The organism is Geobacillus sp. CAMR5420 (assembly GCF_000691465.1).
In the GTDB taxonomy this organism is placed as follows: domain Bacteria; phylum Bacillota; class Bacilli; order Bacillales; family Anoxybacillaceae; genus Geobacillus; species Geobacillus thermoleovorans.
The window spans coordinates 57,672-115,221 of sequence record NZ_JHUS01000064.1 but is presented as its reverse complement, the minus strand read 5'-3'; the positions used below and the strand labels follow the sequence as shown (position 1 = coordinate 115,221).

The window sequence follows — 57,550 nt, the reverse complement described above, 5'->3', positions numbered from 1 at the left end:
ATACGCTTGATGTCAGCGGGACGACCGTTTCCTTTTCCTCTCTTCCGAACGGCAAATTGCGCGGGCTGATCGAAGGATACGGCTATCAAACAGGAACCGACGCCAGCGGCCAGCCGATCGTCAAAGGGCTGTACCCAGACATGCTGGCGAATTTGGACAAGCTCGCCTACACGTTCGGCAAGGTGTTCAACGACGTTCATCAACAAGGCTACGGGCTAAACGGGAGCACGAATCACCCGTTTTTTGACGGGATCAGTGCCGTAAGCGGCGCGGCGAACACGATCAAGCTCGCCGCCGACATCGACGATTTGGCGAACATCGCGGCGTCAACGAAAAGCGGGGAAACAGGGAATGGCAACAACGCCATCAACCTCGCCAACGTCCGCAGCCTGCTTTTGTCCAATGCGACCGTTTCGCTGCAAGACGGCATCTCCGTCAACTTGGCCTCCCTGAATTTGCCGCTTTCCTCAGGCACGGTCGAAACGAACTACCAAGGCTGGATCGGCCAGCTTGGCGTCGACGGTGAGCAGGCGAACCGGATGAAAAGCAATAGTGAAATTCTGCGCCAGTCGGTGGAGGAAAAACGGCAGTCGGTCAGCTCCGTGTCGCTGGATGAAGAGATGATGAACATGATCAAATTCCAGCACGCCTACAACGCCGCGGCGCGTCAAATTACGGTGATTGACGAGATGCTCGATAAACTCATCAACGGCATGGGCGTCGTTGGAAGGTAGGTGAACGGTGATGCGTATTACGCAAAGCATGTTGGCGAATAATATGTTGAAACAAATCACCCGCAGCTACGAAAAGTTAGATCAATATCAAACCCAGCTTTCGACGGGGAAAAAAATCACCCGCCCGTCCGACGATCCTGTTGTGGCGATGAAAGGAATCGCCTACCGTTCGAATTTAGCCGAAGTCGAGCAGTTCAAACGCAATTTCTCGGAAGCGTACAACTGGGTGGAAAACTCTGATTCGGCGCTTGACAAGGCGACGCAGGCGCTGCAGCGCATCCGCGAGCTCACCGTGCAGGCGAGCAACGACACATACGAAGAAACGCAGCGCCAAGCGATCGCCAAAGAAGTGCGCCAGTTGACCGAACATTTGGTCACGATCGCCAATACAAAAGTCGGCGACAAATACATTTTCAACGGGGCGAAAACGACCGAGCCGCCTGTGACGGTGAACCCGGACGGCACGATTTCCGTGTCGACGAACAGCCAACAGGTGAACATTGAGCTCGCCAAAGGCATTTACATTCCGGTCAACATTCCCCCGAGCACAGCGTTCGGGGCGGGCAGCGGATTGTTTTCGGACTTGCAAAACTTGGCCGCTTCCCTCGAAAATCCGAGTACGACCGGTAATGATGTAACGGGCTATTTAGACAAACTCGACAGCCATTTGACAAATTTGCTCGGCGTCCGCGCCGAACTCGGCGCGCGCATGAACCGGATCGAGCTGATGGAAGACCGCATCGACAGCCAGCAGGTGATCGCGGAAAAAATGTTGTCGGACAACGAAGACGTTGATCTGGAAAAAGTCATCACCGATTTGAAAACGCAAGAAAGCGTCCACCGTGCGGCGTTGGCCGTCGGCGCGCGCGTCATTCAGCCGACGCTCGTTGACTTTTTGCGTTAAACTAGCGTAACGCCCGCCGAAAGGAGCGATGGCCATGCGCATTCCGCAGCTTAGAATGGAAGCGACGTACGCCAAGCTGGCGATCTCAAGCGAACGGGCGCGGCTTGACATCACCCAGCCGCCCGCGGAGATGACGATCGAGCAACCGCCCGCTGACATGCGCATCGCCGCCATTCCCGCCCGCCTGACGATCGACCAGACCGAGGCGTGGGCGGCGGTCAACAACAAGCACGTGTTTCGGCTCATTCGGGATGCGGCCGCTGACGGGCGGCAAGCGGTGCTCGATTTCATCGAGCGCGCTGCGGTCCAAGGCGATGAACTGATGCGCATCGAGGACGGCGGCAACCCGCTCGCCGACCAAGCCGTTGTAAACAGTGAAGACCCGCCGCTCGAGTTCAACATCGCCCTCGTCCCGCCGCCGTTTAGCGTCAAGGTCGACTATGAACCAGGACGGCTGGCGATCGACTGGAACACCCACGCGCCGCGCATTGATGTGAAGGCGCATGCGCCGATCATCCGCTACCAGCAAGGAACGGTCAAGATCGCCCTCGTCCAGCGCCCGTCGCTTCACATTGACGTCGTCATTTGAGAAAACAGGAGGAACGATTCATGAATATCGACACGAAATACCACGGAACCGTGGCGGTGAAGGGAGAAGACATCATCCGCTTCCCCCACGGCCTGCCTGGATTTGCGGACGAGAAGAGATTCGTCCTTTTGCCGTTTGCCGACACGCCGTTTGTCATCCTACAGTCAACCGAGACGCCCGTGCTCGGGTTTGTGTTGATCGAGCCGTTTTCCTACTTTCCGACGTACGAGTTTGAACTCGACGAGGCGACGGTTGAACAGCTTGAGATCGAAACCGAACGCGACGTCGCCGTGTACGTCATCCTCACCGTCGCCGACCCGTTTGACAATACGACTGCCAACTTGCAGGCGCCGATTGTCATTAACGTCCATAAACGCCTTGGCAAGCAAGTGATTTTAACGAATACAAACTATAAAACGAAACATCGCCTCTTTCCCGAAAAAGTGGCGAAATAAAGGAGGCGGCAACGATGCTTGTACTAACGCGCAAACTCAAAGAAGCGATCCAAATCGGCGATGACATTGAAATTACCATCCTCGCTATCCAAGGCGATCAAGTGAAGCTTGGCATCAACGCTCCGAAACATGTTGAAATTCATCGCAAAGAAATTTACCTCGCCATCCAAGCCGAAAACAACGCCGCCTCCCACGCCTCCAAATCATCACTCGAGCGGTTGAACGAGCAATTGAAACACTGGAAAGGGGGGAAACAAGCATGAGCGTCAGCATCGGCGGAGTGCCGGTCCAAAGCGTCGCCGTGCGCATTGTGCAAGATAATAAGGCTATTGCCGAACAAGCTCTAAACGAAATGATCAACAAACATAAAGACGACCCAGCGCGCATCATCAAAGAAATTCAGCAGCCTTCGCCATTTTCGCAATTTCTCGACATCAAAATCTAAAAAAATTTTTCTCCAAACCTATTAAATTTTTAAAAAACAAACCGATATAAAAAGTGAACGCGGCATAGCGAAGAAAGGCGGCCGACTTTCTTCCTATCCGCGAATCGATCATTCCACAAGGACGTGGAATAAAAAATTTTCAAGGAGGAAATGAGTATGAGAATTAACCACAACATTGCGGCGTTGAACACGTATCGTCAATTAACTGCTGGTACGAACGCTGCATCCAAATCAATGGAAAAATTATCTTCTGGTCTTCGCATTAACCGCGCTGGCGATGATGCGGCAGGCCTTGCGATTTCTGAAAAAATGCGTGGGCAAATTCGTGGATTAGAGCAAGCTTCTCGCAATGCGCAGGACGGAATCTCGCTCATCCAGACAGCAGAAGGGGCTTTAAACGAAACGCATGCAATCCTTCAACGTATGCGAGAATTAGCTGTTCAGGCATCAAATGGTACTGCTACCGATGATGATAGAAAAGCAATTCAGGCAGAAGTTAGTCAGCTAATTTCCGAAATCGACAGAATCGGGAATACTACTCAATTTAACACAAAAAATTTATTAGATGGTAGTCAAGGTAAATCTGTAGATGCCTCAGCAGCTACAGCAATTAAAGGAGCAAAAGTTGTTGGGAACTTAGATAACGGTACTTATCAATTAACTGTAACTGGTAAAGCTGGCTCTGCGGCTTTCTTGAATAAAACAGGTGCTAACAACAATTTAGGACAAGGTGACGTGAAGTTTGACGAAACTTCTACGGGAGCAAATGTAGGCGAAACATATACGATTTCTTGGGATGACGGTGACTCTAACAACGTAACTGTAACTCTAAAAGATGCTACAGGTAAAGATTTAGCAACAATTACAGGTCAAAACTGGAGTACAGCTAGTGCAAACCAATCGGTAGTCTTTACAATTGGTGGTAATACTTATCGTTTCTTTATAGATACAAGTAAGACGGGAGATGGTCCAGGTTCTGTTACATTTAGAACTGAGATGCAGGCAAATTATACAATTACAAATCCAGGCGGTGTCTCTACAATTGTTAATGGATTGCTATCTACAAATGGACAAGTAGATATCGGGGGATTCCGTTTAACAGTTGATAGAAGTTTAACAGATGCAGGTCCTGCTAACCTTGTTGTAAGTGGAAATGACATTGAGTTTCAAATTGGTGCTAACCAAAATCAAACAACTAAGCTAGCTATTAATGATATGCGTGCATCAGCTTTAGGAGTTGCAGGTATCGATGTATCAACTCAAAACGGTGCACAAGTTGCTATCACTACAATTGATCAAGCTATTAAATCTGTTTCTGAAGAACGTGGTAAACTAGGTGCTTTACAAAACCGCCTAGAACATACCATCAACAACTTAGGAACATCTGCTGAGAACTTAACAGCAGCTGAATCCCGCATCCGCGACGTAGATTATGCCTTAGCCGCTTAAATGGCGACAGGCACAGTCGTCCTAGCTGGAAACGGCTAGGAGTATTACCGGGTGAATTGCTGGGAACCCCTTAGAGCCTTTGACGCCACAACGTAGCTGGAAACGGCAGACGTGATGGCTGGAAAAGTCAAAGGATTGGGCAACCAGCAGCCAAGCTCCTGTCCCGAAAGGGTGGAGAAGGTTCAACGACTAGGACATACCACCTAAGGCGAAACGCTATGGTGATGAAGTCCGTAGGGTGAACAGGATTCCTTCATCGTCCTGTATCATTCCGAAGCGCCCGGCCCCTAACAGGTAAAGCTGAGGGTGAAGATGTAGTCTGGTCCCGTCACGAAAGTGAGGGTGGCACGATGGCCAAAGAAATGATGGAGTTCACAAAGAATAACATCCTTTCTCAAGCAGCACAAGCAATGTTGGCTCAATCTAGTCAAATTCCGCAAGCGGTGTTGCAACTGCTTCGGTAATTTGATTAGAAGGGCGTCTTAGCTGGAAACGGCTAAGAGGATCACTGGGTGAATTGCTGGGAACCCCTAAAGCTTTCCTTGCCACAACGTAGCTGGAAACGGCAGGCGTGATGGCTTGAAAAAAGGAAAGATGAAACAATGGGCAATCAGCAGCCAAGCTCCTGTCCCGAAAGGGTGGAGAAGGTTCAACGACTAGGACATACCACCTAAGGCGAAACGCTATGGTGATGAAGTCCGTAGGGGAGGCGAAATAGCCGAACCGAAGTGCCCAGCCCCTAACAGGTAAAGCTGAGGGTGAAGAGATAGTCTACACAACGGTCGAAAGACGTTGAGGCATGGCAAGCCAACCAACAACCACAAGGAGTATTGCAATTGCTTCGTTAATACGAGAAAACATACCGAGGGACATTTGGTTTCCTCGGTATTTCTTTTGTTAGGATGATAAGACAAAAAATTTTAAAAGCATATGGAACGTATGTTTGTATATGTGCTATAATCGAAGGGGGTGATTCAAGTGACGGATACAAATGAATATCGGACAATTCCTTGTTACGAATTGGAGCAATTCCCGATTATAGGTGTGTACAAAGAATTGCTAGCTGGAAAGAGAAAGGCGCTTCCGGCAGGGACATGGGAAAAGGACGAAAATGTCATTATCTTGGTACGCTATGTGTTAGAAGTACAACTTGGTTTATCAAGGGAACAAATTCCAAAGATAAATAAAAAGATTATTGGAGAACAAAAACTTTGGGGAGTTTTGAATCGGTTTAAATCTCCCCGTCGGCTCATTGAGTTTGTTTACCCTAACCAATATAATGAATTCGACTTCTATCGTGTTCCGGTTGATTATTGGGGTAATGTGGAGAATATACGTAAACGCCTAGAGTGGTATTTAGAGAAAGAGGGAATCAAGATTGAGGAGATCCCTCAAAAAGTAAATCGCTATGTTCTTGTCGAATGGGGGTTTTCCAATCCTTTAAAGCGGTACGGTTATTCTCCATTTCGCCTTATGAACGCCCTATACCCCGGCCGTTTTAAAGAAACGGATTTTAAAAAAATTCCTCAAGGTTATGCAACAAACCGCGAATTTTTGAAAGAGCAGTTTATGGACATGCTTCGTATGGAAAAGATTCAGTTCGAAGACGTGCCGAAGAAAGTGACGCAGCAAATGCTCATCAAGCATCGTTTTAGCGCAGTGTTAAAACATCACCGCAATTCGCCTCTAGAGTTTATACAATGCCTTTTCCCCGATCAGTTTTCACTCGATGATTTTCACACAAAACCAAACGGCTATTGGAAAGATATCAAGAATGTCAGACAGGCCATTATTGATTTGATTGAAAGGGAGGGAGTAGCCGAGCAGGATGTCCCGCGCTTTATGACGAAACAGCGGCTGATGGCGGAAGGGCTGACTGGTCTGTTGCATGAATATCACGGTTCGCCGATTGAGATTATAGAGGCGGTGTTTCCGGGGAAGTATGATGTGACAGAGTTTCAGCGTGTGCCGAACCAACATTGGCATTCGCCGCAAAACCGGGTGCAGGCGCTGCGGACGTTTTGTGCCAAGCGGGGGATCGGCCGCGAGGAGTTGCCGAGGTTAAACCGGGCGTATTTTCGCAAGCATTTCCCACGGTTTATCAGCATGGTCGATCGTCATTACGACAGCAAATTTTACCGTTGGATTATGGAATCATTCCCCGAATATACATTTCAGCCTGAGGAATTTAATTTGCTAGTTGGGATTGACGGGCAATTGTGTGATTCAAAAGAAGAACTAGAAATCCATAACTTTTTGATTCGCGCGGTCGTTGATGGGAAAGTGGAAAGAGAAGGATGTCGTTTTGTGAACCAAGAATATGACGAAGTATATATCCCTGACTGGGTGATCGAACAAAACGGCAGAAAGTGGATTGTCGAATATTTCGGACTATATGGTTCGACTCGTTACAAGTGGTATGCGGAGAAGGCGGGCCGAAAAATGCAGTTTTACCATTCGCTCGCCGATTATACGTTGATTGTGATTATGCCTGATGATTTTCGGGAAAAAGGGTTTCAAAGAATTGTGTCCCTTTTGATTAGTAAGGGGGTGCAGCTTCATGTTCATTGTTCTTATTGTTACTGAAGGAGGAAAACTTTTAGGATTAAAACTGTCATCGTTTAAACTAAAGGTTGTTGCTTTCTATGATTTTTTATATGTGTGTAAGGTGATTATTGATAAAATGATAATAAAAAGGGAGGAAAACAAATGAAATGGTCAGAGTTACGTAAGCAATATCCGAATCAATTTGTTTTGGTGGAGGCCATTTCGGCTTGTTCGCAAAATGGCAAACGCATCATTAAAGAAATGGCAGTGATCGATCGGTATCATAGTGTGTCTGATGCATGGAATGGTTATAAACAGCAGCACAAAACTTTTCCGGAGAAAGAATTATATATTTTTCACACAAGTAAGGAGCAAATAGAGGTAGAAGAACAATATTTTATAGGGATTCGGGGGAGAGTATGAATATAAGAATAGAAAATGGATTACCTATTGTTTCTGTCGAAATAAAGTGTGGTGAAAAAACTGCTCTTTTAACAGACGTGTTGTTGGACACAGGTTGTGCTACGACCATTTTTGATACGGATGCACTCGCACAAATTGGTATCGAATTAGATGGTACCGTCAAGAATTTTGTGTAATGTAAGATAGATAGGGGATCTCTGAATAGATAGGGTACTCCTTTCTCTGGAATGTGTTATGGCTAAATCAGAGAATACCCTACCTTTTTTCTTTTGGTCTAGCAAAATGCTTTACACAAACTTTTATACATCATCGGGCTTTGTATACTAAAAAGAAATAGGAGCTGTAATTCAGGTTGAGGATTATGAAATATTTCTAAAATTATGAACTGTATTTTATTGTAAGAAAAAGTGTAAACCTATAAAGACAGTTTTGCTTACTAGTTTTATAATTTGTCTGTCGGGCAATGCACGCCATCGATCATTTACATTTATGAAATATTTTATTTCCACATATAAAACTAAACAGTAGGGTGTTTGACGTGATGATTTATAAAAAATGGCTCTACCATATCACCCACTATAGCAACCTTCCATCGATCCTTTGTCACGGTGGATTAGTGGCAAATAACGTGGCGAAGGTGAAAAGTGTATCGTATGTCAATATTGCGCATACACGTATACAAGCTAGGAGATCAATCATATCAGTTCCGCTTCCTCCTTATGGCACTTTACATGATTATGTTCCTTTTTACTTTGCACCTAGGTCACCGATGTTATATGCTATTAACAAAGGACGTGTAGACGGGTACACAAAAGGACAAGATGAGATTATTTATCTCGTGTCTAGGACAGATGTGATCCATCATAGAGGATTAGGTTATGTGTTTACGGATGGGCATGCCATTATGAAATTTACTGATTTTTATAATAATTTAAAGGATTTGGACAAAATCGACTGGAACGTTATGCACTCTCAATTTTGGTTTGAAACGGAAGAGGACCCCGATCGGGAAAGAAGAAGGCAAGCGGAGTTTTTAGTGTATCAATTTGTTCCTATTGATATGATTTCAGGCATTGGGGTTAAAAATGATAAAATGAAGCAAAAAGTTGAAGAGATTATGTACCAATGTCATTGCCATAAACCGATAGCTGTCCGGCCGCATTGGTACTACTGAAGGAGGTGATGCAATGATCATCCTAAAACAAGGCAACCTCTTAGAAGATGAAGCAGAAGCTTTGGTGAACACGGTCAATTGTGTCGGAGTGATGGGGAAAGGAATTGCACTGCAATTTAAGCAAGCTTATCCAGAAATGTTTTCGGAGTATGAAAAGGCTTGCCGTCGCAAGGAAGTGCAGCCAGGCAAAATGCATGTCGTTTCCACTAAATCGTTATTGAACCCAAAATATATTATTAATTTTCCTACAAAACGCCATTGGAAAAATAAATCCCGGATGGAAGATATTGAACTAGGGTTGGCGGATTTGATAAAGGTGGTTAAGGAGCTTAATATAAAATCGATTGCGCTTCCGCCGCTTGGCTGTGGAAATGGCGGGCTTAGATGGGATGAAGTACGTCCTAAAATTGAAGCGGCTTTTGAGCATTTAAAAGAGGTGGAAGTGCATTTGTATGAGCCTGCAGGGAGCCCTAACCCTGATCAAATCAAAATACGTACAAAACCTCCAAAGATGACAAGATCTCGAGCGTTATTGCTAATGTTAATGAATGATTATTCCATTCCGGGGTATAAGTTGTCATTGCTGGAAGTTCAGAAGTTGGCTTATTTTCTTCAGGTTGTCGGCGAGCCGATGAGATTGCGGTTTGAGAAAGGGAAATACGGTCCGTATGCGGACAACTTAAATCATGTGTTACTGCGTTTGGACGGTCATTTTATTCGAGGTTTTGGAGACCGCAATCGGGATGCGGAAATTTATTTGCTACCGAATGCGGTACAAGAAGCTGAACAGTATTTGCAGGGTGATTCCGAAGCTGATGAACATTTAGAAAAAGTGCGGAATGTCATTCAAGGGTTTGAAACTCCATATGGGATGGAATTGCTTTCCACTGTACATTGGGTGGTGAAAGAAAATCCGGATATAAAAGACGATGTTCATTCCATTATTGGAGAGATTCACAACTGGAACGAACGAAAGCGGAAGATATTTAAAGAAAAGCATATTACAAAAGCTTGGCAACATTTGAAGGGAATAGGGATGCTTAATTAATAAAAAATGCTTTGTGGATTAAGCCTTACTCATTCAGGAGTGAGGCTTTTATTATCAGTGTAAACCTTAATTTTTAAGAGTTTTTCGTTTTTTGATTTTCCCTACAAAACTGCATTCTAAACCTTTTGACATCCTATTGTTAAAATGAAATTATCATAATCCCCTGATTTTTATATGGATTGCTTTTATTTTTCTCTTCCCCTTCACAACTCCCCATCTCCATCCGATATAAAACATAGATAGTGTTCATGCAAAGGAGCGAACGTAATGACGGTAGAGCGCGTTTCTTCTCATTCACTTTCTTATTTGTATGAAAGTGTTCGCAATGAAAAAGCCAGCAGCATGATCGAACCCCATCAGCAACATCATACGAACAATTTGGAAACAACAGTGCAAAACATTCCAAAAGAAAAACTAGAAGAAGTAGTGAAAGGCTTAAACGAATTCCTTCAGCCAAGCCATACGTCGTTAAAGTTTGAGCTGCATGACGAGCTACAGGAGTATTACGTGCAAATTATCGATGAGCGAACGGATGAGGTTATTCGCGAAATTCCGCCGAAAAAGCTGTTGGATATGTACGCGGCGATGATGGAGTTTGTCGGGCTTTTGGTGGATAAAAAAATTTAACGGTGGTGAGTCGAAATGGCGAATACGTTGCGCATCAGCGGCCTCGCGAGCGGGATGGACATTGACAAAATCGTGAGCGATTTGATGAAAGCGGAGCGGATGCCGCTTGATAAATTGAAGCAGAAAAAGCAGCTGCTCGAGTGGCAGCGTGATGATTACCGAGCGATGAACACGTTGCTTCAGGGGCTTGACGACTATTTGTTCAGCAACATCACGCTCCAAAGCAGCATGCTCAAAAAAACTGTCTCGAGTTCGAACGAATCGGTCGTCACAGCGACGGCGGGATCGAGTGCGGCGAACGTGGCGACGACGATGCAAGTAAACCAAGTGGCCACATCGGCCGTCTGGCTGTCGGATGCCGCCGTGAGAGTGGACAAGGCGAGTTTTTCCGTTGCCGCTGATGTGACGCTGACGATCAACGTGACAAACGGGGATGGGACGACGAAGCAGGCGTCGATCATGGTGAAACAAGGAACGACGTTAGACGGATTGATCGCCCAACTCAACAGCAACCTAGACCTTGGCGTCAGCGCGTTTTACGACGAGCAAACTAGGCGGGTTTCGATCATGAAAAAAGACACGGGAGCGCAAGCGAGTCTGGTGCTCGCCGATCAGGCGACGGCTGACTTTTTTGCGCAAAAGCTTGGGTTTACGAATACCGTAGCGGGGCAAGAGCTCACGGGGAAAACGGCAGGGAAAGACGCCGACATCACCATCAACGGCTTGCGAACGACCCGCTCGTCGAATACATTTACGATCAACGGTGTGACGTATACGGTGAAAGGGACGGGCACGGCGACAGTGTCGGTGGCGACGGATGCGGACGCGATGTTTAACGCCATTAAAGGGTTTGTTGACAAATACAACGACACAATCGCCAAAATCAACGCCGAGTTGAAAGAAGAGCGCTACCGCGACTATCCGCCGCTTACCGACGAGCAAAAGGAAGCGATGACGGAAAAGCAAATTGAGCTGTGGGAAGAAAAGGCGCGGAGCGGGATGCTTCGCGGTGATTCGATTTTGTCCAGCGCCCTCAGCAAAATGCGGATGAATGTGTACACGAAAGTGGAAGGGGCGAACATCCCAAGCGGGTTCTCGCAGCTCGCGCAAATCGGGATTACGACGTCGTCGAATTATCTAGACGGCGGGAAGTTGATCATTGACGAAACGAAGCTGCGGGAGAAAATCAAGGAAAATCCGGATGCCGTCTATCAGTTGTTTAACCAAGACGGTGCGACCGATGCGGAGAAAGGCATCGCCCGCCGCCTGCGCGATACGATCAAGGAAACGATCGGGAAAATCGAGCAAAAGGCGGGGAAAACCGTTTGGACAAACCAACAGTTTGCGATCGGGCGCGATTTAATCCAGATCAATGACCAAATTGACCGGTTTCAAGATCGGCTGAAACAGATTGAAGACCGCTACTACCGCCAATTCACAGCGATGGAAGAGGCGATTCAGCGCGCCAACCAACAAAGCATGTATTTGATGAATGCCTTTGGCGGCATGCAAAGATAACGATCAGCGGCTGTGGCATGCAGGCGTCCGTTGGCGCTTGGCCATCATCGGAAAGCGATCCGCTTCCTGATGATGGAGGTTTTAGGCTGAGACAACTGAAAAGGCGCGACGCCTCTTGAAAGGGGCGGTTTGGCTGAAAAAAACGTTCTTGCTTCAGTCTTGAAACGTGTGCAGCACTTGACGTGGAAGAGGAGTGATCGGGATGGCAACGAACAATCCGTATCAACACTACCAAGCGAACGCTGTGCAGACGGCGTCGCCTGGGGAGTTGACATTGATGCTGTATAACGGCTGCTTGAAGTTTATCAAGCTCGCGCGCCAGGCGATGGAGACGGGCGATATCGCGGCGCGTAATGAAAACTTGTTGAAGGCGCAAAAGATCATTTTGGAATTGATGGCGACGCTGAAAATGGAATATGACGTCGCGAAATCGATGATGACCATGTATGACTACATCTACCGCCGCCTAGTCGAGGCGAATGTGAAAAACGATGCGGCGATTTTGGACGAGGTGGAAGGGTATGTCATCGAGTTTCGCGATACGTGGAAGCAAGTGATTCAGCTGAACCGGCAGCGCCAATACGCGGAAGGCGGGCAGGCGTAATGGGCGTTGTGCACGATGTTTGGTTGGTGACGAAGGAGTTGCTTGAGGCGACGGCGCTGCCGTGGCCGTCCGAGGAGCGCGAAGAGCGGCTTGCGGCGGTCGATCGGCTGCTTCGGGAGCGTGAGGAGCTGCTTCGGAAGCTGCGGCCGCCATACAGCGAGGAAGAGCAGCGGCTTGGCCGCGAGATCGTTGCTTGGAATCGAGAGATTGAAGCGCGGCTTCGTCAAGTGCGCGATGAGATTGGCAGTGATTTGCGGATCACCGAGGCGAAGCGGCAGGCGAACGCCCGCTATGTTCACCCGTACGAGCAGCCGCTTTCGTTCGATGGAATGTTTTACGATAAACGGCGATAGGTGGAATGGATATGGCAAAATTGACGAGTGACGCGCTGGACATCATCCGCCAATACGCAGCGTTGCTCGAGACAGTCGAAGAAGGGCTCGACTATGTGGCGGCGAGCTTTTCTGACCCGCGGCGGATGCATGCGGACGTGCTGCTTTCGGATGTGTTGCTGGCGCTTGGGAAAATTGGCGAGACGAACGTGTATCTAGAGCAGCTGTTCGCTGAGGAGAACGATTTCGTCCGTCATCTTGAACGGTTTGTCGATGTGCTCGACGCGGCCGCGGCACTTGACGGGCAGTTTTCTGATGCAGCGGCAAAGAGGAGCGGGTTGTTTGCGGACGGTTGTCACCGGCGTTTCAGGCGTGGAAGAGTGCGATGGAGAGCGGTCTGCGGCGGTATGTTGTGCAGTGAAGAACGAACGGCGGTGCTTTGCCAGCCGTGCAAGCGAAAGCGGGTGTCCTCTTGCTGGAATCGAGGGCACCCGCTTTTGTGCGGCAGGGCGAATGAAACCGGCATTCGTTCGCCTGTTTTTGCCGTGAGCGGCAAAAGAGTCAAACGGCCTTGACAATGGTGATGTTCATCTCTTTCCGCAAGTCAATCTCATACGGGCTTTTCAGCTCTTCGCCCGCTGGATTTTTGATGACGCGGACGACGGGGCGGAGCGGGAAGCCTGGAAACACTTGCGAGACGACGCCCACTTCCCCGGTGTTGAGCTTGACGGTCGTGGCAACCGGGTAGACGGCAATGTAGGAAAGAAAGAGCTTAATGAGTTCGTAGTCCAAGATGCCGCCGGCGGCGGATAAGTACTCGGCCGCTTCATGCGGCGAGTATTGCTTCCGGTGGTAGCGCGCTGACGTCAAGGCGTCAAAGACGTCGGCGATGGCGACGATGCGGGCGTATTCGTGAATTTCCTTGCCCGATAAGGCGCGCGGGTAGCCGTTGCCGTCGCACCGCTCATGGTGCTGCAAGGCGCAGTGGGCGGAAAAGAGCGAAATGTTGCGCTGGCGCCGCAACAGTTCAAAGCCGAGATACGTATGGCGACGGATGATTTCCGTTTCTTCTTTGGTCAGTTCGCCTTTTTTCCGCCAGAGCCCATCAGGAAGCTGCGTCATGCCGATGTCAAACAACAGCGCCCCGACGCCAAGGTCGAGCAGTTGCTCGGGGCGGTAGCCTTTGGCGATGCCGATGACACCCGCAATGGTGGCGACGTTGACTGAATGGTGGAAAAAGTATCCATTGGAAATGACCAAATCCGACAAGTTGATGAGCAAATCTTCTTGTTTTAGCAAATAATCCAAAATGTCTTTGAACACTTTTTCGTACTCTTTTCCTAAATCGAGGGAGGACACACGGCTGAGCAGTTTTTTTTGCTCAATCAAGGCCGTCATCGTCTCGTACACTTTTTTCACTGCCTGCTGGCGCACGGTCGGGCTGATGAGCGGGCGCGGGCGGATGTCATATGTTTGTTTGTCGTCAATATAAATGTATTGAACCCCTTTTTGTGCTAAAGAACGGATGTAGCCGCTTGTCAGCCGCACACCGCGCGACAAAAGGACGCTGCCGTTGGCGGCAAACAAGTCGACAGCGAGCACGTCACCGCTTTTCGCATGGGAAATATGGACCTTTCGCATCGTTCACACACTCCGTACCTTCCACATCATAAGAAAAAACACCTATGCCTATCTTACCATATTTTCCTATGTTTTTCACAAAATCTTCAAAAATATTTTTGATTGAAACATGGATTGGATGGGTAATAAAAAGTGTAGGGATTTACAGTTTTATAAGATAAGGAGTGGTCAGCGATGATGTATAACGTTCGCGGGGAAAACCTCGAAGTAACTCCAGCGTTGCGCGAGTACGTGGAGAAAAAAATCGGGAAACTGGAACGCTACTTTGATGGCACCGAAGACGTGCATGTGCACGTCAATTTAAAAGTATACAACGATGGACAAGGGAAAATCGAAGTGACCATTCCGATGCCGCATTTGTTGCTGCGCGCTGAAGAGCGCCATGAAGATATGTATGCGGCGATCGATTTAGTGACGGATAAACTGGAGCGGCAAATCCGCAAACATAAAACGAAAGTCAATCGGAAGCTGCGCGACCGCGAGAAAGAAGCGAAGCTGGCTGCCCCTGTCTCGATCGGCGCTTCCGCGGCGGAGAATGAAGAGGAGTTTGAAATCGTGCGAACGAAACATTTCAGCTTGAAGCCGATGGACAGCGAAGAAGCGATTTTGCAAATGAATTTGTTGGGGCACAACTTCTTCATTTTCACCAACGCGGAAACAAACCGGACGAACATCGTCTACCGCCGCAAAGACGGAAAATACGGATTGATCGAGGCAAATTGAACAGCCTCCCTATGCGCATCCCCTGCTTTTTTGGGCAGGGGATGTTATAATATGCATGAGAAAAATCAAAATGGGGGAGAGCGATGGAGGAACTGTTGCGTCAAATCTTGTCCAAGTTGGACAACATGGAAAAAGGATTTTTGGTGTTCCAAGAAGAAACTCGCCAACGGTTTGAGCAGATGGATGGCCGTTTGACGGAGATGAATGGACGCCTCGTCGGCCTCGAACAGGAAATGGGCGCGGTGAAAGAGCGGTTAGACCGTGTGGAAACGCGGTTGAATGGTGTAGAGACCCGGTTGGACGGCGTGGAAACACGGTTGAATGGTGTGGAAACAGAATTGGAGGAAGTGAAGGAGACGCTACATCGGGTCGAAACGCAGCTTGTGGATGATGTGCAAATCTTGCTTCGCAAAATTCACGAAAAAGTGGAGGAGAAAAGTTTTGAAATTTATGCGCTGAATCGGCGCCTTCACCATGCGGAAGCGGCGATTGAGCAGCTTCAGTCCAAGTTGTGATCCCCTCTCTTGGACATGCCCCTCTCGAAATGGCTGTTGATTTAGTGGAAAGTCGCGGAAAACAGATTCTTTCTCAAATTGAGAAGTTCTGTAAAATGACCGCTTCTGTTTCAGGCGAACGCAACGATTTCGGCGAAATTGGTCATTTTTCACCAGCCCTCTAAGCCTGTGCAACAGTTGTCACTGATCCCTGTATAATGATATGATGAAGAAGTGAGTCCATGAAAAATAAGGAGCGTTTCCTATGCTTGGAGTCTTAAAAAAAGTATTTGACCCGAACAAGCGTCAGTTGGCAAGGCTCGAGAAAATTGCGGATCAAGTGGATGCGCTCGGTCCGGAGATGGCCCGACTGTCCGATGAACAGCTGCGGCAAAAAACCGAGGAATTCAAAGCCCGCTACCAACAAGGCGAATCGCTCGATGATTTGCTTGTTGAGGCGTTTGCCGTTGTGCGCGAAGGGGCGAAGCGCGTCCTTGGCTTGTACCCATATAAAGTGCAAATTATGGGCGGCGTCGTCTTGCATGAGGGCGACATCGCCGAGATGAAAACCGGGGAAGGGAAAACGTTGACGGCGACGATGCCCGTCTATTTGAACGCCTTGACGGGGCGCGGCGTGCATGTCGTGACGGTCAACGAATACTTGGCGACGCGCGATGCGACGGAAATGGGCAAACTGTATGAGTTTTTAGGCATGACCGTCGGCTTGAACTTAAGCGGCATGTCGCGCGAGGAGAAGCAGGCGGCGTACAACGCCGACATTACGTACGGGACGAACAACGAGTTTGGCTTTGACTATTTGCGCGACAACATGGTGCTCTATAAAGAGCACATTGTGCAGCGGCCGCTCTATTATGCGATCATCGACGAGGTCGACTCGATTTTGATCGATGAAGCGCGGACGCCGCTCATCATTTCCGGCACGGCGCAGAAGTCGACTAAGCTGTATGTGCAGGCGAATGCGTTTGTCCGCACGTTGCGCAAAGATGTCGATTACACATACGATGAAAAAACGAAAAGCGTCCAGCTGACGGAAGAAGGAATCAACAAAGCGGAGCGCGCGTTTGGCATCGACAACTTGTTCGATTTGAAACACGTCACGCTCAACCACCATATTCAGCTGGCGCTAAGGGCGCACGTGACGATGCAGCGCGATGTCGACTATGTCGTGCAAGACGGAAAAGTGATCATCGTCGACCCGTTCACCGGGCGCTTGATGCACGGCCGCCGCTACAGCGATGGGCTTCATCAAGCCATTGAGGCGAAAGAGGGGCTCGAGATTCAAAACGAGTCGATGACCTTAGCCACGATCACGTTCCAAAACTATTTCCGCATGTACGAAAAATTGGCGGGGATGACGGGGACGGCGAAGACGGAAGAGGAAGAGTTCCGCAACATTTACAACATGCGCGTCGTCGTCATTCCGACGAACCGCCCGGTCATCCGCGAAGACCGTCCGGATTTGATTTATCGGACGATGGAAGGGAAGTTCCGCGCCGTGGTTGAGGACATCGCCGCCCGCCATGCGAAAGGGCAGCCCGTGCTTGTCGGCACGGTGGCGATCGAAACGTCCGAGATGTTGTCGGAGATGCTGAAAAAACGCGGCATCCCGCACAACGTCTTAAACGCGAAAAACCATGCGAAAGAGGCGGAAATCATCGCCCAAGCCGGGCAAAAAGGTGCGGTGACGATTGCGACGAACATGGCCGGGCGCGGGACGGACATTAAGCTTGGCGAAGGGGTAAAGGAGCTTGGCGGGCTTGCGGTCATCGGCACGGAGCGTCACGAAAGCCGGCGGATCGACAACCAGCTGCGCGGCCGTTCCGGGCGTCAAGGCGATCCTGGGGTGTCGCAGTTTTACTTGTCGCTTGAAGACGAATTGATGCGCCGTTTCGGCTCGGAAAGCTTAATGGCGATGATGGACCGCCTTGGAATGGACGACTCGCAGCCGATTCAAAGCAAAATGGTGACGAAAGCGGTCGAGTCGGCGCAAAAACGGGTGGAAGGCAACAACTTCGACGCCCGCAAACAGCTGCTTCAATATGACGATGTCCTGCGCGAACAGCGGGAAATCATTTACCGCCAGCGCTACGAAGTGCTCGATTCCGACAACTTGCGCGGCATTATCGAAAAGATGATCCAATCGGTCATTGAACGCGTCGTCCATGCCCATACGCCGAAAGAAGACTTGCCGGAAGAGTGGAACCTAAAAGGGCTCGTGGATTATCTCAACGCCCATCTGCTTCCGGAAGGCGATGTGACGGAAGCCGACTTGCGCGGCAAAGAGCCCGAAGAGATGATCGAGCTCATTTGGGAGAAAGTCAAAGCGCGTTATGATGAAAAAGAAGCGCAAATTCCGCCGGAACAAATGCGCGAGTTTGAACGCGTCGTCGTCTTGCGCGCCGTTGACATGAAATGGATGAACCATATTGACGCAATGGAGCAGCTCCGCCAAGGCATCCATTTGCGCGCCTACGGGCAAGTCGACCCGTTGCGCGAATACCAAATGGAAGGGTACGCGATGTTCGAAAACATGATCGCCGCGATTGAAGAGGAAGTCGCCACCTATATCATGAAGGCGGAAATCCACCATAACCTTGAGCGCCAAGAGGTGGCCAAAGGCGAAGCGGTTCACCCGAAAGAAGACGGCGAGGAGCCGAAGCGAAAACCGGTTCGCCGGGCGGTGCGCGTCGGTCGCAACGACCCGTGCCCGTGCGGCAGCGGGAAAAAATATAAACATTGTTGCGGAAGAGTGGTATAACCGTTTATAAATAATAAAGGGAGGCTCCGCCTCCCTTTTGAATGGCAGATATGAATCATTGGCATACTATATTCATGATGAGGTGAGGACAACATGATCGATTTGGTGGAAATTAAGCAAGAGCTCGAGAAAATGGCTAAGCGATTAGCGGAAATCAGGGGGTCTCTTTGACCTCGACACGAAGCAGGCGCGTATTCGTGAATTAGAAGAACAGATGGCGGCGCCCAACTTTTGGGATGACCAGAAGGCGGCGCAGGCAGTCATTTCCGAAGCGAATGCGCTCAAAGACCTCGTCGAGGAATTTTCCTCGCTTGAAGAACGGTTTGACAACTTGGAAGTGACGTACGAACTGCTTAAGGAAGAGCCGGATGACGAGCTGCAAGCCGAGCTTGTGGAGGAAGCGAAAAAGCTGATGAAAGACTTCAGCGAGTTCGAGCTGCAGCTGCTGCTCAACGAACCGTACGACCAAAACAATGCGATTTTGGAACTCCATCCCGGCGCAGGCGGCACCGAGTCGCAAGACTGGGCGTCGATGCTGTTGCGCATGTATACGCGCTGGGCGGAGAAAAAAGGGTTTAAAGTGGAAACGCTCGACTACCTGCCGGGCGAGGAAGCCGGGATCAAGAGCGTCACGCTGCTCATTAAAGGCCGAAATGCCTACGGCTATTTAAAAGCGGAAAAAGGGGTGCACCGGCTTGTCCGCATCTCGCCGTTTGACGCCTCAGGCCGCCGCCATACGTCGTTCGTGTCGTGCGAGGTTGTGCCGGAATTGGATGATAACATTGAAATTGAGATCCGGCCGGAAGAGCTGAAAATCGACACGTACCGCTCAAGCGGCGCGGGCGGGCAGCACGTCAACACGACCGACTCGGCCGTGCGCATCACCCACTTGCCGACCGGGATTGTCGTCACGTGCCAATCGGAGCGGTCGCAAATCAAAAACCGCGAAAAAGCGATGAATATGTTGAAGGCGAAATTGTACCAAAAGAAACTCGAGGAGCAGCAAGCCGAACTCGCTGAGCTGCGCGGCGAGCAAAAAGAAATCGGCTGGGGCAACCAAATTCGTTCGTACGTCTTCCATCCGTATTCGCTTGTCAAAGACCATCGGACGAACGTCGAGGTCGGCAATGTGCAAGCGGTGATGGATGGGGAAATTGATGTGTTTATTGACGCGTATTTGCGTGCGAAGTTGAAGTAAAGGGCGATCATCGGATCGTCCTTTTTTTCGCTTCAAAATCGTGTTTTGGCCTTTTGACGCATCTATGCTTTCGTGATACGCTGAAGGTAATGATAAGGAAAAAGGAGGGCGATGGCTTTGGCTGTGCGCAAACAATTGCTTTACGAACTGATTGACCGGTTGGATGAAACGGATCATCAAACAGCGTACGATTTTTTGATGTACTTGCTTGATCGGTCCAGAAAGGAACGAATGGTATGGGAGCGGATTGACGAAACAGATGAAGAAGAAGCGTTGACGGAAGAAGAGCGCCAGCAGCTGCAAAGCGATGAAGGATATATCACCGGGGGAGAAGCCAAGCGTGAATTCGGGCTACAAGTTGATTTACCGTAAGGCTGCAGTCAAATTCATCGCTCGTCAAGACAAAGATGTTCAAGAACGATTAGCTTTCGGGCTGCAAGGTCTGCTTGCGATCCCACCGCAGGGGGATATTAAAAAGTTGAAGGGGCAGGATGGATTATATCGGCTGCGAATCGGAACATATCGTGTGTTGTTTCGCATCGATCATGAAGAACGAATCATCTATATTGAGGCGATCGGCAACCGCGGGGATGTGTATTGAGGCTTGTATTTTTTGGCTAGGGCGATCATCGGATCGTCCTTTTTTCCTTTAGCATAGCAGACCATTATCGCGTTAATCGGCTGTCATTTACTTGCCAAAACGGGCATGCTATACTCACAGAGGAAGGTGGGGAAGCATGCGGAAGCGAAGAGAGAAGACCATGCCTCCGGCGGTGGAGGCGGCTTTGGAGTATGCGTATGTTCTGATCGGCGCGGCGATCGTCGCTGTGGCGTTTAACGTGTTTTTGCTGCCAAACCGGATCGCTTCAGGCGGAGTGAGCGGCATCAGCACGATTATGCACGCGTTGTTTGGCATTGAGCCTGCCTATGTTCAATGGGCGCTCAACATTCCGCTCTTTATCGCTGGCGTTGTGCTTTTGGGCCGGCAGTTTGGCGTGAAAACGTTCGTGGGGACGGTGTTTTTGCCGCTTGTTGTCTATTTGACGAAAGAGATGGAGCCGGCGACGACAAATCCGCTTCTTGGCGCGATTTTTGGCGGCATCGGCGTTGGGCTCGGCCTTGGCATGGTGTTTCGCGGCCGGGCGTCGACCGGCGGCACTGATTTGGCGGCGCAAATCATCCATAAATATACCGGGCTGTCGCTTGGGATGTGCGTGATTTTCATCGATGGCTTGATCGTGTTGACCGCGGCGTTTGTGTTTGATATTGAACGGGCGCTCTATGCGTTGATCGCGTTGTATGTGACGAGCAAAACGATCGACCTCGTCCAAGTCGGTCTTGGGTATTCGAAAATCGCTCTTATTATTACGAATGAAGAAGAAAAAGTGCGCCGCGCCATTTTGCACGAAATCGACCGCGGAGTGACGCGCTTGCCCGCGTATGGCGGTTACACGGAACATGAGCGGCCTGTGTTGATGTGCGTCGTCGCGCAATCGGAGTTCACAAAATTGAAACAATTGGTCCGAACCATTGATCCGACAGCGTTTGTCATCGTTGCGAACGCCGCTGAGGTGCTCGGCGAAGGATTTCAACGTACGTAAAACAGAAGAAATCGGTTATAATAAATGAGAACGAAATTTTTGTTTTCAGGGGGAGTTCGCCATGAAATGGAAATTGGCTGCGATGTTCCTTGGCGTTTCGCTCGCGCTTGCCGCATGCGGCGGTGGCGGGGACAATGCCGGGGAGAAAAACGACGGCAGCAACGGCGGAGGGGATACAGCAGCGGCTGCCGAGCAAATTTTTAAACAAAACTGTGCGTCCTGTCATGGACAAGACCTGTCGGGCGGGGTCGGCCCGAACTTGCAAAAGGTTGGAAGCAAGTATTCGAAAGATCAGATTAAAGACATTATCGCCAACGGCCGCGGCGCGATGCCGGCAGGAATCATTAAAGGGGAAGACGCCGACAAAGTGGCGGAATGGCTGGCTGCGAAAAAATAATGGACGGATGTTTCTGACTCTTTGAAAGGAAAAGATCGTTTCATTCAAGGAAGGTGCACCGCCTTGTTCGCTTAAGAACGGGGCGGTGTTTGCTTTTTTGAATCTTTTGTCCTAGTTTCTCCATTGTTCCCCATTTGAAATATAAATGTAAAATTCGACAATAGAAAATCGTGTTATAATAATCCTTGCGGAATTTTGCAAGATTCATTCGAAACAGCTCGAGAAATGGCAACAGGGAAGTCGAAAATAGGTGATGATGATGATTGAAATGCAAGATGTATACAAAACGTATCCAAACGGCGTTGTGGCGTTAAACGGCATCAACGTCCGCATCAAGCAAGGAGAATTCGTCTATGTCGTTGGACCCAGCGGAGCTGGGAAGTCGACGTTTATTAAAATGATGTACCGCGAGGAAAAGCCGACGAGCGGGACCATTATGGTCAACGGCGTCAACCTTGCCAAACTCAAAGACAGCAAAGTCCCTCTTTTGCGCCGCCATATCGGTGTTGTGTTCCAAGATTTCAAGCTGCTTCCGAAGCTCAACGTTTACGAAAACGTGGCCTTTGCCTTGGAAGTCATTGAAGAATCGCCGAAAGTGATCCGCAAAAAAGTGATGGAAGTACTCGACCTAGTCGGCCTCAAACATAAAATCCGCTCTTATCCGAACGAACTGTCCGGGGGCGAACAGCAGCGCGTCTCCATCGCCCGCTCAATCGTCAACTCCCCGAAGATCGTGATTGCCGACGAACCAACAGGAAACTTGGACCCGGAAACCTCATGGGGCATTGTGGAGCTGTTTGAAAAAATCAACGACCGGGGAACGACGATTGTGATGGCGACCCACAACAAAGAGATCGTCAACGCGACCCGGCGGCGCGTCATCGCCATCGAAAACGGGAAAATCGTCCGCGACGAGGCGAAGGGGGAATACGGCTATGACGCTTCATACGTTTAAGCGCCACGTCCGGGAAAGCATCAAAAGCCTTGGCCGCAACGGTTGGATGACGTTTGCGTCCGCGAGTGCCGTCACGGTGACGCTTTTGCTTGTCGGCGTCTTTTTTGTCGTCATGTTCAACATCAACCATTTTGCCCAAAAAGTCGAAAACGATGTCGAAATTCGCGTCCATATCGAGCTGACGGCCGACAGCCGGCAAAAAGACGCTTTGCGCCGGCAAATTGAAGCCATTCCAAACGTCAAGGAAGTGCGCTATTCATCGAAGGACGAAGAGCTGAAGCGGCTGATCAAAAGCATGGGGGATGAAGGCTCGTCGTTCCGCTTATTTGAACAGGACAATCCGTTGAGCGATGTATACGTCGTGAAAGCGGCCCATCCGCAAGATACGGTGAAAATCGCCAAACAAATCGAAACATTGCCGTTCGTCCATAAAGTCAATTATGGCCAAGGGACGGTCGAGAAGCTGTTTGACGCGCTGAAAGTGGCGCGCAACGTGGGGCTCGTGCTCATTCTCGGATTGTTGTTTACGGCGATGTTTCTCATTTCCAACACGATCAAAATTACGATTTTCGCCCGCCGCCGCGAAATCGAAATTATGCGGCTCGTGGGCGCGACGAACGGGTTTATCCGCTGGCCGTTCTTTTTGGAAGGGTTATGGCTTGGAATGCTTGGCGCTCTCTTCCCGATCGCGGCGCTTTCGATCGTGTACTACAACGTGTATCAAGTGTATGAACAGCGGGTTTCCTTGCCGTTTTTTGAACTTCTTCCGTTTTCGCCGTTTATGTGGCAGTTGAGCGCACTGCTCTTGGCGATCGGCGCCGGCATCGGCATTTGGGGAAGCGTCATGTCGGTGCGCAAGTTTTTAAAAGTGTAAACAAAAGTCATAGGGAGAGGGGAAAGCGATGAAAAAGAAAAACATGATGGCGCTCGCGGTCGCCGCGGCGCTCGGCCTTGGCGTTCTGCCGCCGGCGGCGGACGCCGTCAGCACTCGTGATATCGAACAAAAGCGAGGCGAGATCGACGCGCTTCGTTCAAAACGGTCAGAGGTGCAGGAAAAAATCAGCGAGGCGCAAAAAAACATCGAAGCCCTTCAGTCGCAGCAAAAACAAGTCGCCAACGATATTGAAAAGCTGAACATTGCCATTGAGGAAACGAGCGGCAAAATCCGCAACGTCAGCGCAGATATTGACCAAACGGAGCAAGCCATTGACCAATTGAAACAAGAAATTGCCGAAATTCAAGAACGGATTGAAAAGCGGAATGAAATTTTGAAGGAGCGGCTTCGTTCCTTGCAGGAAAGCGGCGGAGCGATCAGCTACTTGCAAGTATTGCTTGGCGCGCAAAGCTTCAGCGACTTCATTGACCGGATGAGCGCCGTGACGACGATCATGGAAGCGGACCAACAAATCATCCGCGAGCAGGAAGCTGATAAAACGTTAAAAGAGAAAAAGGAAGCCGAATTGACGGAGAAGCGGAACAAGCTGCAAGCGGATTTGCAAGAATTGAAGCAGCTGCAGGCCGAACTGGCCGGCCAGCTCGAACAAAAAAATCGCCTGATGGCCGATTTGAAGCAAAAAGAGGAAGAAGAGCATGATCATAAGATGGCGCTTGAAGAAGAAAAAGAACTGATCGCCAAGCAAGAAGCGGCGGTGAAAGAGCAGCTTGCCGAACTCGAACGGCAAAAACGGGCCGAAGAAGAAGCGAAACAGAGAGGACGTACATATGCCTCGCCAAACGGTGGAGGAGCGTCATCAGGAGAAACGCCATCCGGCGGCAGCACGCCGCCTGTATCGAGCGGGGCGTTTACCCGTCCAGCCAACGGACCGATCACCTCGGGCTTTGGCTACCGGTTTGGCGGCACGGACTTCCATCCGGGGGTCGACATCGGCAAGCGAGCTCCCGTTGTGCCGGTTGTCGCTGCAGCGGACGGCATTGTGTTCCGCTCCTACTATTCTAGCAGCTACGGCAACGTCATTTTCATCAGCCATGTGATGAATGGGCAAACCTATACGACCGTGTACGCTCATTTAGAAGCGCGTCTTGTTGGCGAAGGGCAGCACGTCCGTAAAGGACAAATTATTGGCTACATGGGCAATACAGGGAATTCGACCGGTCCGCATCTTCATTTTGAACTGCATCGCGGCGGCTGGAACGAGGCGAAAACGAATGCGGTCAATCCGCTTGACTATATTCCTTTCTAATTTCGAACGGTAGGTGGCATTGCGCAACTTGTCTGTCTTTTGGTGGGACAAGTTGCGTATTTTTTTGATTGATTTGACATCATCGGCAGGCAAATTCTATGCCCATTCCGCTTTGATTCTGTTTCAATCCGTTTTTGGCGGTGATGGATGCGGGAGACCCTCTCCAACTCGTTGGGAATGAAAAAAGATTGTGGCCATCGGTTGCCTGTGATACGATAAATGTAAACATTTATTTATTTTTGGTTTACAAATGGTGGTGAAAGGGGGAAAGATCCGATTTACGGGATGAGGAGATAAAGGCGCAAGGACCGAAGCTCGGGGAAAACCAACCAACGCTCTGGGCTGATTTTGTACATGACGGCGCAAAGCGTATGGGTCATGATCGAGAAAAAAGCGGCCGCTTAATCTAGCTTCACATCCACACGCTGTCCGTTAAGGAAGGCGTTTCCCATCTTCTCTTGCATGGTGCTTGTTGCTTATCGATGAAGCAACAGCTTGACGGGCCGTTTGGATCAATGGCTGTGTTGGCAGAAAGTTAGGGGGGATCCCATGAATATTGTCTGCATTCCGGGATGGGGAATGAAAGCGGATATTTTTGCGCCGTTGCTCGATTCGTTATCACTAAGGGGAAATGCGACAGTCGTCGAATGGAAGGAAATTAAAACGGTTCATTGCTTTCGAAAGCGAGCGGAACAGGTGCTTCATGAGCGTGCGACGGTCATCGGCTGGTCGCTCGGTTCGCTTGTGGCGCTAGAGTTGGCCCATGCTTATCCCGAGCGGGTCTCTCGTCTTATTTTGATCGGCGGCACGAGCCGTTTTATTGCCGATGACGGTTATGAAGCTGGATGGCATCCACGGATCGTCAAGCGGATGAAAACAAAGCTGCAAGTACGGCCGGCTGACACGATAGCTGCTTTCCTTGCTTCATTATGGTCCAAGAGCGAAAAGGGGGATATTTCTGAGTTCTTTTACCGCGATCGGGTTGAGGAACTGCTGATCGGGCTTGATTATTTGATTGAGGCCGATGCGCGCCCGTTTTTGGCGGACATCTCCGCTCCAATGCTGATCGTTCACGGTGAGCAAGATGCGATTTGTCCACCTGCTGCTGCGCGCTATATCGTTGAACGCGCTCCCAGCGCTATTCAAAGCCATGATGCGCGAATACGAACAGCGCTTTTTGGCGCACGGGGAGATCACAGCTACTTACCATTGCCTATTGATCCGTATGACCCGCTGTTAGACATTTGTTGATAAGGAGTGTTTTTTACCATGAAAACATATCGAATGACCGTCCAAGGCATGACATGCACCGGCTGTGAACAACATGTCGCCAGAGCGCTGGAGGCGATTGGGGCTAAGCTGATGGATGTCAGCTTCCGGCGCGGTGAAGTGGTATTCGCGCTGCCTGAGGGCACGGACGTTGACATGGCGAGACAAGCGGTCAAAAACGCCCATTACGAGCCGGGGGAAGCCGAGGAGATCACCGCATCAGCCAGATCTGTTATCGATGGCGAGGGAGAGTATGATTACATGATCATCGGTTCCGGCGGGGCGGCGTTTTCTTCGGCGATCGAAGCGGTGAAATACGGGGCGAAAGTGGCGATGGTCGAGCGCGGAACGGTCGGGGGGACGTGCGTCAATATCGGATGCGTGCCATCGAAGACGCTGCTTCGGGCCGGAGAAATCTATGCGTTGGCGCGAAATCATCCGTTTCTCGGCCTGCATACATCCGCTGGTCCGGTTGATTTGGCGCCGTTAGTGAAGCAAAAAAATGAACTGGTCGAGCAGCTTCGCCAAGCGAAATATGCAGACTTGATCGGAGAGTATGGGTTCGATTTCATCCAAGGGGAGGCTCGGTTTATCGATCGCCAAACGATTGAAGTGAACGGCCAAACGCTGTCGGCGAAACGGTTTTTGATCGCGACAGGCGCTTCCCCGGCCGTGCCGGATATTCCGGGACTTCATGATGTCGACTACTTGACCAGCACGACCTTGCTTGAACTGAAAAAAGTGCCGAAGCGGCTCGCCGTCATCGGCGCCGGCTACATCGGGATGGAGTTGGGACAGCTGTTCCACCATCTCGGCTCGGAGGTGACGTTGATGCAGCGAAGCTCGCGCCTGCTGAAAGAGTATGACCCGGAAATTTCCGAAGCGGTGGCGCGGGCGCTCACGGAACAAGGCATCCGCGTCATCACCGGTGCTTCATTTGAACGGGTCGAACAAGATGGGAATACGAAAAAAGTGTATGTGAACGTGGACGGACGCACCCGGGTCATCGAAGCGGACGAATTGCTCGTGGCTGCCGGGAGAACGCCGAATACGGCGGCGTTGAACTTGCCGGCAGCCGGTGTGGAAGTCGGGGCGCGCGGGGAAATTTTGATCGACGAATACACACGGACGACGAACCCGTCGATTTATGCGGCAGGCGATGTCACGCTCGGCCCGCAGTTCGTCTATGTCGCGGCCTATCAGGGAGCCGTTGCCGCGGCTAATGCCGTCGGCGGGCTGAACAAGCGCTGGGATACGGCCGTCGTTCCGGCGGTGACGTTCACCCATCCGGCCATCGCCACCGTCGGTTTGACCGAACAGCGGGCGAAAGAAAACGGGTATGACGTGAAAACGTCCGTCCTGCCGCTTGAGGCGGTGCCGCGCGCCATCGTCAACCGGGAAACGACGGGGGTGTTTAAACTTGTCGCTGAGGCCCGTACGGGCAAGCTGCTAGGCGCCCACATCGTCGCGGACAATGCCGGCGAGGTCATTTACGCCGCAGCGTTGGCGATTCAATTCGAATTAACGATCGACGACCTTCGCCACACGCTTGTCCCGTATTTAACGATGGCGGAGGGGCTGAAGCTGGCGGCGCTTACGTTTGACCAAGATGTTTCGAAGTTATCGTGCTGCGCGGGATGAGGCCTTCGAATTGGGCCGCCGCTTCGCGGACCGTTATCAAGGGGGGGGGAACTCATTGCTGTTGCGGTTGCAACGAAGCTTAATGGGGAGCGGTCCGTTTGGCGGAACGCTTCCCTAAAAGGCTGGTGATTGAACAGAGCATGAAGCTTAACAGCAGCACTTCTCAAATTGAAAAACTTTGTAACATCGATTCCTCTTTTCGCACGATAACCAATCGATCAGGGGGAACAGTTGTTTTTCGCCGGCCCAACTTTCATATTGACTTGACCCTGTACTATAGTACAAGGTTTATGCTTTTGGGTGAGGTGGTTATGTGAGTCAAAAGACGAAGGGAAACTTACATGAAGTTGTTAGCCTAGCGGAAAGAACAGATGGTTTCAGAAAGGTGCATATCAACGGTTCACATGGAAGAGAGGAATAGCGAGGGTGATGATATGGGAACGTATCGCATCGGTAAACTAGCGGAAAAATGCCATGTCAATAAAGAAACGATCCGATACTACGAACGGAAAGGGCTTATTCCAGAAACGGAGCGGACAGAAGGCGGATATCGTCTGTATACGGAGGAAACGGTCAGGCGAATTCAGTTTATTAAGCGGTTGCAAGGGCTCGGATTCACCTTGGCGGAAATTGATAAACTGCTTGGCGTTGTCGATCGGGATCGCGATCGATGCAAAGACATGTACCGCTTTGTTACGCAAAAGATCGAGGAGATTCAAGCCAGCATTCGCGATTTGAGGCGGATCGAAGCGATGCTCCAGCAATTAAAGGAATGTTGCCCTCATGAAGACAATTTATATAACTGCCCGATTATTGATCTGCTGCTCGAAGAACGGCCGGACGAGGAAAGGAAATAAAAGAAAGTGGAGGCCGGAAGCCCCGACAAAAATACGGCTGCCCTCATTAGCCGGTTTCCCGGCCTTTCGGGCAGCTGCTTGTCTGCTCAGGACGCGATTATTCGCTGCTGTTGCCATCATCGCCGCCTACATTGCCGCCATCGTAGTCATCATCGTCTTGGTCGTGATTTTGATCATGACCTTGGTCATCGTCATCTTGATCATCGCCGGGTTGCCCAGCATTTTCTCCTTTGTCCTCGTCTTGCTTGACGGAAAGTTTCCGCGTCCGGCCGCTTCCATATTTCCACTCGAGTTCAAGGCGGAACGGGGTATCAATGGAAAAGAGAGTTTTGATTTTGGCGATGATTTCATCATTTGACAGCGACGGTGATGCTTGCAAGTCGTTAATGAGCGACTGGACGTCATTTGTTGTCACTTCACCCGTCTGGTCTTTAATGTGTAAATGGGAATGGCGGTCAGACCAATGATAGTCGATTTTAATCGTTCCAAAGTTGACAGGCAAAACGGTTTTTTATATAATAATCTCGAATTCGAGATTTTAGAACCAATCAAATTGATGTAGAACTTCATGCTGGCTAGCCCTCCAAGGAGGCCGGTGAAAAACGTCCATTTCCCCTAATATCGATGATTCTTGAGTGGAGGGAAGAGCAACATTTATATATAAGGCTCCTCCGTTTGAGAAGCGACATGATTGAACCGCATTTCCTGTTGAATCACCAGCATTCTAGATTTTTCATGATCCGCATCGTATATATCACATGACTATGATCGCTATGGCGATCGCCGTATCAAAGCGGCATGCTCTTGGTGCTCTATTTCGATAAATGAAGGAGAGGAACAAGATGATCCGCATCGACCGGGCGTCGTCCCGATATCATGCCGATTACGGCTGGCTGAAAACATACCATAGCTTCTCATTTGGCGAGTATTATGATCCGAACAACATCCAGTTTGGCCCGCTAAGGGTGTTAAACGACGATTTCGTTGCGCCGCTCTCCGGTTTTGGCGCTCACCCGCACCGGGAGATGGAAATTGTGTCGATCGTGCTTAAAGGCTATTTGCAACATGAAGACAGCACCGGACATAAGGCGGTGACAACGTTCGGCGGCGTGCAGCGGATGTCGGCCGGTACCGGCATCGTCCATTCGGAAGTGAACCCGTCGGCGACGGAAGAGGTGAACTTTTTGCAACTTTGGTTTTTGCCGGAACAATACGGATTGCCGCCGTCGTACGAGCGGACCGAGTTTCCGGTCGACAAGATGAAAAACGCCTTGCTGCCGATTGTCACGAAACACCCGTCTTCCCCGGGGATTGCTCACATTCATCAAGATTTGACGATTTATCTTTCCGATTTGGAAGCCGGGCATGAGGTGACGTTTACCCAGCCGGAAGGGCGGAACATCTTTGTCTTTGTCATTGAGGGGGATCTGACGTTAAACGGCGAGGCCCATCTCGAGCGGCGCGATGCGGCCCGCATCACGGAAACGCCGGTTCTTCGCCTCGCAACGAACGAAGGATCGCGGTTGATGCTCATCGACTTGCCAAAAGAGGGGTGAAAGCGTTTCGTTTTTGTGCGGATCGTCGGTTTGGCTGCCATTTAAGATCCGATCAAGAAGAGGCATCGTTCGCCGCCAAGGGCGGGGGTGCCTCTTTTTCCGTTCCGTATGAGTTGAGAAATCAACAAGGAGCGTGTAAACTAGTAAAGGATGGGCAACGCACTAGCATACTCGGTACAAGCCCAACATATGATGAAGATAAAGGCATGGCACGGCGTGAGGCGGTGCTTTTCCTTTTCGTGTTTTGCAAAAGCCGTCAGCGTTGAGGCGGAAGGGATGTTCATTTGCTTCACTGACGGAGGAGCGAGGAGAAAGCCCCCTTCCCGCACCGCAGCAAGCGGTGGGGAAGGTCAAGCATAGGGTGAGGAGGAAGCAACGTGAAAAAATCGACGACGGCCGCATTGATGGCCATATCGATGCTCATTGGGGCGGGAGGGACGTACGCTGGCCTTCAGTTGGCGGACCGCCCGATGGAAGGCTCGCTTTCGACGATTGTTTCGAATGAGCCGTCCAAGTCGACGAACGACAGCGAAGAGATGAAAAAAATCCGGCAAGCTTATGAGCTCATTAAGAATCGGTACGTGGAGAAAGTGGATGAAGAAAAACTGACGGAAGGCGCCATTCAAGGTATGATCAACACGCTCCATGACCCGTATTCCGTCTACATGGATGCGGAAACGACGGAGCAGTTCAACGAGTCGCTCGACTCGTCGTTTGAGGGGATCGGCGCCGAAGTGAGCATGATCGACGGCAAGGTGACGATCGTTGCTCCGATCAAAAACTCGCCGGCGGAAAAAGCGGGTCTGAAGCCGAACGATCAAATTTTGCGCGTCAACGGAGAAAGCCTGGAAGGGCTTGATTTATATGAAGCGGTATTGAAAATCCGCGGCAAGAAAGGAACAACGGTGGAGCTTGACATTTTGCGCCCCGGCGTCAAAAACGTGATGAAAGTCAAAGTCGTCCGCGACGAAATTCCGATTCAGACGGTGTATGACTCGATCAAAACATACAACGGCAAAAAGGCGGGCTATTTGCAAATTACGTCGTTTTCGGAAAACACAGCCGCCGATTTTAAAAAGAAATTGGCGAAGCTTGAGGCCGAACATATTGATGGCTTGATCATCGATGTGCGCGGCAATCCGGGCGGCTATTTGCAAAGCGTTGAGGAAATTTTGAAACAGCTCATCCCGAAAGGCAAACCATATGTGCAAATTGAAGAACGCGATGGCGATCGGCAAAAGTTTTATTCCGATTTAACGGCGAAAAAGCCATACCCGATCGTTGTGCTCATCGACAAAGGAAGCGCATCCGCGTCGGAAATTTTGGCGGGAGCGATGAAGGAAGCGGGCGGCTACAAGCTGGTCGGCGAGGCAACGTTCGGCAAAGGGACGGTGCAGCAGGCGATTCCGATGGGCGACGGCAGCAACATCAAATTGACGCTGTACAAATGGCTGACGCCGGACGGGCATTGGATCCATAAAAAAGGGATCAAGCCGGATGTCGCGGTGGCGCAGCCGGATTATTTCCACGTCGCTCCGCTTCATGTGGAAAAACCGCTTCGGTATGACATGAACGACGAGCAAATCGCCAATGCGCAAAAAATGCTCAAAGGGCTTGGGTTCGACCCGGGCCGCACGGACGGCTACTTCAGCAAAGAAACCGAACAAGCCGTTCAAGCGTTCCAAAAAGCGAATCAGCTGCCGGTTACGGGACGAATCGATGAGACGACGGCGGATGTGCTGCAAACGAAAATCATGGAAGCCGTCCGCGATCCGAAGCATGATGTGCAGCTGAAAAAAGCGCTTGGCGTGTTGTTTCCGTCGTAAGCGAGCCGAGGACGATTGATGCTATATACGGTAATAAGAAAGGGTGTCCCGATCCTTTTGGGACACCCTTTCTTTTTATCATCTCTATAGATGCAATTTAAAGCTTTAACATTTTTCGTTTTTACCAGTGATTGCATCCGACTGTCGAGTGACCGAACAACGCCGCTTCCAGACCCATGAATGGGTCTGTGAAGCGAGTCGTTGTTCGGTCTTCCATCACGCTTTAGCGTGACCGACGAAAATGGACAAACCACTTTTCCGTCAAGGATATGTTAAACTTCTTTGTTGCATCTATATCGAATCGAAGGAGGATGCTGCTGCCAGGCCGCAAGTGAAAGCAGGAGATGTTCAAGCGGATCCGATGGATCCGTCCGACCTTTTCGATTTTGGATCACCTATGCCTTCCTACAGGCGGGCTGGTGTTTTCTCCCTTTCTGATGGAAGCGGCAGCTGCACGGTTTTTTCGATCGCAAACCGCGGCCGCCGTTTCACCTCTTGATAAATTTTGCCGATGTATTCCCCGATGAGGCCGAGGCTCATGAGCACCAGCCCGCCGATGAACCAAACGGAAATCATGAGCGACGTCCAGCCCGATTCGGCGTGTCCAAGCCATTTGACGATCAGGGCGTACAGCCCGGCCGCACCGCTCGTGAGAAAGGCCAAAAACCCGATGAGCGTAATGGCGCGAATCGGTGCGACGCTCAAGGACGTGATGCCGTCAAAGGCGAAGGCGAGCATCTTTTTGAGCGGGTATTTCGACTGTCCAGCCCACCGCTCATGCCGGTCGTAAAAGACGCACGTCGAGCGGAAGCCGACGAGCGGAACCAACCCGCGCAAAAAGAGATTGACTTCCGTGTAACGGCTCAGTTCATCGAGCGCCCGCTTGCTCATCAGACGGAAATCGGCGTGGTTGTAAATCAGCTCGATTCCGATGGCCCTCATGAACCGATAAAAGGCTTGGGCGGTCGTACGCTTGAACCACGTGTCTGTCTTTCGGCTCCGCCGCACGCCATACACGATGTCATACCCTTCGCGGTATTTTTGCACAAATTCGCGGATCGCCTCCACATCGTCTTGCAAATCGGCGTCAATGGACACGGCACAATCGGCGTACGCGCGAACGGTTTCGAGCCCAGCGAGCAGCGCCCGCTGATGGCCGACGTTGCGAGCGAGTTTCACACCGGAGACAAACGGGTTGCGCTCGCTTTCTTCTTCAATGAGCGCCCATGTCCGGTCGCGGCTGCCGTCGTCGACAAAAACGATATGGCTGCCGATGGCGACCGCTCCTTCTTCGAGCAGCTGCTCAAGCAAAGCGGTCAGCCGCCGGGCCGTTTCCGGCAACACTTCTTCTTCGTTGTAGCATGGGACGACGATGGCTAACAATGGTTTGTCCACCATGTTTCTTGCCTCCCTTTCACTCCACTTCGTATACATAAATTTTCCAGACTGACTGTCGATCGGTGAACGCCCGCAAGAAGCGGAGATGGATGTCGCGGGCGTTCATGATCGGGACGGAGGAAAAAATGTACTTGCCGCCAAGCTGTTTGAACGCCTTTGTGTCGATCTCGAAATGACGAATCACTTTATGCGAGCGTTTCGTGAACATGTAATGTTTCCCGAGCTCTGCCGAAAACAAATAGACGCGGTTGCCCCAATGGTCGAAATAGTCTTTCAGCACTGGGCTTTTGTCCAATTCTTTGGCAATGATGCGGCGAAACTTCCGCTTATACGACAACGGGTAAAAATTGTTGTACGTATCGAGCGTATAAAACCCGTTGTATTGAGCGATGGCCGGGTGAAGCCCAACGCTGGCAACGCGGTAGGACGATACCGGCTTGCCGATGTATTGCTTGATTTTGGTAAATAAATGTTCGGAATAAAACTGCTCGAACGACGGCGTGCCAGCGAGGCGATAGCGGATTTCCTCGTTAAACCCGCCAAGCAAAAGCAGCTGCAGCGCCAAGGCGATCGGCACGAGGCGCCGCCATGCGGTCCGTTCCTTGGCTAAGATTTGCAAGGCCAAGGCAAAATCGACGTAAATGACCATCGGCCGCAAAAAATGGAAGCGGGCGAAATTGAACGTATTCAAAAGTGAAATCCGTTCTTTCAGCGGCTGCCACCCTTTGTAAAACCAAAACGCATACCAAGCCGATAAGGCGATGTTCAACCAAAACAGCAAAAGGAAGCGCCGCTCCAATGACCCGCGCTGACGGCGGCGCAAAACGAGAAAAAACGCCGCCCAAAGCACCGGCAAGATGATCGGCCCATGGACGGTCATCACATGCGTATGGCCGAGCACATAGTTTTTCAACGTTAAACGAAGGCAGTGGACGAAGCTGAGCCGCGAGGAGAGGAACTCGTTCCGGCTCGTCGGTTCGCCGCTGAAGACAAGCGAGTACACGAGGCGGTACTCGATGGCCAAAAACAAGCTTGTCATCAGGGCGATCGCGGCGAAAAACCGCTTGTTCCACTGCTTGCGGACAACGCCGTCAAACAGCCACACCGCCGCCATCGCGGCGAGGAAAAAGAAAAATCCGAGCACAAAGCTGGCGTAAAACGGAAGCAAGATGATCGCAAGCCATTCTTTCCATGTCGCTTCTCCGTTGCGGATCGACAGAAACGCCCAAAGCGCCAGCGGCATGCCGAGCGTGCTTAACATGCCGGACGGCCAAAACGGTGTCAGCGCAAAAGCAAGCGCCGCCCCGACGCGAATGAGCCATGATTCCGGTGAAGGCAAAAAGTGGCGCCTGAGCAGCCAATACATACCCAAAAAGGCGAATACCCTCGTGATCGTCTGGCTGAGCGCGTACGCCACCATGGAGGGAAACAAAGCGTGCAGCCACACGATGCCGCTGAATTCTGTGCCGAAGGCGTTGCGCGGCAACCCGTTGATCACTTGCGGGATGACGGCATCGATTGGGCCAAATAGTTGGCCGCTGCGAACGAGCACGCGATACCAGGCGATGTTCGAATCCATATTGTCGTGCACGCGAATATGGGCGTGTTCGCCTAACATGTACAGCGGAGAAAGGTAGAGAGCCAATACGATGAACGCGATGGCGACCGCTTTTCGTTCTCTTTGTTCCATCTCGCGCGCCCTCCTTTCCCATACGGGAAGATTGCACAACATGGTCCATTATAAACCGCTGCGATTAAAAAAGCATAAAAAAATTGTAAAGAAGTAGTGAAGGGGGAGAAAAAGGGGAAAGAAGCAACCAAAAAAACACCCTGCGTCAAGCAGGGAGGATGGAACCATTAGGCAAACAACCCCATCACCCGCCCAAGGCCGCGCCGTTTCTGCTTTGGTTCGTCCGATGTTTCATGGGAGGAAGGCGGCCGATTGTTCAGCTGCTGTTCAAGGCGGGCGACAAGCTGCTCCAACGCAGTGAGGCGGGCGACGATTTCTTCCATTTCTTGGCGGTGATGCAACAGTTGAATGGAGACGACGTCATCTGCTTTTTGCTCCAGTTGCCGTTCAAGCTGGTCCAAGCGCGAGGAGACGCGGGCGATTTCGGGTTCGATCGATTCATGTAAGGCGTCAATAGGAATGTTGTTCCGCAGCGGCGTCGGAGGGCGTTTCGGGGTCGGCGGCGCTTCCATGGCGGCGCCTTGTTCAAATTTGACCCGTTCGAGCAAGGCGACTGTTTTTTCATCAAACAAGTAGTGGCCGGCCTCGTTTCTCCGCAACGGAATGTTGTATTTGCGCACCCAGCGCTGGATCGTTTTCGGCGATACACCAAGGCGAATAGCGACGTCGGACGTTTTCAATTCCATCGTTTCACTCCTCCTTGTTTCGTCTTGTTTATCCTTTTTCCTCTGCATCTTTGAAAATCCTTCCCAGCCGACAAAACTAGTGTTGATTCGGCAAAGAAAGTGGAAAACAGCGAAGATTCGCCATTGGCGAAAAAAGATGGCTGTGGGCATGGGAATTGGCCATGCCATTTGGTAGAATAGAAGATAAAGAATGATGAACGACGCAAGGGGTGAAGCGGATGGCAACATGGTGGCTGGAATGGCTTGAGGGCGTCGCGTCGGTTTGGCGGCAGCCGCTTCTTTATTATGGCGCCGCGCTCGCTTTGGCCGTCGGTTGGCGGCGGGTGAAGCGGGAGCGCCGCGATTTTCATGTGCGCGTCTACAGCCTATGGCAAGAGTGGCGCGGGCTTTGGACGAAGGGATGGATGGCTGGAGCGATGTTGTCGGCGGCGGCCGTCGGCATCGGGATCGCGGTGCCGCAGGAAGCGGTTTGGACGGTGACGGTGCTGACGGTGCTCTTTAGTTTGACGATGGAAGCGCGGTTGCTGTCGCCTGCTTATACGGTTGGCGGCGCGCTTCTCGTGCTCGGTTTGGCGGAGCGAAGCAGCGCGTTGTCCCGATGGCTTCCCGATGGCATGGCGGCCGCGCCCGCTTTGGCGGTGTGGCTTGCGTTGCTTTTGCTTTCGGAAGGATGGCTCATCATTCGCACGCGAAACGAGGCGGCCTCGCCGCAGCTTGCGAAAAGCAAGCGAGGGATGACGGTCGGCCTGCAATGGACGCAGCGTCTTTGGTTTGTGCCGGTTGTGCTGCCCGTATCAGGCGGCGCGCTGCCTCCGGCTTCCTGGTGGCCGCTCGTTTCGACGGGAGACAGCTATTCATTTTGGCTCGTGCCGTTTCTTCTCGGCTTTTCCCAGCGCCGCCAGCACATGCTGCCGGCGGAAGCGGCGCGCGCGGAGGGGCGGCTTGTTGTTCGGCTGGCGTTCGTTGTCGCCCTGTTGGCCGCTTCGGGTATATGGTATCCACCGCTCACGGTGGCGGCGGGGGCTATGGCCATCATCGGCCGCGAATGGATTGCGTTTTCCGGGCATCGCGCCGACCGCCCCCGCCCGCCCCGCTTTGCCCGCCATCCGCACGGCTTGGTGATTGTCGGCGTGCTTCCCGGCTCGAAAGCGGAAAAAATGGGGCTTTCGATCGGAGAAGTCATCATCAAAACAAACGGCGCCCCGGTGCGGACCGAAACCGAGTTTTACGAGGCGCTCCAACGCAACCGCGCGTTCTGCAAGTTGGATGTCGTCGGACATAACGGCGAAGTCCGTTTCGTCCAAGGGGCGCTCTATGAGGATGAGCATCATGAACTCGGGCTGCTGTTCGTCCGTGATCGGAACGCATCAGCGTCTGAAGCTGTTTCGTAAAGGAGAATGGATCATGTGGTTTTTGGCGGCACTCATCATTCCGTGCTTATTGGTGCTGTTGTTTGCGCGGGTGACGTACAATCGGTACATTGCTGTGCTGTTGACGACGGCGCTGCTTGTCGCTTCCTACTTGAAAGGCTATACGGATGAGCTGCATGAAATCGTCGCTGACATTGCATCGACGATCGCCGGCTTTCTTTGGGCCGGCCGCATGCTCGACTATCTGAAGCAAAAATGAAGCGGCGTTGTCGGTTCAACCGTCTGTTTTTGGAAAAAGGCATCGTCGGCTGAACCTCGGATTGTCGAAACGGAACGGAGCGAAGACGCGGACCTTGGGCATGAATGGGTCCGCTTTTTCGCGTTTTTCGGTGCGAAGCGATGGAAAACGCTGAGTGGGTTGGTACGAATATGAGTTCGCATTTTTGATGCATGGATCATCACGATGTGATACAATGGGGAAAGATGGTACGAAGGAGGAGGCGAAACGGTGGAGGGCCGTTTTCAATTAGTGGCGCCATACGAACCGCAAGGCGATCAGCCGCAGGCGATCGCCAAGCTCGTTGACGGCCTGCGCCGCGGGGTGAAGCATCAAACGCTGCTTGGGGCGACGGGGACGGGCAAAACGTTTACGATCTCGAACGTGATCGCCCAAGTCAACAAACCGACGCTTGTCATCGCCCACAACAAAACGCTCGCTGGCCAATTGTACAGCGAGCTGAAAGAGTTTTTCCCGCACAACGCCGTCGAATATTTTGTCAGCTATTACGATTACTATCAGCCGGAAGCGTATGTGCCGCAGACGGATACGTACATTGAAAAAGACGCGAAAATCAACGATGAAATCGACAAATTGCGGCACTCGGCGACATCAGCCTTGTTTGAGCGCCGGGACGTGATTATCGTTGCGAGCGTGTCGTGCATTTACGGTTTAGGGTCGCCGGAAGAGTACCGCGAACTGGTCGTATCGCTGCGCGTTGGGATGGAGATCGAGCGCAACGCGTTGCTTCGGCGGCTTGTCGACATCCAATACGACCGCAATGACATCGATTTTCGCCGCGGCACGTTCCGCGTCCGCGGCGATGTTGTCGAAATTTTCCCCGCGTCGCGCGATGAACATTGCATCCGCGTCGAATTTTTCGGCGATGAAATCGAGCGCATCCGCGAGGTGGACGCCTTAACCGGCGAGGTGCTCGGCGAGCGCGAGCATGTCGCCATTTTCCCGGCGTCGCACTTCGTGACGCGCGAGGAGAAAATGCGGCTCGCCATTCAAAACATCGAACAAGAGCTTGAGGAGCGGCTTGCCGAACTGCGCGCGCAAGGAAAGCTCTTAGAGGCGCAGCGGCTTGAGCAGCGGACGCGCTATGACCTTGAAATGATGCGCGAGATGGGCTTTTGTTCCGGCATCGAAAACTACTCGCGCCATTTGGCGCTGCGGCCGCCAGGCTCGACGCCGTATACATTGCTTGACTATTTTCCGGACGATTTTTTGATCATCGTTGATGAGTCGCACGTCACCTTGCCGCAGCTGCGCGGCATGTACAACGGCGACCGGGCGCGCAAGCAAGTGCTTGTCGACCACGGCTTCCGTCTGCCGTCGGCGCTTGACAACCGGCCGCTCACGTTTGAAGAGTTCGAGCAAAAAATCAATCAAATTATTTACGTCTCAGCGACGCCGGGGCCGTATGAGCTTGAACACAGCCCGGGCGTTGTCGAACAAATCATCCGCCCGACCGGGCTTCTCGACCCAACGATCGACGTCCGCCCGACGAAAGGGCAAATCGACGATTTGATCGGCGAAATTCGCGAGCGCGTCGAGCGGAACGAGCGGACGTTGGTGACGACGCTGACGAAAAAGATGGCGGAAGATTTGACCGATTATTTGAAAGAAGCGGGGATCAAGGTGGCGTATTTGCATTCGGAAATTAAGACGCTCGAGCGCATTGAAATCATCCGCGATTTGCGGCTCGGCAAATACGATGTATTGGTCGGCATCAACTTGCTTCGCGAAGGGCTCGACATTCCGGAAGTGTCGCTTGTCGCCATTTTGGACGCCGACAAAGAAGGGTTTTTGCGCTCGGAGCGCTCGCTCATCCAGACGATCGGCCGGGCGGCGCGCAACGCGAACGGCCATGTGATCATGTACGCCGATACGATCACGAAATCGATGGAAATCGCCATTCAAGAGACGAAGCGGCGCCGCGCGATTCAAGAAGAGTACAACCGAAAGCACGGCATCGTGCCGCGCACGGTGAAAAAGGAGATTCGCGACGTCATCCGCGCGACGTATGCGGCGGAAGAGACGGAGATGTACGAGGCAAAGCCGGCGGCAGCGATGACGAAACAAGAGCGGGAAGAGCTGATTCGAACGCTCGAAGCGGAAATGAAAGAGGCGGCCAAAGCGCTCGACTTCGAGCGGGCCGCCCAGCTGCGCGATATCATTTTCGAATTGAAAGCGGAAGGGTGATGGCCGGATGAACGGAATGGATAAAATTGTCGTCAAAGGGGCGCGCGCCCACAACTTGAAAAACATTGACGTCGAAATCCCGCGCGGCAAGCTCGTCGTCTTGACCGGGCTGTCCGGGTCGGGGAAGTCGTCGCTGGCGTTTGATACGATTTACGCGGAAGGCCAGCGCCGCTACGTCGAATCGCTGTCGGCGTATGCCCGCCAGTTTTTAGGGCAGATGGAAAAACCGGACGTCGATGCGATTGAAGGGTTGTCGCCGGCCATTTCGATCGATCAAAAAACGACGAGCCGCAACCCGCGCTCAACCGTCGGCACGGTGACGGAAATTTACGATTATTTACGGCTGCTGTTCGCCCGCATCGGCCGCCCCATTTGCCCGACGCACGGCATTGAAATCCAATCGCAGACGATCGAGCAAATGGTCGACCGGCTGCTCGCTTACCCGGAGCGGACGAAAATGCAAATTTTGGCGCCGATCGTCTCGGGAAAAAAAGGGACGCACGCCAAGACATTGGAGGATATTCGCAAACAAGGGTATGTGCGCGTCCGCATTGACGGCGAGATGCGCGAGTTGACGGAGGACATTGAGCTGGAAAAAAACAAAAAACATTCGATTGATGTCGTCGTCGACCGCATCATCATCAAAGACGGCATCGCCGCCAGGCTTGCCGATTCGCTTGAGACGGCGCTGAAGCTCGCCGACGGCAAAGTGGTCGTTGACGTGATCGGCGAGGGGGAGCTCTTGTTCAGCGAAAAGCACGCTTGTCCGTACTGCGGCTTTTCGATCGGGGAGCTTGAACCGCGTCTGTTTTCGTTCAACAGTCCATTCGGCGCCTGCCCGGACTGCGACGGGCTCGGGGCGAAGCTCGAAGTGGATCTCGATTTGGTCATCCCGAACGATGAGCTGACGTTAAAAGAACACGCCATCGCTCCGTGGGAGCCGCAAAGCTCGCAATATTACCCGCAGCTGCTCGAAGCCGTGTGCCGCCATTACGGCATCCCGATGGACGTGCCGGTCAGAGATTTGCCGAAAGAGCAGCTCGATAAAATTTTGTACGGCAGCGGCGGAGAGCCGATTTATTTCCGCTATACGAATGATTTCGGACAAGTGCGCGAACAATACATCGCATTTGAAGGCGTCATTCCGAACGTCGAACGCCGCTATCGCGAGACGAGCTCGGACTACATCCGCGAGCAGATGGAAAAGTATATGGCGGAACAACCATGTCCGACATGCCAAGGCTACCGGCTGAAAAAAGAAAGCCTGGCCGTCCTTGTCGGCGGCAAGCATATCGGCGAGGTCACCGCCATGTCGGTGACCGAGGCGCTCGCCTTTTTTGACGGGCTCGAGCTGACCGAAAAAGAAGCGCAAATCGCCCGCCTCATTTTGCGTGAAATTCGCGACCGGCTCGGCTTTTTGCAAAACGTCGGCCTCGACTATTTGACGCTCAGCCGCTCGGCAGGAACGCTCTCCGGCGGCGAGGCGCAGCGCATCCGCTTGGCGACGCAGATCGGCTCGCGGCTGACGGGGGTGCTGTACGTGCTCGACGAGCCGTCGATCGGGCTTCATCAGCGCGACAACGACCGGCTGATCGCGACGTTGAAAAGCATGCGCGACCTCGGCAATACGCTCATTGTGGTGGAGCACGACGAGGATACCATGCTGGCCGCGGACTATTTGATTGACATTGGTCCGGGGGCGGGCATCCACGGCGGCGAGGTCGTCGCCGCCGGCACGCCGGAAGAAGTGATGAACGACCCGAACTCGCTCACCGGCCAGTATTTATCGGGGAAAAAATTCATCCCGATTCCGACCGAGCGTCGCCGTCCGGACGGACGTTGGCTTGAGGTCGTCGGCGCGCGCGAGCATAACTTGAAAAACGTATCGGTGAAAATCCCGCTCGGCACGTTTGTCGCTGTCACCGGGGTGTCGGGCTCGGGCAAAAGCACGCTCGTGAACGAAGTGTTGTATAAGGCGCTGGCGCAAAAGCTGCACCGGGCGAAGGCGAAACCGGGCGAACATCGCGGCATCCGCGGGCTGGAGCATCTCGATAAAGTCATTGACATCGACCAGTCGCCGATCGGCCGCACGCCACGCTCGAACCCGGCGACGTACACCGGGGTGTTTGACGACATCCGCGACGTGTTTGCCTCGACGAACGAAGCGAAAGTGCGCGGCTACAAAAAAGGGCGGTTCAGCTTCAATGTCAAAGGCGGGCGCTGCGAGGCGTGCCATGGCGATGGCATCATCAAAATTGAGATGCACTTTTTGCCGGACGTGTACGTCCCGTGCGAAGTGTGCCACGGCAAACGGTACAACCGCGAGACGCTCGAGGTGACGTATAAAGGAAAAAACATCGCCGAGGTGCTCGACATGACGGTCGAAGATGCGCTCGACTTTTTCGCCTCGATCCCGAAAATCAAACGCAAGCTCGAGACGCTCTATGACGTCGGGCTCGGTTATATGAAGCTCGGCCAGCCGGCGACGACGCTCTCGGGCGGCGAGGCGCAGCGCGTCAAGCTCGCCGCTGAGCTTCACCGCCGCTCCAACGGCCGGACGCTCTACATTTTGGACGAGCCGACGACCGGGCTTCATGTCGATGACATCGCCCGGCTGCTTGATGTGCTCCACCGGCTCGTCGACAACGGCGATACCGTGCTTGTCATTGAACATAACTTGGACGTCATCAAAACCGCGGACTATATCATTGACTTAGGTCCGGAAGGCGGCGACCGAGGCGGACAAATCGTCGCTGTCGGCACGCCGGAAGAGGTGGCCGAGGTGGAGGAGTCGCACACCGGCCGCTACTTAAAACCGATTCTCGAGCGCGACCGGGCGCGCATGCAGGCGCAATATGAAGCGGTGAAGGCGTAAAGGCCTTTGCGGCTTTGTCCGCCGCTTGGGGCACCGGCGTCCGCCGCCTTTTTTTGCCGTCGGCAGGAAACTTTTCCTAGCGGCCGTCGTATATACAGGTAAAGGAAACTTGGAAAGGGGATTGCCGATTGTCGACGAACAAAGTGTTGTCCGCGCTTTGTTATTTCAGCGTCTTTTTTGCGCCGTTCATTTTGCCGATTGTCGTCTATTTTGTTGTCGAAGATCTTGAAGTCAAACGCCATGCGAAGCGGTCGCTCGTGTCGCATTTGATTCCGGCCGTTACGATCCTCTTGTTCATTGCGTTGGCCGCGTCGCCGGTGCTGTTCGGCCATTGGGGCGAGGAATCGCTTCTTTTTGGCGGCGGGCTCGTCTGGCTTGGGTTCCTCGTTGCTGGGGCGGTAAATCTCGTTGTCATCGTTTGGAATGTCATAAAAGGGATTCAAGTGTTAAAATAAGAGAAAGCGCCCGTTTGCCGGCGAATGCCGTGGCCCCGTTTCTTTGGGACTGTAACAAGGTGTGGCCGGCGGGCGCGAGACTCGAATAAAGATGGTGATGGGATGCTCAATTGGCTGATCGGTGTGTTTATCAATACGGTGCTGCTGATGGCGATTGACGGCTATTTTGACGATATTCACTTCAGCGGCATCGGCGCGGCGTTTTTGGCGAGCGTGATTTTGGCGGTGCTCAACGCCGTCGTTCGCCCTGTGCTCATCTTGTTGACGCTGCCGGTGACAGTGTTGACGCTCGGTTTGTTTTTGTTTGTCATTAACGCCATCACGCTCATGATGACTGCAGGGCTGATGGGCGATGCGTTTCAAATCGGCGGCTTTGGCACGGCGCTGCTCGCATCGATCGTCTTGTCGTTTTTCCACCTGCTCGTGCAAAAAGCGATTATCGAGCCGCTGCGCAACCGGTCGTAACGGGGGCGTGATCCATTGGAAGGCCGGTGGCGCCATGGTTTTCCGTGATCGTGTGAAAAGATGGCAAATGCGGCAAGGGGTTGCAATGGGAGAAACGATGCGGTGAAGATCGTTTCGGTTTGATGTGTTTGGCTTGATCGGGACGGGGGGAGCCGTCCCTGTTTTGTTTTCCCCGATGTTTTCCATTCAATGGCGGAACGAAACGTGTTACAATGGAAAAAGATGAAGAAAGGGGAGAAAGGCGACGTATGCCAAAAGTGCGGACGAAAGACATCATTGAACAGTTCCAGCTCGAGCTCGTCAGCGGCGCGGAGGGCATTTACCGCCCGATTACGACAAGCGATTTGTCGCGGCCGGGGATTGAAATGGCCGGCTATTTCGCCTATTACCCGGCGGAGCGTCTGCAGCTGCTCGGACGGACGGAGCTGTCGTTTTATGAAACGTTGACGCCGGAAGAAAAAAAGTCGCGGATGGAACGGCTTTGCACCGACATTACGCCAGGGATCATCGTCTCGCGTGGATTGGAAGTGCCGCCGGAGCTGATCGAAGCGTCTGAGCGCCAGTCGGTGCCGGTCATGCGCTCGACGATGAAAACGACCCGCCTGTCAAGCCGATTGACAAACTATTTGGAAAGCAAGCTCGCCCCCACCACCGCGGTGCACGGGGTGCTTGTCGATGTGTACGGCGTCGGGGTGTTGATCACGGGCAAAAGCGGCGTCGGCAAAAGCGAAACGGCGCTGGAGCTCGTCAAACGCGGCCATCGGTTGGTCGCCGACGACTGTGTGGAAATCCGCCAAGAAGATGAAGATACGCTCGTCGGCAGCGCGCCGGAGCTGATCGAGCATCTGCTTGAAATTCGCGGCCTCGGCATTATTAATATGATGACGCTGTTCGGCGCAGGGGCGGTGCGGACGCATAAGCGCATTTCGCTCGTCGTCGACTTGGAGCTTTGGGATCCGGAGAAGCAGTACGATCGGCTCGGGTTGGAAGAAGAGAAAGTGAAAATTTTGGATACCGAATTGCCGAAATTAACGATTCCGGTCCGCCCAGGGCGCAACTTGGCGGTCATCGTCGAAGTGGCGGCGATGAACTTCCGGCTGAAGCGGCTCGGGGTCAACGCGGCTGAGGAGTTTTCGGCGCGATTGAGCGACGCCATCGAAGACGGCGCGCACGATTACGACTGATGTTTCTTGCGTCAAAGGAATGGATCTCGTTTGGGCATGGAGCATAGGAGGTGGAAACGATGGAATCGACGATTCAGCCGCTCGACCGCGTGTTTTTGCACCTTGGCCCCATTACGATTTATTGGTATGGGGTCATTATCGGCACCGGTGTGTTGATTGGGCTATGGCTCGCGACGCGCGAAGCAGTGCGGCGCGGCTTGCCGAAAGAGACGTTTGTCGATTTGGTGTTATTTGCCGTGCCGATCGCCATTGTCTGCGCGCGGGCGTACTACGTGCTGTTTGAATGGCACTATTATTCAAAGCATTTGTCCGAGATTCCAAAAGTTTGGCAAGGCGGCCTCGCCATTCACGGCGGTTTGATCGGGGCGGTGGCGACGGGCGCGGTGTTCGCCCGCGCGCGCGGGCTGTCGTTTTGGAAGCTCGCCGATATTGCCGCACCAAGCATCATTTTAGGCCAGGCGATCGGGCGCTGGGGCAATTTTATGAACCAAGAGGCGCACGGCGGCCCTGTGTCGCGCCAGTTTCTTGAAAATTTGCATTTGCCGGATTGGATCATCAATCAAATGTACATTGACGGCCGTTATTGGCATCCGACTTTTTTATATGAGTCCCTTTGGAACCTCGTCGGCTTTTTCTTGCTTCTTTGGCTGCGGCGCGTCAATTTGCGGCGCGGCGAGCTGTTTTTGTCCTATTTGATTTGGTATTCGGTTGGCCGTTTCTGGATTGAAGGGATGCGCACCGACAGCTTGATGCTGGCCGGCAGTCTGCGCGCGGCCCAAGTCGTATCCGTGACGCTGATCGTGTTGTCGATCGCGCTGTGGATCGTGCGCCGGGCGAAAGGATGGGCAAAAGCAAGGTATCAAGACGAATAGCCGTCCTTATCCGTTGACGGATGACTAGGGAAAAAGAGAGGCGGCGTGTGGTGAAAAGGTCACACGGCGGCATGAAGACAAGCGAAGGAGAGAGGAGATATGGTAGGAACATTGCAGCGCGGCGTCATCGCCGGACTGAAGACGTCATGGGCGCTCGGCAAAATCATTTTTCCAGTGACGCTCATTTTAGCGCTGTTGCAGCCGACCCCTTTATTTTCATGGTTGATCGACCTTGTCACTCCCCTGATGAAGTGGTTCGGCTTATCCGGCGACGCGGCCGTGCCGCTGGTGCTCGGCAATTTGCTCGGGCTGTACGCCGCGATCGGGGCGATGCTGACGATCGAGTTTACAGTGAAAGAAGTGCTCATTCTCGCTGTCATGCTTTCCTTTTCTCACAACTTGATCGTCGAGTCTTCCGTCGCTTCGCGGACGGGTATGAGCGTTTGGCTCATGCTCGCCGTGCGCATTGGCTTGGCCGTTGTCTCCGGTTTGTTGATCGCCCATCTATGGGATGGGGGGCAGGAACTCGCTCAATATGGGTTTGTCTCGCCTGAAGCCGCCTCGCCGTCCGGCTGGGGAGAGATCATCTTGGCGGCGCTGAAAAAAGCGGCGACCGGCATCGTCCAGCTGGTTGCGATTGTCATTCCATTGATGACGATCATTCAAGTGTTGAAAGAACGCCACTGGATTGAGACGTTTTCGCGCTGGATGGCGCCAGCGACCAAGATGCTCGGCATGAGCGCGAACACATCGCTCACCCTTGCCGCCGGTTTTGTGTTCGGCCTCGCTTATGGGGCGGGGGTGATGATTCAGGCGGCGAAAGAAGACGGCGTCTCGAAGCGCGATTTGACGTTGGCGTTTATTTTTCTCGTTTCTTGCCATGCGGTTGTCGAAGACACGCTCATTTTCGTTCCGCTCGGCATCCCGGTCTGGCCGTTGTTGGTCATTCGCCTCGTTACGGCTGTGCTGTTGACGATGGCGGTGGCGTTCCTTTGGCGCCGTTTTGAACACCCGATGAGAAAGGAAGCCGCATCATGACGATTCGCACGATTTTATTTGACCTTGACGGAACGTTGATTGATACGAATGAGCTGATCATCCAGTCGTTTTTGCATACGCTGGAGAAGTATTATCCGGGCCGCTACGGGCGTGAGGACGTCTTGCCGTTCATCGGCCCGTCGCTGTATGAGACGTTCAGCTCGCTCGATCCGGAACGGGCCGAGGAGATGGTGAAGACGTATCGCACCTTCAACCATGCCCGCCATGACGAACTGATCCGCGAGTTTGACACCGTGTATGAGACGATCGAAACGCTGCACCGCCATGGCTTCCGCCTCGGCGTCGTGACGACGAAAATGCACGACACCGCCCTGATGGGGTTAAGAAAAACGCGGTTGGAACCGTTTTTCTCGTGCGTCATCGGCCTTGATGACGTCAGCCGCCCCAAACCGGATCCCGAACCGATTCATAAGGCGCTTGAGGCGCTTCAGTCGAAATCGGACGAAGCGCTGATGGTCGGCGACAACTACCACGACATTTTGGCCGGCAAAAACGCCGGCGTCAAAACGGCCGGCGTCGCTTGGGCGATTAAAGGCCGCGGCTATTTGGAACAATATGAACCGGACTATATGCTGGAAAAAATGAGCGATTTGCTGGCCATTGTCGGCATCAACGAACGGAAGGAGGAAACGTCCTCCCAGTGAGACGAACGACAAAATACCCTGTCCACGGGGCGAACTCGCTCTGGCAATTGTACCGCACCGTATCGTTTTGGAAAGTGCTGAAAAACGTCATCATCATTCAAATCGGGCGCTACACGCCGTTTTTGCCGCTGAAAAACTGGCTGTACCGCACGTTTCTCGGCATGAAAATCGGCGAACAAACGGCGCTCGCCTTTATGGTCATGCCAGATATTCTCTTCCCTGAAAAAATCCGCATCGGCCGCAACTGCGTCATCGGCTACAACACGACGATTCTCGCTCACGAATATTTGGTTGACGAATACCGCCTCGGCGATGTGGTGATCGGCGATGAGGTGATGATCGGCGCGAACTCGACCATTTTGCCTGGTGTGGTGATCGGCGACCGCGCCGTGGTCGCCGCCGGCACCGTCGTCCATCAAGACGTCCCGCCCGGGGCGATGGCCGCGGGTTGCCCGATGCGCATCGTCCGCCGGAATGAACCGCCTTCCAATTGAATGGGGGCGAGGTTTTGTTTGGAAAAATGAAGATTTCCAGAAAAAGTGATAAAAAGATTGGAACACAAAAAACATTTATAATGCGACTGATGAAGATCGTCTGACGGGCGTAGGTTTTCTATATAGGTGCAATTTGAATCTTTAACATTTGTAGTTTTTACAGAGCGATTGGATCGACTGTCGGGCGAGCGAACAATGCCGCTTCCGGAACCATGTATGGGGCTGCGAAGCGGGTGATTGTTCGGTCACCGCCAGTCGAAAAGTGGATAAGCGACTTTTCCGTCAATGATATGTTAAACTTTTTCGTTGCATGTATATAAATAAGTACTCTACTTTTTTAGGTATTTATTCCATTATTGTGGATAATCGCCTATGCGACATGGAACGAAATGGACAAGCGCTTCCTTTTTTGAAGCGATCTTGTCCGTTTTGTTATTTATAAAGCATTCCCCCCTTGACGCTGTGGCCGCAAAGGAGTAAACTACTAATAACTTCACTTCTCTACCATATTAGCAAACTAAAGCATCTCGATAAAGGGCGTGGGGACATGGCAAAAAAGCTGTTCATGTTTGAAAAACCGTTAGGCATGCGCGATACGCTGCCGTTTTTATATGAGTTGAAAAAACAAGTGCGTTCGGTGATGGCGGAAGAAATTGAGCGCTGGGGGTACGAGTTTATCGAAACGCCGACGCTTGAGTATTATGAAACGGTCGGGGCGGCGTCGGCGATTGCCGATCATCGGCTGTTTAAGCTCCTCGATCAGCAAGGGCATACGCTCGTATTGCGGCCCGATATGACGGCGCCGATCGCCCGGGTGGCGGCGTCGCGGTTGTATGACGACGGCAATCCGCTCCGGCTGGCGTACAACGCCAATGTGTTCCGCGCCCAGCAGCGCGAAGGCGGGCGGCCGGCGGAGTTTGAACAGATCGGTGTGGAGTTGATCGGCGACGGCACGGTGACGGCCGACGCCGAGGTGATCAGTTTAATGGTCGCCCTGCTGAAGCGGACGGGACTCGGGCGGTTTTCGGTGGCGGTCGGCCATATCGGTTATGTCAATGCTCTGTTTTTGGAGATTTTAGGGAATGAGGAGCGGGCGAGTGTATTGCGCCGTTTTTTATATGAGAAAAATTACGTCGGCTACCGTGAACATGTGAAGTCGTGGCCGCTTTCGTCGATCGATCAAAAGCGGCTGTTGGATCTTCTTTCCTTGCGCGGTGGAACGGACGTGATTGAACAGGCGAAAACGCTCGTCACAAGCGAGAAGGGGCGGCGGGCGGCCGATGAGCTGGCGGTGCTCATGGCGGTGCTTCGGACGTACGGAGTGGCCGAGGCGGTGAAGCTCGATATGGCGCTTGTCAGCCATATGAGCTATTACACTGGCATTTTGTTTGAAGTGTACGCCGAGCAAGTGGGATTCCCGATCGGCAACGGCGGGCGGTATGATGATTTATTGGCGAAGTTCTCGCGCCCGGCGCCGGCGACGGGGTTTGGGTTGCGCGTCGATCGGTTGATTGAGGCGATTGGGGAAACGGATGTGCGCGATGACATCGAGTGCATCGTGTTCAGCCAAGAGCGGCTGGCGGAAGCGGTGGAATTGGCCGAAGCGAAACGGGCGGAAGGCAAGCGCGTCGTCTTGCAGCACATTGCCGGCATTCGTGATATTGACGCCTACAGCCAGCGCTACCGGTCGATCGTGTATTTGCTTGGCCGCAGCGGGCGCGATGGGCAGTGAACATAACAGAGAAGGCGCCGCCGGTTGGTCATCGACGCTGTTGAAAACGGCAGCGATTGGCGGGACAGAGCGGATGCGAAGAACGGACGGGAAAGGCTGCCCATGGCGGTGGAGAGCATGCGGTGTACTCAAGGCCCAGCGCCGCATTTGACATGATGAGGAGCAAGGAGGAAGAATGATGCTGACGATTGCCATGCCAAAAGGGCGCATTTTTGAAGAGGCGGTCGAGTTGCTGCGGCGGGCGGATTATGCGCTGCCGCCGGAATTTACCGAGTCGCGCAAGCTCGTCATTGATGTGCCAGAGGAAAACATGCGCTTTATTTTGGCGAAACCGATGGATGTCGTCACCTATGTCGAGCATGGGGTCGCGGATTTGGGCATTGCCGGCAAGGACGTGCTGATGGAAGAAGAACGGGATGTGTACGAACTGCTCGATTTGCACATCAGCCGCTGCCATTTGGCGGTCGCCGGGCTGCCCGGCGCCAAGATGAACGAAATCGCACCAAGGGTGGCGACGAAATACCCGAACATCGCGTCAACGTATTTTCGCGAGCAAGGCGAGCAAGTCGAAATCATCCGCCTGAACGGATCCATTGAACTCGCCCCGCTGATCGGCCTTGCCGACCGGATCGTGGACATCGTTTCCACGGGGCGGACGCTCAGAGAAAACGGGCTTGTCGAACTTGAACGGATCGCCGAGGTGACGTCGCGCCTGATTGTCAACCCGGCGAGCTACCGGCTAAACGGCGGGGACATTGAACGGTTGGTCGACCGATTGGCGGCGGTCATTCCCCAGCCGTAGGAAAAAAGGTGTGACAGAGCGGAAATGGGCGGTTTCCGAAGAATGGGTTGGTGGAGATTCGGGAATGGCGGAGCGGCGTTGACAACGCCGTTGGAAAATAGCATATAGATGCAACGAAGAACTTTAACATATCCTTGACGGAAAAGCGGTTTGTCCATTTTCGACTGACGGAGGATCGAACAACCGCCTGCTTCACAGACCCATATATGGGTCTTTAAGCGGCGTTGTTCGGTCGCCCGACAGTCGATCAAATACTCGGTAAAAGCTGCAAATGGTAAAGCTTCAAATTGCATCGATACAGATTGCCAATGGACGAAAACCGATGGACGTCACAGAAAGGGGAGCGAACGATGAAAATCGAACGGATCCGAGGCGGCGTCTCGCTGCGGCGCACGATTGAAAGCGGAACGGAGGAGCAGCGGCGCGCGGTGCTTGATATCATCGCCAATGTGCGCGACCGCGGCGATGCGGCGCTGAAAGAATATACGGAACGGTTTGACGGCGTCAAGCTGGATTCGCTCAAGGTGACGGAAGAGGAAATGAAGCGCGCGCATGCGGCGATGGACGCGGAGATGCTGGAGATCATTCGCCAAGCGGCGGCCAACATTCGCGACTACCACAAACGGCAAAAGCGCGAATCATGGTGGATGACGAAAGAAGACGGCACGATTCTCGGACAAAAGGTGACGCCGCTCGATGCGGTCGGGTTGTACGTGCCAGGCGGGACGGCCGCTTATCCGTCGTCTGTGCTGATGAACGTTATTCCCGCACAAGTGGCGGGGGTGAAACGGATTGTCATCACCTCGCCGCCAAACAAAGACGGCACGCTCCCGGCTGGGGTGCTGGCCGCCGCCTATGAACTCGGCGTGACGGAAATTTACAAAGTCGGCGGCGCGCAGGCGATCGCCGCGCTTGCTTATGGGACGGAAACGATCCGGCCGGTTGACAAAATTTTCGGGCCGGGCAATATTTATGTGGCATTGGCGAAGCGGGAAGTGTTCGGGCATGTGGCGATCGACATGATCGCGGGGCCGAGCGAAATTGTCGTGCTGGCGGATGAAACGGCCCGACCGGATGAGATTGCGGCGGATTTGTTGTCGCAAGCCGAGCATGACGTGCGGGCGTCGGCCATTTTGGTGACGCCGTCGATGAAATTGGCGCTGGCGGTGGCGAGCGAAGTCGAACGGCAGCTGGAAACGCTGCCGCGCCGCGACATTGCCCAAGCGGCGCTCGAGAACTACGGCGCCATTTACGTCACCGAGACGCTTGAGGAAGCGGTGGATGTCGTGAACGAACTGGCGCCGGAGCATTTGGAAGTGATGACGGCAGAACCGCTCTCGCTTTTCGGCCGGCTCCGCCATGCGGGAGCGATGTTTTTCGGCCGCTTCAGCTCCGAGCCGGTCGGCGACTATTTCGCCGGGCCGAACCACGTGCTGCCAACCAACGGCACGGCCAGATTCTCAAGCGGCTTGAGCGTTGACGAGTTTGTGAAAAAATCAAGCGTGATTGTTTACAGTGAAACCGCATTGAAACAACATGGCGACAAAATCGCCGCCTTTGCCCGCCTCGAGGGGCTGGAGGCGCACGCGCGCGCCATTGAGGTGCGGCTCGAGAAAGGGGAATGAATGATGGCAAGGGAAGCGATGATCGCAAGAACGACGAACGAGACGAGCATTCAGTTATCGCTTTCGTTGGATGGCGAAGGGAAGGCGGAACTGGAAACGGGCGTGCCGTTTTTAACCCATATGCTCGATTTGTTCGCCAAGCACGGCCAGTTCGATTTGCACATTGAGGCCAAAGGCGACACGCATATTGACGACCACCATACGACGGAAGACATCGGCATTTGCCTCGGGCAGGCGATCAAGGAAGCGCTTGGCGACAAAAAAGGAATCAAGCGGTACGGCAACGCGTTTGTGCCGATGGATGACGCCTTGGCGCAAGTTGTGATCGACTTGAGCAATCGCCCGCATTTTGAGTTTCGCGGCGAGTTTCCGGCAGCGAAAGTCGGCGCGTTTGATGTCGAACTCGTGCATGAGTTTTTATGGAAACTGGCGCTTGAAGCGCGGATGAACTTGCATGTCATCGTCCATTACGGGCGCAATACGCACCATATGGTCGAAGCGGTGTTTAAGGCGCTCGGGCGGGCGCTCGATGAAGCAACGATGATCGACCCGCGCGTCAAAGGCGTTCCGTCGACAAAAGGGATGCTGTAGCCGATGGAGTGGGGCGCCCCCCGTGGGGAAAGAGTTCCGCAGGCGCAGGAAAGGCGGTCGGATCGAGGCAGCGCTTCCTGCGGGAAAAGCTCCATGGATGCAGGAAAGGCGACCGGATGCCAAGGAGAGTCTGCACATGGAAGGAGCGCCGTAAAAAAGCATGCCGCCATACCGTTGTTCATTGAACAAGGGGATGGGCATGGATCAGGGAAGAAAGGAATGGGATGACGATGATCGGGATCATCGACTATGGCATGGGCAACTTATACAGCGTCAGCAAAGCGCTCGAGCGGCTCGGCTGTCCGTATGTCCTAAGCGGCGACAAAGAGGAGCTCGAGCAGGCGCGCGGGCTGATTTTGCCCGGTGTCGGCTCGTTTCGCGATGCGATGCACATTTTAAATGAGACAGGCCTAGCTGCTTTCATCCGTTCGGCGGTTGAAAACGGCACGCCGCTGCTCGGCATTTGTTTAGGGATGCAGCTGTTGTTTGACGAAAGCGAAGAAAACGGGCCGACAAAAGGGCTTGGCTTGCTTCGCGGCCGCGTCGTCCGCTTTCCGGGCGTCACGAAAACCGGCGAGCCATACAAAGTGCCGCACATGGGCTGGAACCGGCTCCGCTTTCATCGTCCGTCGCCGCTCCTTCGTGGCGTCGAGGAAGGGCATGTCTATTTTGTCCATTCGTATTATGTCATTCCAGGGGATGAGGACGTCGTGCTCGCGAGCAGTGAATATGACGTTGATGTTCCGGCGGTCGTCGGGCGCGGCTGTGTGTTTGGCACACAGTTTCATCCGGAAAAAAGCGGTGCGGTCGGCATGAGCATCTTGAACAATTATGTCGGCATCGCCACGGGAAGGGGGAACGGCTGATGGCGGCGTTTACGATTTATCCGGCGATCGATATGCGCGGCGGCAAGTGCGTCCGCCTGCTGCAAGGCGATTACAACAAAGAAACGGTGTACGGCGATTCGCCGGTCGCGATGGCCGAGCAATTCGCCGCTCAAGGGGCGGAGTGGATTCATATGGTCGATTTGGACGGAGCGAAAGAAGGGCGCCGCGTCAACGACCGGTTTGTCATTGAAGCGGCCCGTCGTCTTTCCGTCCATGTGCAAGTGGGCGGCGGCATCCGGACGGAAGAGGATATCGTGCATTATTTAGAAAATGGGGTCGCCCGCGTCATTTTAGGAAGTGCGGCCATTTCCGACCCGCCGTTTGTGAAAAAGATGCTCCAAAAATACGGCCGCCGCATCGTGATTGGCATTGACGCCCGCGACGGCTTCGTGGCGACGGAAGGGTGGCTTGCGACGTCGAACGTCAAGGCGGAAGAGCTCGGGCGGATGCTCGCTGAGGCGGGGGCGGAGACGTTTATTTTCACCGATATTGCGACCGATGGCACGCTGTCGGGCCCGAACATCGCCGCCGCGGTCCGGTTGGCCGAGGCGACGGGAAAAGAAGTGATCGCTTCTGGCGGCGTCAGCTCGCTTGACGATTTGCGCGCGCTCTGCCAATATGCTGGACAAGGCATCGGCGGCGCGATCGTCGGCAAGGCGCTTTATACGAATCAGTTTACGCTCGCGGAAGCGCTCAAGGCGGTGAACGAGCGATGATCACGAAGCGCATCATCCCGTGCCTCGATGTGAAAGACGGGCGCGTCGTCAAAGGAGTACAATTTGTCCAGCTGCGCGATGCCGGCGATCCGGTGGAGCTCGCGAAGGCGTACGATGAGCAAGGGGCGGACGAGCTCGTGTTTTTGGACATTTCCGCTTCCCATGAAGGGCGGAAAACGATGGTCGATGTCGTCGAGCGCGTCGCCGCCCAGCTAGCGATTCCGTTTACGGTCGGCGGCGGCATCCACTCGCTTGAGGATATGAAGCGGATGCTTCGCGCCGGGGCCGACAAAGTGTCGCTCAACACCGCCGCGGTGCTCCATCCGACCTTGATCACCGAAGGGGCGGACTTTTTCGGCTCGCAATGCATCGTCGTCGCCATTGACGCGAAATACGATGAAACGCTTGGTTCATGGCGCGTCTATACGCACGGCGGCCGCAACGCCACGAACTGGGAAGTCGTCGCTTGGGCGCAGGAAGCGGTCCGTCTTGGCGCCGGGGAGATTTTGCTGACGAGCATGGACGCGGACGGCGGCAAAAACGGTTTTGATATTGAGTTGACGCGGCGGGTGAGCGAAGCGGTCCCGATTCCGGTCATCGCCTCGGGCGGCGCCGGCAAGGCGGAGCATTTCCTCGAAGCGTTCGAAAAAGGGAAAGCAGACGCGGCGCTCGCGGCATCGATTTTCCATTACAAAGAAACGTCAGTCGGACAAGTGAAAGCGTACTTGAAAGAAAAAGGGGTGAACGTGCGATGACGGCGGACATTCGCTTTGATGAAAAAGGGCTTGTACCTGCCATCGTCCAAGATGCGCAAAGCAAGGAAGTGCTCACGCTTGCCTATATGAACAAAGAGTCGCTTAAAAAAACGCTGGAGACCGGAGAAACATGGTTTTACAGCCGCTCGCGCCAAGAACTATGGCATAAAGGGGCGACATCTGGAAACGTGCAGCGCGTTGTCGACATCCGCTACGACTGCGACGCCGACGCCCTGCTCGTTCTCGTCGAGCCGGCCGGCCCGGCTTGCCATACCGGGTCGTATTCCTGTTTTTCCCGCTCGCTGGACGGCGCGGCGCGCACGCCGGCGGCCGACCGGTTTGCCATTTTGAACGAGTTGGAACAGATCATCGCCCAGCGCGACGCCGAACGGCCGGAAGGGTCGTACACGACGTACTTGTTTGAAAAAGGCGTCGATAAAATTTTGAAGAAAGTCGGCGAAGAAGCGGCGGAAGTCATCATCGCGGCGAAAAACCGGAGCCATGACGAATTGAAATGGGAAGCGGCCGACTTGTTGTACCATTTGCTTGTGCTGTTGCGCGAACAAAAGCTGCCGCTTGACGCGGTGCTTGCGACGCTTGCCGAGCGGCACGCGCAAAAGGTGGAAGCGGGCGACAAAAAATAACAAGATGGTTAGGTGAGAAAAAGGAACGTCTGCCATCGCGCCGGCGTTCCTTTTTTGCACGGAAAAACCGCATTCCTAAAGTTTCTTGCTTGTTTTCGCCGCCGATATGGTATACTGTTGTTCGACGAATTTTACGGACGACGGAGGACAGAATGGGAAAACAACTGAAGCGATCATCACGAAAAGCGACGATTGTACCGTTCATCCAAAGCGGAGATTACTTTTTTAAAAAAGGAATGAAAGCATACGACCGAGGCGATTTGGAAAAGGCGAGGAAATATTTTGAGCGCGCCGTCCGTTTGGATGAGCGCGACGCCTCATTCGCCTTGCAGCTTGCCCTTGTGCTGTCGGAGCTTGGTGAATATCAATTTTCCAATCAATGGCTGTTCAAAATTATCCATGATTTGGACGAAACGATGTACGACTGTTTGTATTTTTTGGCGAACAATTTCGCCTGCCTCGGCTTGTTTCGTGAAGCAAGGCAATACGCGGAACGTTATTTGGCGCATGAGCCGGCCGGAGAGTTTGCCGACGATGCTGCTGACTTGCTTGAGCTGCTTCGGCTCGATGGCTCGGAATGGACGGAAGAAGAGGAGCAGCTGATGGTGCTGGAGGATCGGGCCCGCCGTTTGCTTGAGGAGGAGCGGTTTGCGGAAGCGATTGAAGCGCTTGAAGCGCTCGTCGTGCGCTATCCGGACGTTTGGTCGGCGCATAACAATTTGGCGCTTGCTTATTTTTACAGCGGCGATGTCGACAAAGCGAAACAGAAAGTGCGTGAAGTGCTCAAACGCGATCCCGGCAATTTGCATGCGCTTTGCAACGCGCTTGTCTTCGCCTATTACTTGCGTGAGGAAGAACAGGCGGCCGCGCTTTGCGAGACGCTGGCCGGTTTGTATCCGTTTTTTCGCGAGCATCAATACAAGCTCGGGGCGACATTCGCGCTTGTTGGGCGGTTCGATTTGGCGTTCCGTTGGCTGCACCGTTTGTATAAACAAGGCTTTGGCGGTGATGGGCCATTTTATTATTGGCTCGCTTGCGCTGCCTACTATACTGGCCATGAGCCGCTCGCTCGGCAAATGTGGGAGGTGCTTGCCACCCTCCATCCCGAAAAACGGGGTGAGGAGCCGTGGGCCGTTTCAGCGCCGGTGGATGAGGCGCTTATCCGCTTGATGGCTTGGCTGGAGGGCGACGAGCTGGCCGACCGTCTGTACGGATTGTACTTGTTCAGCCGCTCGCCGCAGGCGAAAGAGCCATCGATGTCGCTTGCGGTATGCCGCCTCTTGCCGTCCGATCCCCGTCTGCGCCCGTTTATCGACTGCTTTTTGTTCGGCTTAACCGACGGCCCGTCCGCTTGGGTGGCGAACATCGGCCGCATGGTCGATGCGCTTTCGGCGCATAATGAGGAAAAGGAAGCGCTCTGCCGCTTCGCCTTCGCGATGGCCGTCCATCCGTCGGCTGATCGCGAGCCATTTGCGAACGGAGCCGCGTGGGCGGCGGCGATCGAATACATGTGGCGCCGACAGCAAGGAGAGCGTGTGACGCAAAGAGAGATGGCGGCCAAATACGGCGTGTCGGCGTCGACGGTGCAAAAATACGTGCAAAAAGCGCGCCGGCTCTATACATGAGCAAATCAATAGACAGGGCGAATCGACTTCTATACGATGAAAATGGAATGATTCTCAAGCGAGGGAGTGGACGGTGTGGCAGACGAAAAAATTTACGATGTCATTATTGCCGGAGCCGGGCCGGCTGGGCTGACGGCGGCTGTCTATACATCGCGCGCCAATTTGTCGACGCTGATGATCGAGCGCGGCGTTCCGGGCGGGCAGATGGTCAACACTGAGGAAGTCGAGAACTATCCCGGCTTTGAAACGATTTTAGGCCCGGAATTGGCGGCGAAAATGTTTGAGCATGCGAAAAAATTCGGCGCGGAGTACGCATACGGCGATGTGAAAGAAATCATCGACGGCGAGGCGTACAAAACGGTCATCGTCGGCGATAAAGAGTACAAGGCCCGCGCGGTCATCATCGCCACCGGAGCGGAATATAAAAAACTCGGTGTACCGGGTGAAGCGGAGCTCGGCGGCCGCGGCGTTTCGTACTGTGCGGTGTGCGACGGGGCGTTTTTCAAAGG

The 57,550-nt window shown here is 53.0% G+C and carries 59 protein-coding genes and 1 pseudogene (2 of these 60 only partly in view); 55 read left to right on the top strand and 5 right to left on the bottom strand.

Going from position 1 to position 57,550, the window contains the following annotated elements; genetic code table 11:
- From flgK to DI44_RS0117375, 18 genes and pseudogenes are all read left to right on the top strand, one after another.
- On the top strand, nt 1–734 hold the 3' portion of the coding sequence (flgK, locus tag DI44_RS01380) for a flagellar hook-associated protein FlgK (protein ID WP_033026309.1). It extends 862 nt beyond the left edge of the window; 734 of the gene's 1,596 nt are visible here — the last part of the coding sequence; its start codon lies beyond the left edge, outside the window; the stop codon is at nt 732–734.
- A gap of 10 nt (nt 735–744) precedes the next feature.
- Nucleotides 745–1,638 (top strand): flagellar hook-associated protein FlgL, encoded by an 894-nt coding sequence (flgL, locus tag DI44_RS01385; protein WP_033026306.1) that lies wholly within the window; start codon nt 745–747, stop codon nt 1,636–1,638.
- A gap of 34 nt (nt 1,639–1,672) precedes the next feature.
- Entirely contained in the window at nt 1,673–2,227 is a 555-nt protein-coding gene (locus DI44_RS01390) for a DUF6470 family protein (RefSeq protein ID WP_033026304.1), read from the top strand.
- A gap of 20 nt (nt 2,228–2,247) precedes the next feature.
- Nucleotides 2,248–2,682 carry a flagellar assembly protein FliW gene (gene fliW, locus DI44_RS01395; protein WP_033026301.1) on the top strand — a complete coding sequence of 145 codons (435 nt, stop codon included), beginning with the start codon at nt 2,248–2,250 and terminating at the stop codon, nt 2,680–2,682.
- A gap of 14 nt (nt 2,683–2,696) precedes the next feature.
- The gene (gene csrA, locus DI44_RS01400; protein WP_033026295.1) at nt 2,697–2,945 is read left to right on the top strand and encodes a carbon storage regulator CsrA; all 249 of its coding nucleotides are present in this window, start codon (nt 2,697–2,699) and stop codon (nt 2,943–2,945) included.
- Nucleotides 2,942–3,127 carry a hypothetical protein gene (locus DI44_RS01405; protein WP_033026292.1) on the top strand — a complete coding sequence of 62 codons (186 nt, stop codon included), beginning with the start codon at nt 2,942–2,944 and terminating at the stop codon, nt 3,125–3,127. Before csrA ends, DI44_RS01405 begins: the two co-directional genes overlap by 4 nt.
- Nucleotides 3,128–3,283: 156 nt before the next feature.
- Entirely contained in the window at nt 3,284–4,576 is a 1,293-nt protein-coding gene (locus DI44_RS01410) for a flagellin (RefSeq protein WP_033026287.1), read from the top strand.
- 350 nt (nt 4,577–4,926) lie between these two features.
- Nucleotides 4,927–5,040, top strand: a pseudogene (locus DI44_RS18395) (flagellin); the annotation flags it as partial.
- 514 nt (nt 5,041–5,554) lie between these two features.
- A complete protein-coding gene (locus DI44_RS01415; RefSeq protein WP_033026286.1) occupies nt 5,555–7,162 on the top strand; it encodes a hypothetical protein in 1,608 nt (535 codons plus the stop codon).
- Nucleotides 7,163–7,285: 123 nt separating this feature from the next.
- Nucleotides 7,286–7,546, top strand: a complete 261-nt coding sequence (locus tag DI44_RS01420) for a hypothetical protein (protein WP_033026284.1) — start codon at nt 7,286–7,288, stop codon at nt 7,544–7,546.
- The gene (locus DI44_RS01425) at nt 7,543–7,722 is read left to right on the top strand and encodes a hypothetical protein (protein WP_033026282.1); all 180 of its coding nucleotides are present in this window, start codon (nt 7,543–7,545) and stop codon (nt 7,720–7,722) included. Before DI44_RS01420 ends, DI44_RS01425 begins: the two co-directional genes overlap by 4 nt.
- A 365-nt stretch (nt 7,723–8,087) precedes the next feature.
- Complete coding sequence (locus DI44_RS01430; RefSeq protein ID WP_033026280.1) at nt 8,088–8,720, top strand: DUF4433 domain-containing protein; 633 nt, start codon at nt 8,088–8,090, stop codon at nt 8,718–8,720.
- A gap of 13 nt (nt 8,721–8,733) precedes the next feature.
- Nucleotides 8,734–9,768, top strand: coding sequence for a macro domain-containing protein (locus DI44_RS01435; RefSeq protein WP_033026278.1), 1,035 nt, complete (start codon nt 8,734–8,736; stop codon nt 9,766–9,768).
- Nucleotides 9,769–10,035: 267 nt separating this feature from the next.
- Nucleotides 10,036–10,395, top strand: a complete 360-nt coding sequence (gene flaG, locus DI44_RS01440) for a flagellar protein FlaG (RefSeq protein ID WP_033026277.1) — start codon at nt 10,036–10,038, stop codon at nt 10,393–10,395.
- Nucleotides 10,396–10,410: 15 nt separating this feature from the next.
- The gene (locus tag DI44_RS01445; RefSeq protein ID WP_023633664.1) at nt 10,411–11,913 is read left to right on the top strand and encodes a flagellar hook-associated protein 2; all 1,503 of its coding nucleotides are present in this window, start codon (nt 10,411–10,413) and stop codon (nt 11,911–11,913) included.
- Nucleotides 11,914–12,115: 202 nt separating this feature from the next.
- Nucleotides 12,116–12,517 carry a flagellar export chaperone FliS gene (gene fliS, locus DI44_RS01450; protein WP_033026276.1) on the top strand — a complete coding sequence of 134 codons (402 nt, stop codon included), beginning with the start codon at nt 12,116–12,118 and terminating at the stop codon, nt 12,515–12,517.
- Nucleotides 12,517–12,870: a flagellar protein FliT gene (locus DI44_RS01455; protein ID WP_033026272.1), complete on the top strand. Its 354-nt coding sequence runs from the start codon at nt 12,517–12,519 to the stop codon at nt 12,868–12,870. Before fliS ends, DI44_RS01455 begins: the two co-directional genes overlap by 1 nt.
- An 11-nt stretch (nt 12,871–12,881) precedes the next feature.
- Complete coding sequence (locus tag DI44_RS0117375; protein ID WP_241766399.1) at nt 12,882–13,424, top strand: hypothetical protein; 543 nt, start codon at nt 12,882–12,884, stop codon at nt 13,422–13,424.
- Here the strand turns inward: DI44_RS0117375 and DI44_RS01460 are convergent.
- Nucleotides 13,411–14,490, bottom strand: a complete 1,080-nt coding sequence (locus DI44_RS01460; protein ID WP_033026270.1) for an HD-GYP domain-containing protein — start codon at nt 14,488–14,490, stop codon at nt 13,411–13,413. The genes DI44_RS0117375 and DI44_RS01460 overlap by 14 nt on opposite strands.
- Nucleotides 14,491–14,664: 174 nt before the next feature.
- On the opposite strand from DI44_RS01460, the gene raiA reads away from it, so the two are divergent.
- The 14 genes from raiA (at nt 14,665) to merR (ending at nt 28,605) form a co-directional block, all read left to right on the top strand.
- Nucleotides 14,665–15,213 (top strand): ribosome-associated translation inhibitor RaiA, encoded by a 549-nt coding sequence (raiA, locus tag DI44_RS01465; RefSeq protein WP_014196756.1) that lies wholly within the window; start codon nt 14,665–14,667, stop codon nt 15,211–15,213.
- 83 nt (nt 15,214–15,296) lie between these two features.
- The gene (locus tag DI44_RS01470) at nt 15,297–15,728 is read left to right on the top strand and encodes a hypothetical protein (RefSeq protein WP_033026268.1); all 432 of its coding nucleotides are present in this window, start codon (nt 15,297–15,299) and stop codon (nt 15,726–15,728) included.
- Between the two features lie 244 nt (nt 15,729–15,972).
- Nucleotides 15,973–18,486, top strand: coding sequence for a preprotein translocase subunit SecA (gene secA / locus DI44_RS01475; protein ID WP_033026266.1), 2,514 nt, complete (start codon nt 15,973–15,975; stop codon nt 18,484–18,486).
- Between the two features lie 93 nt (nt 18,487–18,579).
- Nucleotides 18,580–19,684 (top strand): peptide chain release factor 2 gene (gene prfB, locus DI44_RS01480; protein WP_128723164.1). Its coding sequence is split into 2 segments (ribosomal slippage): nt 18,580–18,654 and nt 18,656–19,684, totalling 1,104 coding nucleotides; the frame shifts between segments, so codons are not numbered across the junction.
- Nucleotides 19,685–19,795: 111 nt separating this feature from the next.
- Entirely contained in the window at nt 19,796–20,056 is a 261-nt protein-coding gene (locus DI44_RS01485) for a hypothetical protein (RefSeq protein ID WP_011232575.1), read from the top strand.
- On the top strand, nt 20,025–20,285 hold the full coding sequence (locus DI44_RS01490) for a type II toxin-antitoxin system RelE/ParE family toxin (RefSeq protein ID WP_033026257.1): 261 nt from the start codon (nt 20,025–20,027) through the stop codon (nt 20,283–20,285). Before DI44_RS01485 ends, DI44_RS01490 begins: the two co-directional genes overlap by 32 nt.
- 136 nt (nt 20,286–20,421) lie before the next feature.
- A complete protein-coding gene (locus tag DI44_RS01495; protein ID WP_033026255.1) occupies nt 20,422–21,285 on the top strand; it encodes a YitT family protein in 864 nt (287 codons plus the stop codon).
- A gap of 61 nt (nt 21,286–21,346) precedes the next feature.
- Entirely contained in the window at nt 21,347–21,682 is a 336-nt protein-coding gene (cccB, locus tag DI44_RS01500) for a cytochrome c551 (protein WP_011232572.1), read from the top strand.
- Between the two features lie 259 nt (nt 21,683–21,941).
- On the top strand, nt 21,942–22,637 hold the full coding sequence (gene ftsE, locus DI44_RS01505) for a cell division ATP-binding protein FtsE (protein WP_011232571.1): 696 nt from the start codon (nt 21,942–21,944) through the stop codon (nt 22,635–22,637).
- Complete coding sequence (ftsX, locus tag DI44_RS01510) at nt 22,618–23,511, top strand: permease-like cell division protein FtsX (RefSeq protein ID WP_020278905.1); 894 nt, start codon at nt 22,618–22,620, stop codon at nt 23,509–23,511. Before ftsE ends, ftsX begins: the two co-directional genes overlap by 20 nt.
- A gap of 28 nt (nt 23,512–23,539) precedes the next feature.
- On the top strand, nt 23,540–24,838 hold the full coding sequence (locus DI44_RS01515; protein ID WP_033026253.1) for a peptidoglycan DD-metalloendopeptidase family protein: 1,299 nt from the start codon (nt 23,540–23,542) through the stop codon (nt 24,836–24,838).
- Nucleotides 24,839–25,387: 549 nt separating this feature from the next.
- Nucleotides 25,388–26,089, top strand: coding sequence for an alpha/beta hydrolase (locus DI44_RS01520; RefSeq protein ID WP_081823196.1), 702 nt, complete (start codon nt 25,388–25,390; stop codon nt 26,087–26,089).
- A gap of 18 nt (nt 26,090–26,107) precedes the next feature.
- A complete protein-coding gene (gene merA / locus DI44_RS01525; RefSeq protein WP_033026251.1) occupies nt 26,108–27,748 on the top strand; it encodes a mercury(II) reductase in 1,641 nt (546 codons plus the stop codon).
- A 434-nt stretch (nt 27,749–28,182) separates the two neighbouring features.
- Nucleotides 28,183–28,605 carry an Hg(II)-responsive transcriptional regulator gene (gene merR / locus DI44_RS01530; RefSeq protein ID WP_011232565.1) on the top strand — a complete coding sequence of 141 codons (423 nt, stop codon included), beginning with the start codon at nt 28,183–28,185 and terminating at the stop codon, nt 28,603–28,605.
- A gap of 97 nt (nt 28,606–28,702) precedes the next feature.
- Here the strand turns inward: merR and DI44_RS01535 are convergent, their stop codons facing one another.
- Complete coding sequence (locus tag DI44_RS01535; RefSeq protein ID WP_020279431.1) at nt 28,703–29,107, bottom strand: hypothetical protein; 405 nt, start codon at nt 29,105–29,107, stop codon at nt 28,703–28,705.
- 340 nt (nt 29,108–29,447) lie between these two features.
- On the opposite strand from DI44_RS01535, the gene DI44_RS01540 reads away from it, so the two are divergent.
- Nucleotides 29,448–30,161 carry a pirin family protein gene (locus DI44_RS01540; RefSeq protein WP_023633674.1) on the top strand — a complete coding sequence of 238 codons (714 nt, stop codon included), beginning with the start codon at nt 29,448–29,450 and terminating at the stop codon, nt 30,159–30,161.
- Between the two features lie 377 nt (nt 30,162–30,538).
- The gene (locus DI44_RS01550; protein WP_021321650.1) at nt 30,539–31,987 is read left to right on the top strand and encodes a S41 family peptidase; all 1,449 of its coding nucleotides are present in this window, start codon (nt 30,539–30,541) and stop codon (nt 31,985–31,987) included.
- 405 nt (nt 31,988–32,392) lie between these two features.
- Here the strand turns inward: DI44_RS01550 and DI44_RS01555 are convergent, their stop codons facing one another.
- The 3 genes from DI44_RS01555 to DI44_RS01565 form a co-directional block, all read right to left on the bottom strand.
- A complete protein-coding gene (locus tag DI44_RS01555) occupies nt 32,393–33,385 on the bottom strand; it encodes a glycosyltransferase family 2 protein (RefSeq protein WP_013146402.1) in 993 nt (330 codons plus the stop codon).
- A 16-nt stretch (nt 33,386–33,401) separates the two neighbouring features.
- The gene (locus DI44_RS01560; protein WP_020279436.1) at nt 33,402–35,075 is read right to left on the bottom strand and encodes a DUF6044 family protein; all 1,674 of its coding nucleotides are present in this window, start codon (nt 35,073–35,075) and stop codon (nt 33,402–33,404) included.
- Between the two features lie 167 nt (nt 35,076–35,242).
- Complete coding sequence (locus DI44_RS01565) at nt 35,243–35,761, bottom strand: MerR family transcriptional regulator (RefSeq protein ID WP_011232559.1); 519 nt, start codon at nt 35,759–35,761, stop codon at nt 35,243–35,245.
- A gap of 218 nt (nt 35,762–35,979) precedes the next feature.
- On the opposite strand from DI44_RS01565, the gene DI44_RS01570 reads away from it, so the two are divergent.
- The 21 genes from DI44_RS01570 to trxB all read left to right on the top strand — a co-directional run.
- Nucleotides 35,980–37,152 carry a PDZ domain-containing protein gene (locus DI44_RS01570; protein ID WP_033026249.1) on the top strand — a complete coding sequence of 391 codons (1,173 nt, stop codon included), beginning with the start codon at nt 35,980–35,982 and terminating at the stop codon, nt 37,150–37,152.
- Nucleotides 37,153–37,165: 13 nt separating this feature from the next.
- Nucleotides 37,166–37,390, top strand: a complete 225-nt coding sequence (locus DI44_RS01575) for a CsbA family protein (protein WP_011232557.1) — start codon at nt 37,166–37,168, stop codon at nt 37,388–37,390.
- 249 nt (nt 37,391–37,639) lie between these two features.
- Complete coding sequence (gene uvrB / locus DI44_RS01580) at nt 37,640–39,616, top strand: excinuclease ABC subunit UvrB (RefSeq protein ID WP_021321647.1); 1,977 nt, start codon at nt 37,640–37,642, stop codon at nt 39,614–39,616.
- Between the two features lie 7 nt (nt 39,617–39,623).
- A complete protein-coding gene (uvrA, locus tag DI44_RS01585; protein ID WP_014196737.1) occupies nt 39,624–42,491 on the top strand; it encodes an excinuclease ABC subunit UvrA in 2,868 nt (955 codons plus the stop codon).
- Between the two features lie 128 nt (nt 42,492–42,619).
- Nucleotides 42,620–42,946: a DUF4870 domain-containing protein gene (locus DI44_RS01590; RefSeq protein ID WP_011232554.1), complete on the top strand. Its 327-nt coding sequence runs from the start codon at nt 42,620–42,622 to the stop codon at nt 42,944–42,946.
- A 102-nt stretch (nt 42,947–43,048) separates the two neighbouring features.
- A complete protein-coding gene (locus DI44_RS01595; RefSeq protein ID WP_011232553.1) occupies nt 43,049–43,411 on the top strand; it encodes a phage holin family protein in 363 nt (120 codons plus the stop codon).
- 248 nt (nt 43,412–43,659) lie between these two features.
- Nucleotides 43,660–44,595: an HPr(Ser) kinase/phosphatase gene (gene hprK, locus DI44_RS01600; protein WP_011232552.1), complete on the top strand. Its 936-nt coding sequence runs from the start codon at nt 43,660–43,662 to the stop codon at nt 44,593–44,595.
- 59 nt (nt 44,596–44,654) lie between these two features.
- Complete coding sequence (gene lgt / locus DI44_RS01605) at nt 44,655–45,467, top strand: prolipoprotein diacylglyceryl transferase (RefSeq protein ID WP_011232551.1); 813 nt, start codon at nt 44,655–44,657, stop codon at nt 45,465–45,467.
- A gap of 99 nt (nt 45,468–45,566) precedes the next feature.
- Nucleotides 45,567–46,505 (top strand): nucleoside recognition domain-containing protein, encoded by a 939-nt coding sequence (locus DI44_RS01610; RefSeq protein WP_011232550.1) that lies wholly within the window; start codon nt 45,567–45,569, stop codon nt 46,503–46,505.
- On the top strand, nt 46,502–47,170 hold the full coding sequence (gene ppaX / locus DI44_RS01615; protein ID WP_011232549.1) for a pyrophosphatase PpaX: 669 nt from the start codon (nt 46,502–46,504) through the stop codon (nt 47,168–47,170). Before DI44_RS01610 ends, ppaX begins: the two co-directional genes overlap by 4 nt.
- Nucleotides 47,167–47,664, top strand: a complete 498-nt coding sequence (locus tag DI44_RS01620; protein ID WP_021321645.1) for an acyltransferase — start codon at nt 47,167–47,169, stop codon at nt 47,662–47,664. The genes ppaX and DI44_RS01620 overlap by 4 nt, the downstream gene beginning before the upstream one ends.
- A 547-nt stretch (nt 47,665–48,211) precedes the next feature.
- A complete protein-coding gene (locus tag DI44_RS01625) occupies nt 48,212–49,396 on the top strand; it encodes an ATP phosphoribosyltransferase regulatory subunit (RefSeq protein WP_011232547.1) in 1,185 nt (394 codons plus the stop codon).
- 178 nt (nt 49,397–49,574) lie between these two features.
- A complete protein-coding gene (hisG, locus tag DI44_RS01630; protein WP_015375795.1) occupies nt 49,575–50,198 on the top strand; it encodes an ATP phosphoribosyltransferase in 624 nt (207 codons plus the stop codon).
- Nucleotides 50,199–50,548: 350 nt separating this feature from the next.
- Complete coding sequence (gene hisD / locus DI44_RS01635; RefSeq protein WP_014196732.1) at nt 50,549–51,823, top strand: histidinol dehydrogenase; 1,275 nt, start codon at nt 50,549–50,551, stop codon at nt 51,821–51,823.
- Between the two features lie 3 nt (nt 51,824–51,826).
- A complete protein-coding gene (gene hisB, locus DI44_RS01640; RefSeq protein WP_011232544.1) occupies nt 51,827–52,414 on the top strand; it encodes an imidazoleglycerol-phosphate dehydratase HisB in 588 nt (195 codons plus the stop codon).
- Nucleotides 52,415–52,638: 224 nt separating this feature from the next.
- Nucleotides 52,639–53,280 (top strand): imidazole glycerol phosphate synthase subunit HisH, encoded by a 642-nt coding sequence (hisH, locus tag DI44_RS01645; RefSeq protein WP_014196729.1) that lies wholly within the window; start codon nt 52,639–52,641, stop codon nt 53,278–53,280.
- The gene (gene hisA / locus DI44_RS01650) at nt 53,280–54,017 is read left to right on the top strand and encodes a 1-(5-phosphoribosyl)-5-[(5-phosphoribosylamino)methylideneamino]imidazole-4-carboxamide isomerase (RefSeq protein WP_014196728.1); all 738 of its coding nucleotides are present in this window, start codon (nt 53,280–53,282) and stop codon (nt 54,015–54,017) included. Before hisH ends, hisA begins: the two co-directional genes overlap by 1 nt.
- Nucleotides 54,014–54,772 (top strand): imidazole glycerol phosphate synthase subunit HisF, encoded by a 759-nt coding sequence (hisF, locus tag DI44_RS01655; RefSeq protein WP_014196727.1) that lies wholly within the window; start codon nt 54,014–54,016, stop codon nt 54,770–54,772. The genes hisA and hisF overlap by 4 nt, the downstream gene beginning before the upstream one ends.
- Nucleotides 54,769–55,416 carry a bifunctional phosphoribosyl-AMP cyclohydrolase/phosphoribosyl-ATP diphosphatase HisIE gene (gene hisIE, locus DI44_RS01660; RefSeq protein WP_021321640.1) on the top strand — a complete coding sequence of 216 codons (648 nt, stop codon included), beginning with the start codon at nt 54,769–54,771 and terminating at the stop codon, nt 55,414–55,416. The genes hisF and hisIE overlap by 4 nt, the downstream gene beginning before the upstream one ends.
- Nucleotides 55,417–55,568: 152 nt before the next feature.
- The gene (locus tag DI44_RS01665; protein ID WP_033026247.1) at nt 55,569–57,041 is read left to right on the top strand and encodes a tetratricopeptide repeat protein; all 1,473 of its coding nucleotides are present in this window, start codon (nt 55,569–55,571) and stop codon (nt 57,039–57,041) included.
- Between the two features lie 75 nt (nt 57,042–57,116).
- Nucleotides 57,117–57,550 carry the beginning of a thioredoxin-disulfide reductase gene (gene trxB, locus DI44_RS01670; protein WP_011232538.1) on the top strand. 523 nt of this gene lie beyond the right edge of the window, so only the first 434 of its 957 coding nucleotides appear in the window; the start codon lies at nt 57,117–57,119; its stop codon lies beyond the right edge, outside the window.

Excerpts from the sequence above, each read along its gene's own strand:
- flgL (WP_033026306.1), top strand. The coding sequence starts at position 745 with ATGCGTATTACGCAAAGCATGTTGGCGAATAATATGTTGAAACAAATC.
- DI44_RS01390 (WP_033026304.1), top strand. The coding sequence starts at position 1,673 with ATGCGCATTCCGCAGCTTAGAATGGAAGCGACGTACGCCAAGCTGGCG.
- fliW (WP_033026301.1), top strand. The coding sequence starts at position 2,248 with ATGAATATCGACACGAAATACCACGGAACCGTGGCGGTGAAGGGAGAA.
- csrA (WP_033026295.1), top strand. The coding sequence starts at position 2,697 with ATGCTTGTACTAACGCGCAAACTCAAAGAAGCGATCCAAATCGGCGAT.
- DI44_RS01405 (WP_033026292.1), top strand. The coding sequence starts at position 2,942 with ATGAGCGTCAGCATCGGCGGAGTGCCGGTCCAAAGCGTCGCCGTGCGC.
- DI44_RS01410 (WP_033026287.1), top strand. The coding sequence starts at position 3,284 with ATGAGAATTAACCACAACATTGCGGCGTTGAACACGTATCGTCAATTA.
- DI44_RS01420 (WP_033026284.1), top strand. The coding sequence starts at position 7,286 with ATGAAATGGTCAGAGTTACGTAAGCAATATCCGAATCAATTTGTTTTG.
- DI44_RS01425 (WP_033026282.1), top strand. The coding sequence starts at position 7,543 with ATGAATATAAGAATAGAAAATGGATTACCTATTGTTTCTGTCGAAATA.
- DI44_RS01430 (WP_033026280.1), top strand. The coding sequence starts at position 8,088 with ATGATTTATAAAAAATGGCTCTACCATATCACCCACTATAGCAACCTT.
- DI44_RS01435 (WP_033026278.1), top strand. The coding sequence starts at position 8,734 with ATGATCATCCTAAAACAAGGCAACCTCTTAGAAGATGAAGCAGAAGCT.
- flaG (WP_033026277.1), top strand. The coding sequence starts at position 10,036 with ATGACGGTAGAGCGCGTTTCTTCTCATTCACTTTCTTATTTGTATGAA.
- DI44_RS01445 (WP_023633664.1), top strand. The coding sequence starts at position 10,411 with ATGGCGAATACGTTGCGCATCAGCGGCCTCGCGAGCGGGATGGACATT.
- fliS (WP_033026276.1), top strand. The coding sequence starts at position 12,116 with ATGGCAACGAACAATCCGTATCAACACTACCAAGCGAACGCTGTGCAG.
- DI44_RS01455 (WP_033026272.1), top strand. The coding sequence starts at position 12,517 with ATGGGCGTTGTGCACGATGTTTGGTTGGTGACGAAGGAGTTGCTTGAG.
- DI44_RS0117375 (WP_241766399.1), top strand. The coding sequence starts at position 12,882 with ATGGCAAAATTGACGAGTGACGCGCTGGACATCATCCGCCAATACGCA.
- DI44_RS01460 (WP_033026270.1), bottom strand. The coding sequence starts at position 14,490 with ATGCGAAAGGTCCATATTTCCCATGCGAAAAGCGGTGACGTGCTCGCT.
- raiA (WP_014196756.1), top strand. The coding sequence starts at position 14,665 with ATGATGTATAACGTTCGCGGGGAAAACCTCGAAGTAACTCCAGCGTTG.
- DI44_RS01470 (WP_033026268.1), top strand. The coding sequence starts at position 15,297 with ATGGAGGAACTGTTGCGTCAAATCTTGTCCAAGTTGGACAACATGGAA.
- secA (WP_033026266.1), top strand. The coding sequence starts at position 15,973 with ATGCTTGGAGTCTTAAAAAAAGTATTTGACCCGAACAAGCGTCAGTTG.
- DI44_RS01485 (WP_011232575.1), top strand. The coding sequence starts at position 19,796 with ATGGCTTTGGCTGTGCGCAAACAATTGCTTTACGAACTGATTGACCGG.
- DI44_RS01495 (WP_033026255.1), top strand. The coding sequence starts at position 20,422 with ATGCGGAAGCGAAGAGAGAAGACCATGCCTCCGGCGGTGGAGGCGGCT.
- cccB (WP_011232572.1), top strand. The coding sequence starts at position 21,347 with ATGAAATGGAAATTGGCTGCGATGTTCCTTGGCGTTTCGCTCGCGCTT.
- ftsE (WP_011232571.1), top strand. The coding sequence starts at position 21,942 with ATGATTGAAATGCAAGATGTATACAAAACGTATCCAAACGGCGTTGTG.
- ftsX (WP_020278905.1), top strand. The coding sequence starts at position 22,618 with ATGACGCTTCATACGTTTAAGCGCCACGTCCGGGAAAGCATCAAAAGC.
- DI44_RS01515 (WP_033026253.1), top strand. The coding sequence starts at position 23,540 with ATGAAAAAGAAAAACATGATGGCGCTCGCGGTCGCCGCGGCGCTCGGC.
- DI44_RS01520 (WP_081823196.1), top strand. The coding sequence starts at position 25,388 with ATGAATATTGTCTGCATTCCGGGATGGGGAATGAAAGCGGATATTTTT.
- merA (WP_033026251.1), top strand. The coding sequence starts at position 26,108 with ATGAAAACATATCGAATGACCGTCCAAGGCATGACATGCACCGGCTGT.
- merR (WP_011232565.1), top strand. The coding sequence starts at position 28,183 with ATGGGAACGTATCGCATCGGTAAACTAGCGGAAAAATGCCATGTCAAT.
- DI44_RS01540 (WP_023633674.1), top strand. The coding sequence starts at position 29,448 with ATGATCCGCATCGACCGGGCGTCGTCCCGATATCATGCCGATTACGGC.
- DI44_RS01555 (WP_013146402.1), bottom strand. The coding sequence starts at position 33,385 with ATGGTGGACAAACCATTGTTAGCCATCGTCGTCCCATGCTACAACGAA.
- DI44_RS01560 (WP_020279436.1), bottom strand. The coding sequence starts at position 35,075 with ATGGAACAAAGAGAACGAAAAGCGGTCGCCATCGCGTTCATCGTATTG.
- DI44_RS01565 (WP_011232559.1), bottom strand. The coding sequence starts at position 35,761 with ATGGAATTGAAAACGTCCGACGTCGCTATTCGCCTTGGTGTATCGCCG.
- DI44_RS01570 (WP_033026249.1), top strand. The coding sequence starts at position 35,980 with ATGGCAACATGGTGGCTGGAATGGCTTGAGGGCGTCGCGTCGGTTTGG.
- DI44_RS01575 (WP_011232557.1), top strand. The coding sequence starts at position 37,166 with ATGTGGTTTTTGGCGGCACTCATCATTCCGTGCTTATTGGTGCTGTTG.
- uvrA (WP_014196737.1), top strand. The coding sequence starts at position 39,624 with ATGAACGGAATGGATAAAATTGTCGTCAAAGGGGCGCGCGCCCACAAC.
- DI44_RS01595 (WP_011232553.1), top strand. The coding sequence starts at position 43,049 with ATGCTCAATTGGCTGATCGGTGTGTTTATCAATACGGTGCTGCTGATG.
- hprK (WP_011232552.1), top strand. The coding sequence starts at position 43,660 with ATGCCAAAAGTGCGGACGAAAGACATCATTGAACAGTTCCAGCTCGAG.
- lgt (WP_011232551.1), top strand. The coding sequence starts at position 44,655 with ATGGAATCGACGATTCAGCCGCTCGACCGCGTGTTTTTGCACCTTGGC.
- DI44_RS01610 (WP_011232550.1), top strand. The coding sequence starts at position 45,567 with ATGGTAGGAACATTGCAGCGCGGCGTCATCGCCGGACTGAAGACGTCA.
- ppaX (WP_011232549.1), top strand. The coding sequence starts at position 46,502 with ATGACGATTCGCACGATTTTATTTGACCTTGACGGAACGTTGATTGAT.
- DI44_RS01625 (WP_011232547.1), top strand. The coding sequence starts at position 48,212 with ATGGCAAAAAAGCTGTTCATGTTTGAAAAACCGTTAGGCATGCGCGAT.
- hisG (WP_015375795.1), top strand. The coding sequence starts at position 49,575 with ATGCTGACGATTGCCATGCCAAAAGGGCGCATTTTTGAAGAGGCGGTC.
- hisD (WP_014196732.1), top strand. The coding sequence starts at position 50,549 with ATGAAAATCGAACGGATCCGAGGCGGCGTCTCGCTGCGGCGCACGATT.
- hisB (WP_011232544.1), top strand. The coding sequence starts at position 51,827 with ATGGCAAGGGAAGCGATGATCGCAAGAACGACGAACGAGACGAGCATT.
- hisH (WP_014196729.1), top strand. The coding sequence starts at position 52,639 with ATGACGATGATCGGGATCATCGACTATGGCATGGGCAACTTATACAGC.
- hisA (WP_014196728.1), top strand. The coding sequence starts at position 53,280 with ATGGCGGCGTTTACGATTTATCCGGCGATCGATATGCGCGGCGGCAAG.
- hisF (WP_014196727.1), top strand. The coding sequence starts at position 54,014 with ATGATCACGAAGCGCATCATCCCGTGCCTCGATGTGAAAGACGGGCGC.
- hisIE (WP_021321640.1), top strand. The coding sequence starts at position 54,769 with ATGACGGCGGACATTCGCTTTGATGAAAAAGGGCTTGTACCTGCCATC.
- DI44_RS01665 (WP_033026247.1), top strand. The coding sequence starts at position 55,569 with ATGGGAAAACAACTGAAGCGATCATCACGAAAAGCGACGATTGTACCG.